The organism is Marinobacterium lacunae (genome assembly GCF_000705555.1).
Lineage (GTDB): Bacteria > Pseudomonadota > Gammaproteobacteria > Pseudomonadales > Balneatricaceae > Marinobacterium_D > Marinobacterium_D lacunae.
The window spans coordinates 1-57,671 of sequence record NZ_JMQN01000011.1 but is presented as its reverse complement, the minus strand read 5'-3'; the positions used below and the strand labels follow the sequence as shown (position 1 = coordinate 57,671).

The following is a 57,671-nucleotide window of genomic DNA, read 5'->3' as shown; positions in this document are numbered from 1 at the left end:
CTTCGGTGGGCTCTGGGGGTTACGCTGTTGGGTACGGCGCTAACGCTCGGTGGTGTGGGTCTGGTAAACCTGAGTGTGGGTGGTGCCTGGGCCGAGAGTGAGCATGATGACGATGACCGTCGCGGTGAGCGCGATGACACGGTCTATAGCAATAGGGGACAGAGCGAGATCGATCCGGTCTACGTTGAAGAGTGTTCGGCGTGCCATCTGGCCTATCCGGCCCAGCTGCTGCCAGAGCGCAGCTGGCGAACGATCATGGCAGGTCTTGATGATCATTTTGGCGAGAGTGCCGAGTTACCGGAGGCGACCGCCAAACGTATAGAGGACTATCTTGCCGCCAACGCGGCGGATGTGAATCCGGGGCGGCGCTCCAAAAAGTTTCTCCGGGGTATCACAGACGATCAGACGCCGTTGCGGATAACCCAGACCCGCTACTTCAAGGGCAAGCATGACGAAGTGCCGCAGAGGCTGGTCAGCGGCAACCCGGAGGTCGGCAGTTTCAGTCAGTGTCAGGCGTGCCATGGCGAGGCCGCGCAAAGAGGTGTATTCGATGAGGATACGGTGGATATTCCCGGTTATGGTCGTTGGGACGATTAGTCTTACCAGTCAGCTGCTATGGGCAAAGGACAAGCTCGGGCCGGACGAAGCCCGGGCGCTGGTCAAGCGCGGTGAGATGCTCTCGCTTGATGAGCTGCTTGAGCAGCACAGTAAGCGGCTGGCCGGCCACCTTCTGGATGTGGATCTCGAGCGCGAGCATGGCCGACTGATTTACGAGATTGAGGTGTTGGGTGAGGATGGCCATGTGCGGGAGTTCGAGATCGACGCCCGCAGCGGTCAACTGTTGAAGCAGGAGCTAGAGGACTGATGCGTGCACCTGTTGCTGGTAGAGGATGACCTGAAACTGGTCGAGGCGCTTAAGCCACGTCTTAAGCAGGCGGGTTTTGCCGTCGAGGTTGCGCACGACGGAGAAGACGGGGCATTTCTGGGCACCGAGGAAAACTTCGATGTTGTGGTGCTGGATCTGGGTTTGCCGCGAAAGCCGGGGCTAGAGGTACTGCGCCAGTGGCGCAGCGCCGGGCTGGACATGCCAGTGCTGATACTCACCGCCCGGGACAGCTGGAATGAGCGGGTGGACGGGCTCAAGGCCGGTGCCGATGATTACCTCGGCAAGCCTTTCCACATCGAGGAGCTGCTGGCGCGACTGCAAGCGCTGATTCGACGCCGCCATGGCCATGCCCGGCAACAGATCGACGTGGCCGGCTTGCTGCTCGATCCCGACCGGCAAGAGGTCAGGGACCGTCAGGGCCAGTGGCAGAGTCTGACCGGCATCGAGTTTCGGCTGATGCGATACCTGATGTTGAACGCCGGACGTATCCTGTCGAAAACCGAACTCAGTGAGCATGTCTACGAAGAGGATCAGTTGCGCGACAGCAACGTGATCGAGGTGTACATCAATCGACTGCGCCAGCGCTTTGGCCGTGAGCTGATCGAAACCCGCCGCGGACAGGGCTACCTGTTGCCGGAACAGCCATCGGCTGAGGAGTCAGGCCAGTGACGGCGCGAGGTGTCAGCCTTGAACGGCAAATTCGCCATCGCCTGCTGTTGGGGCTGGTGGTCGTGTTCGGGGTGCTGCTGGTATTGCTTGATCGCTCGGTAACCTCGCTGGTAGAGGATTTCGTGCGCTCGCGTCTCCAGCACGATGCCGAAAGCCTGATCTCGGCGTTGCAGGATCAAGGCGAGACCGCCAACCCCCGTTGGGTGATCGCAGGCGATTCTTTGCCTCAGGTATACCAGCGGGTGCACTCCGGCCACTACTTTATCCTGACCGGAGGTGAAAGCACCCAGCGCTCACGTTCGCTCTGGGATCTGGAAATCAGTGTGCCGACGCTTGCTGTGGGGCAGAGTGCAACCGCGTCGATAGCGCCGTTGGACGATCAGCGCTGGCTAAGCTGGCAGCAGGGTTTCAGCAAGGGTGGAACCGATTTCACCCTGTGGATAGCCGAGGACATCGCGCCGCTACAGGCGATTCAACGGCAGTTCGAATTACTGCTGTTGGGGCTGGTGATGGTTGCCATACCGGTGCTGCTGTTGTGGCAACGCCTGATACTGCGCCGCGGCTTTGCCCGGCTGGAGCCACTGCGGCATACCCTGATCGAGCAAAGTCGCGGCAGCAATGCCGAACTGCCCCGCGATATACCGGAAGAGGTCCGGCCGCTTGTTGAGGCGATACGCACGCGCTTGAGCCGCTCGGGTGAGCAGATTCAGCGTTCACGCACGGCACTGGGTAACCTGGCGCATGAGTTAAAAAGGCCGCTGCAGCAGTTGCATTGGCGGGCGCAATCCTGTGATGACCCTGAGCTCAAAGAAGAGCTGGAGAGTATCCACGAACATCTGTTGCGCCGTATCGAACGTGAACTCAAGCGGGCCCGTATCGCTGGGGCTCCGATACCCGGTCAGCAGTTTATTCCGCAGGAGGAGGTGCCTCATATCCGGCGCTTGATCGAGCTGTCGGCCCGGCGCGAAGTGCGCTTCCACTCTGAACTTCCCGAAGGTGCCATGCCTTATGACCGGGACGATATGATCGAGCTGCTGGGTAACCTGCTCGACAATGCCTGGCGCTTTGCCGCTTCAAGTGTCTGGTTGTCGATTTGCCGTGAAGACGAAGGCTACCGTATTGAGGTTAAGGATGATGGTCCGGGGGTGGATACGCAGCACCTTGAGCGTCTTAGCGAGCGCGGGCTACGTCTTGATGAGCGCGATGCTCAGGGGCAGGGCTTGGGGCTGTCTATCTGTGCGGCAGTCATCGAGAGTTATGGCGGTGAGTTGCTGTTTGATCTTGCCGATACCGGTGGCTTGCGGGTGCTGATCCATCTGCCGGATTGAAGCGATTGATCATTTGCTCAAGCGTCGATTTTGCCTTCATTATTTCATCAATATTTATGATCTGCCGAACCTGCGAACAGCGTTCTGATTGCCTGTCTGTCAGCAGGGTTTTTCTATAAGCTATTGTTATTCAAATAAATATTTCGACTTCTATAAATATGGTGTCGTTCTGGTACGGGCTTTGCTCTGGTAGTCCACAGTGCTGATCCTACTAGCCATAACTATAAAAAGAAGTGTGAAATATGCCGTCTACACCTCTTCGCAACCCGTTCTCGGGTCGTATTAGCGTTCATTACCGTTCCGTTTTAATCACAGGTCTCCTCCCGCTGTTGCTGGCCGGCTGCGAAGCCCCGCTGGATTTGACTGGTGTCGAGCAGGAGCAGGGCAAGTCGATCCGTCGCACCGACCAGCTTCAGGCGCTAGCCGCCAATGACCGGGTTCAGATTGCCGTCGGTAACGACGGTCTGGTGCTTACTCGGTCTAAAGAGCCCCGCGCCATCGGACACGATCACTGGCTACGCCAGACCCTGCCCGGCGCGCCGGGCCTGATCGATGTCGAGGCCTGCGCCGATAACAGCCTGATCGCGCTGAGTTTCGATAAACAGCTTTGGCGCAGCGATGACGATGGCGCGAGCTGGCAGGCGTTCGCCATCCCCACCCAGGAGAACCTGCTCGATCTGACCTGCGCCCCCGATGGCCGCTACTGGGCCGTGGGCAGCTTCTCAACGCTGCTCTCAAGCGATGATCAGGGCCGGAACTGGCAGGAAAACTCCCTCAACGAAGACGCCATGCTCACCAGTATCCAGTTCATCGATGATGCCCTGGCCTACGCCAGCGGCGAGTTTGGTCTGGTGGCGCGCTCCCTTGATGGCGGTGAGAGCTGGGAGGTGCTGCCGCCGATGCTGGATGAGTTCTACCCACAGGCCACCCTGTTCACCGATGCCGAGTCCGGCTGGTCGGTGGGCCTTGATGGCACCGTGCTGCACACCACGGATGGCGGTGAAAGCTGGCAACTGAGCCCGACCCCGGTGGCCGCGCCGCTCTATGGCCTGCTCGACACCCATGACGGGCTTTATGCCTTGGGCGAGAACGCCACCCTGCTCAAGCACGAGGGCAGCCGGTGGACGCCGGTGCCGGTAGCGGCCCGGCCGGTGTACCTGCGCGCGGCACTGGCCACGGCCGAGGGCCTGCTGGTCGCCGGTGGTAATGGCACGTTGCTCAGTCTCAAGCGCTGATCACCTCCAGATTCCGATAACAAAAACTCGCGGATACGATCATGGATAAACACTCTGCCGAGGCCCACAAGGCCACGCACTGGTTGCACGCGTTCGAACAACGGGTGTTTGACTACCCCAAGACCATTCTCGGGCTGATCCTGCTGGCGACGCTGTTTTTCGCCGCCCAGGTGCCCAACCTGAAGGTCTACTCGGATTTTGCCGATCTGCTGCCGCAGACCCACCCCTATATCCAGCTGCACAACGAGATCAAGGAGTCGTTCGGCGGCGCCAACGTGATCATCGTCGGTGTCGAGTTCACTGAGCACGACATCTTCGATAACGCCGCGCTGGCGCGGATCCACCGCATCACCCAGGCGGTGGATTCCCTGCCCGGGGTCAACCACAACCTGGTGGCCAGCCTGACCCACCGCAACTCGCGCAAGGTCTGGCTGACCCCCGAGGGCAACGTCAACTCCGAGTCCTACTACAACCCGGAGCACACCGACCTTACACCTGAACAGCTCGATCAGTTACGCAAGGACGTGGTCGCCGATGCCCGGGTCTACGGCCCGCTGGTCAGCCCCGATATGCACATGGCGCTGGTTAAGGCGCAGCTGATCGAGGGCCAGCTCGACTATGCCGCCACCTTCGACAAGATCCAGCAGCTGCGCGAGTTGGAGGCGGCCCCCGGCGTCAAGATCCACGTCACCGGCCAGCCGATGTTGGTGGGCTGGGCCTACCAGTATCTGGATCAGATCCTGACCATCTTCCTGTTCACCGCGCTGATCATGGTGAGCCTGCTGATCTTCTACTTCCGCAAGGCCTACGGCATTCTGATTCCGCTGGCCGGGGTGATCGTCTCCTCGATCTGGGGTGTCGGCATCATCTCCCTGTTCGGCTACAACCTGGACCCGCTGAGTCTGGTGATCCCGTTCCTGATCTCGGCGCGGGCCATGTCCCACGGTATCCAGCTGGTCGAGCGTTACTATCAGGAACTCTCTGGCCACGCCGACCACCACCTGGCCGCACGGCTCACCTTCGAGAGCCTGTTCCGCCCCGGCAGCCTCGGCGTGGTCTCCGACGCCATCGGCCTGTTGCTGATCGCCATCGGCTCGATCCCGCTTAATACCAAGATGGCCCACTACGCGTCGATCTGGGCGCTGTCGATCATCCTCACCGTGCTGCTGGCGGTGCCGCTGCTGCTCTCCATTCTGCCCAAGCCGCGCCACATCGAGATCAAGCACAACCTGTTCCGCAATGTCGGCTTTATGTGTGCCGATCTGATCAGCGGCCCCCGCGCCGCCAAGCGTGCCCTGATGCTGGCCCTGTTCCTGCTGGCCGGTGGATTCTACTTCTCATCCAAGGTGGTGATCGGCGAGTCCGAGCCCGGTTCCCCGATCCTCTATCAGGATCACGACTACAACCGCTCATCCACCGCCGTGAATGATGCCTTCCCCGGCTCAGAGGAGATGTACATCGTCGCGCAGACCACGGAGAAGGGTGGTATCAAGCGCCCCGAGGTGTTGAAGGCGCTGGCCGACCTTGAGCGCACCATGCTGCTCGACCCCGGTGTCGGTGGTGCCAAGGGCGCGCCGGATCTGGTGATGCAGGTGAACCGCCTGCTGCACAACACCGACCCGCGCTGGCTACAGATCCCGGACGATCAATCCTATGTCGGCGGCCTGATGTACACCTACATGATGTCGAACCCGATTCCGGGTGCGCTGAATGAGTTCATCGACACCGATGAGCGCATCGCGAATCTCGTGTTCTACTACAAGGACCATCAGGGCGAAACGATTCGTCGCGCCATTCATACCGCCAAGCAGTGGATCGCCGAAAACGAGGGCAGGGTTGACGGCCTGACCATCCGCCTGGCCGGCGGCACCATCGGCGTTATCGCCTCGCAGAACGAAGCCGCATTCGAGACCAACCTCTGGGTGCTGCCGCTGGTGTTCCTGCTGATCTTCCTGTTCGTGACCCTGTTCTACTCCTCGCTGATGGCCGGGGCGATGATGTTCGGCGCCATGCTGTTCGCCACAACGCTGACCTACGCCTACATGGGCCTGGTGGGGATGGGGATCAACTCCAACACCGTGCCGATCATCGCCGTCGGGGTGGGCGTCGGCATCGACTACTCGATCTACATGATGGACCGTATCCGCGCCGAGATGACCAGCCTCGGTGACCTGGGGCAGGCGGTGCGCCGTGCGATCCGCACCACGGGTCTTGCCGTCAGCTTCACCGCTATCACCCTGATCGCCGGCATCGTCATGTGGGTGCTGCTGTCCGACCTGCGCTTCCAGGCCGATGCGGCGCTGCTGCTGATCGTCATGGTGGTGCTCAACGGTGCGGCGGCGATGCTGCTGGTGCCGAGCTGGGTACTGGCGTTCAAGCCCAAATTTATCTGCACCGCCTACGTCGATGAGGACGGCGTGATCCACGCCGACGACAGTCGCTCATCCGATGACGCAGAGGCCGAGCCCGTGGGGAAGGGCGAGCCGGTCTATCAGGCGAGCGAAACCCTCTCTGATGCAACCGCTAAACCATCGCTAGTCATGACCACCAAGGCATAAAACAGCTTTCTATAACAACAACGAGGCCACTTGATATGTCGAAAACAATAACAACGACATCCACCCGTCTGGCAGTGGCGGTATCCGCCGCTCTGAGCACAGGTCTTGGCAGCAGCGCCGTCGCAGCCGCCGAAACCACCTGGGCAGGATTCGTGGAGAACGCCACCTACCACCGCAAGGATGTGGGGATCTCCAAGTTCCGCAACACCGGCCAAGCCGAGTTCGAGACCAAGTTCGACTCTGACAGTTTCCGCTCGCTACGTCTGAACGGTGTGCTGCGTGGCACCTACGACGGGGTCTACGACCTCAACGACGGCGAGTTCGGCAAGGATGCCCAGCAAGACTATCTGGGGGCCGACTGGCACAGTAGCGACCTATCGTCGCCGACGATTCTTTCAGCCGGTGTCCCTTTCCCCTGCGATAACGATCCGACCCTCTGTGGCAACCTTGATGGCTACATGGATCAGGATGAGAACGACGCCAAGTTCCCCGACTTCAACGACCGGCTGGACTTTATCCGCGAGCTCTATCTGAGCGCCGACAAGGAACTGAGCAACGGTGATGTGCTTAGCTTCCGTCTGGGTAAGCAGCAGGTGGTCTGGGGCAAGACCGACCTGTTCCGCGTGCTCGATGTGATCAACCCGGTGGATTACTCGCGGCACAACATCTATGACGAGCTTGAGGATATCCGTATCCCGCAGTGGATGCTGACCGCTGAGTGGCGCATGGGCCCGAATCAGGTGCTGGACGACTCCAACCTGTCGCTGGTGTGGAACTTCGACAAGTTCCGTCCGAGTAATCTGGGTACCTGCGGTCAGTCTTACAAAATGCTCGATGCGGGATGCTTCTTCAGCTCACGTCTGGGACCCTGGCCCATCATTCATGACGTTGAGGAGCCTGAGTGGAGCCTGGCCAACACCCAGCTCGGTGCCAAGTGGGAAGGCGTCTACGGTGATGCCACTTTCTCCGTTAATGCGCTGACCTATCGCCAGCAGCTGCCGTCGCTGCACTTCCGCTACAACCCGGCGTTCAACCCGGCCAATCCGGTGGCGCCGGGCAACACACCTTTCCTTGAGGATGGTGTGTTTGATATCGAATTCCCGCGCGTGAACCTGCTCGGTGGCGCCATCGACTACTACTCCATGGATATGGATGCGGTCTGGCGAGTCGAACTGGCCTACACCGAGGGCGAGGAGCTTCCCCGCGACCTGGATGGGCACAAGGAGACCGATATGCTGCGCTACGTGATCGGTCTGGATAAGAATCTGGTGATTCCTCAGCTTGGCACCTCCAGCGCCTTCCTGATCTCCGGTCAGTTGTTCGGTGAGCACATCCTCGACCACGAAGCGGACATGCCCAACGACGAAGACAACTGGATCGCCACGGGCCTGTTCAAGGGCTGGTACATGAACAACCGCCTGAGCCCGCAGATCATCGCCGCGCATGACTTTGCAGCAGAAGCGACTGTGTTGGCGCCCAGCGTCTCCTGGACCCCAGACAATCACTGGATGTTTAACCTGGGTCTGAACGTGAAGTTTGGCGGCGACCAGAAGTTCCCATGGTCGGTAGCCGGCGGTGCGCCGGTTTACGAACCGCTGGCGCGCTTCACCAATGGGCCGATCGGTGTGGCCAATCAGGAAGACGAGATCCAGTTCACCATTCGCTACAGCTTCTAACCCTGACCCGATAACAAGAATCAAAGGTGTGAATATGTTGAAAAAAAGCCTTTTAGCCCTGTGCCTGAGCGCAGCTGTAACCTGCACTGCACAGGCGGCTGCGGTTTCTGATGAGGTGATCCAGAGCTCGTTTTTCCCCTACATGAATGGTATGCCGAGCTATCCGGGTTTAAGTGCCGGGATGACTATCAACCAGTCCAATGTCGATCAGTTCAAAGAGGTGCTGGATCCGGGTTTGTATATGTTCATCAAGGACGGTGCGACCGAGATCAAGGTGGGTGAAACCACCGATTTCGGGCTGCACCAGAGCTATATCGATGCCACCCGTCAATACTCGGGTGACGTCTCGCTGGGGGACGGCTATGGCGAGCTATCCAAGACTGTCGCCGGACGTCCTTTCCCGCAGGAGCCCTCGATGGATGACCCGCGTGCCGGCGAGAAGCTGGCCTGGAACTACAAGTATGGTTACAACTGGGGGGACTCCGCCACCATCTCTCCGTTCTACTGGACCATGCGGGACATGGGCTCGGGCAAGATGGAACGCACCATCAAGTTCAACTTCAACTTTCTGAACTTTACCCACCGCACTCAGCAGGCCCCGTTCCCGGAAGTGACCCCGAACCCGTCTGAACTGTTCCGCGGTATCTATGTGAAGGTGCTTGAACCGTTTGACGTCAAGAACACCCAGCTGCTGATCCACCGTTTCGAGGATGACACCAAGGTGGATAACGCCTACCTCTACCTTGGCTTCCAGCGCCGTGTACGCCGTCTGTCGTCGGGTCAGACAACCGATGCATTTTTGGGCACCGATGTCATGATCGAAGACTTCGAGGGCTATAACGGCCGCATCTCCGATATGAAGTGGGTCTACAAAGGCACGCGCAATATGTTGATGCCGTTCTATAACCACAACGATATGGTGCTGGATAGTGAAACCCATCAGGATGAGGATGGCTATCAGGTCGTTGCGTTCAGTGGAAAGGGTGGCTGCTTCCCCAATATTACCTGGCAGCTGCGCAAGGTATACGAGGTGGAGTCCATTCCTCAGGATGAAAACCACCCGATCAGCAAGCGCACCCATTTCATGGATGCGCAGACCTTCACCATCCCGCGCACCGTGGTCTACGACCGCAAGGGTGACATGTGGAAGAACTGGATAATCGGTCAGGCCCATCCCGATCACCATCTGCCGGTCAACAAAGGCACCGGTGTCTCGATCGACGATGCGTTCAGCATGATCGATATTCAGGCGCAGCACTGCACTACCGGTCAGTTCAAGGGGATCGTCGATCCTGAACGCAGCCCGGTGGACATCTTCACCGTGCAGAACATGCGAGCCTCGGGTAACTGATCCACCGGAACGACCCCTTCATTTTTTGGCCCGGCTAATGCCGGGCCTTTTCTTGTACGGTGCGACATTAACCGCGCTCTGGCGATGTGGTACACTGCCGCTCCGTTTGTGAACCGGCTCCGGCATGTCCCGATCTCCCGATATCCTGACAGCTCCCATCAGAACCACGCTGGTGCGTATGACGCTGCCGATGATGTTGGGAATGATCAGCCTGATGATGTTCAACATCGTCGATATCTGGTTTGTCGGCCAGCTCGGCACCGAGCCGATGGCCGCTCTGGCTTTTACCTTTCCCGTTACCTTCTCGATCACCAGTCTCGCCATCGGTTTGGGCGTTGGCAGCTCGGCGACTCTGGCGCGTCTTATCGGTGCCGGCAGCTCGGTGAAGGCGGCGCGCATGGCCACCGACAACCTGATCATGACGGTGCTGCTGATGGTGATAATCGCCGCAGCCGGATTGTTGCTGATCGACCCTGTATTCGGGTTAATGGGCGCAGAAGCACACCTGATGCCGTATATTCATGCCTATATGACTGTGTGGTTTTCAGGTTGTGTATTTCTGGTTCTGAACATGGTCTGCAACAGCATTTTCAGGGCCGCAGGGGATACCCGATTTTCCGGTTCGATCATGCTTGTCTCATCACTTATGAACCTGATCCTCGACCCGTTGCTGATATTCGGTATCGGGCCCTTTCCTGAACTCGGCATTCAGGGCGCAGCACTGGCCAGTGTCATGGCTTGGGCGAGCACAACGGTGATGGCGATCTACCTGCTGCTCAAGCGCAAGATGCTGCTGCCCGATCTGCCGAGGCTTGGCGAGATGCTGGAGCATTGGCGAACGGTGCTGAAGATCTCATTGCCTGCCGCACTTTCCAATATGATGACGCCTTTGGCGAACGGTGTACTGACCGCGGTGGTGGCAAACCACGGTGCCGAGGCCGTGGCGGCGTATGGTGTCGGCAACAGGGTGGAGTCACTCTCTCTACTGGTGTGTCTTGCGTTGTCGATGACGCTGCCGCCGTTTGTGAGTCAAAACTACGGTGCAGGCCATATCGAACGTGTGCGCAGAGCCTACAAGGGTGCCGCGCGTTTCGCACTTGCCTGGCAGGGACTGATCTTTGTGCTGCTGTTCCTGTTTGCCGATCAACTGTCGATGCTGTTCAGTGATGATGCCGAGGTGTCCGGCTGGCTATCGCTTTGGATGGTGCTGGTACCGGCAGGGTTTGGCTTTCAGGCGATCACCTTCCTAAGCGCCTCATCGTTTAATGCTCTGCATCAGCCCATGCGTGCCATGCGCATCAGTCTGTTCCGGTTGTTTATCATGTACGTGCCGCTTGGTTGGCTTGGCAGCGAACTGTTCGGGCTACCCGGCATGTTTGCGGCGTTGGTACTGGCTAACAGTATTACCGCGTTGCTGGCCTACTCATGGATGAATGCTTATCTGCGCCGTCTGTCCGGACGCGTGTAACCTCTGTGTCAAAACCCTCTATTAACCTTTCGTCGGCTTCGCTTTTTACACGGTTGTGAACTTTGTGCGCATCGTACTATGATCAAGCGATAGGGATACGCGCACAAATTCAAAACAGAATTAGAAATGGCCGGACATGTGCCGGTTTAAATGGAAATAAAGAGGGGTGCGAATCATGAGTCAGAAAGTAGCGATGGTAACTGGCGGTACGGGCGGTCTGGGTACAGCGATCTGCCGCAAGCTTGCCGATGCTGGGTTCAAAGTGGTAGCCGGTTACAACAGTGGCGGTAACCATGAGAAAGCCAAAGCCTGGCAGGCTGAACAGAAAGCTGACGGTTACGACATCGAAGTCGCCTATGGTGATGTTACCGACGCCGAGTCCTGCGCTCAGTGTATTGCAACGGTCAAGGAGTTGACCGGCAGCGATGTCAGCGTACTGGTCAACAATGCCGGTATCACGCGCGATGGTACATTCAAGAAAATGAGCTGGGATCAGTGGGATGAGGTGCTGACAGCCAACCTTGACTCCATGTTCCACATGACCCGTCTGGTCATCAACCCGATGTTGGAGCAGGGCTTTGGCCGCATTATCAACATCTCCTCCATCAACGCGCAGAAGGGCCAATTCGGTCAGTGTAACTACTCTGCTGCCAAGGCCGGTATCCACGGCTTTACCAAAGCACTGGCTCAGGAAGTGGCGTCCAAGGGGGTTACGGTCAACACCGTATCGCCGGGTTATATCATGACGGCGATGGTCGCCAAGATTGATCAGGCTGTGCTGGATAAGATCGCTTCTAACATTCCGGTTGGTCGTTTGGGTACACCGGAAGAGATCGGACGCACGGTCGCGTTTCTGGCCGATGAAGAGTCCGGCTACATCACCGGTGCGGATTTCTCCATCAACGGTGGTCAGCACATGTACTGATCTTCGGGTACCGGAGAGACAAAAAACCGGCGCTTATGCGCCGGTTTTTTTATGCAAGCTCTTAGGTCTTAGCACCCTGTGCGCTGCATCAGACGTTCAAACCGTCGGCGCAGTTGCGGGAAAACACCGCTGTAAGGGCGGGTTTTCCACTCCAGATCGAGCTCGATAACATCGCCCGTTGACGGGTTCTGGTTCTGTTCGGCCAAGGCCTGCTGCAGACGGCGCATCTGGTATTCCATCCGCTGTGCCTGATCGTCATCGGGTGTGGGTTGGCCTAGCAGAATTTCGAGCCTGATGCACAGTTCGCGGAACTGGCTTTCGCTGTCAGCGAGTTGGGTTTCCAGTTCATCGGTCGATTCGAGGGTTTGCTCGATGACGGCGATGCGCGCCATCAGACCTTCACGCCAGCGGGCCGGCAGTGATTTGATTGAGCCGGTTACTGCTTCCAGCATCTTCTCGATCATCCCTGTGTCACCGTCCAGAACAGCAGCTTCAGCCTTGTTCAGCATCTCGGCACAGCTATTGAAGGTGCTAAGGTCGGCATCTTTCATCGGCGCGGGGGTTTCATCCAGCGTGATCTGAGTGACTGGGCCTGCTTGCTCCTTGAGACGAGCAAAAATGGTGTCGCAATGGCCGCGAAACGCCTGCCAGAGTGCACGTTCTTCGCTGCGAAACGCAGGCCCTGTTGCTTTCCATTCACGCTGGAGCCCCTTGGCGGCCTCGGCTGCGGCACGCAGATCTTCCGCGTCAGCCAATTCGGCGGCCTGGGCGATCAGCTGCTGTTTGATATCGGCACAACGCTGATGCCAGTCACGCAACTGATGATCAAGGGTTTTAATCAGCTGATTGAAAGTGTGCTGGACCGTCTTGCCCGGCGCACGGTCAACCGGCGAGAACTGTTTCCACTCGCGCTTGGCGGTGTGGCAGATACGCTCGATAGCAGGCCAGTCAGCTTCATCCCAGTTGATGTTCTCAAGCAACTGACTCAGTTGGCGGCAGATCTCCTCACGCTGTTTGAGATTCTGCTCACGTACGTTGCGCAGTGCCGAAAAGTGGGTCTCGCAGGGCGCATAGGCCGACTCGGCCGCGGTGCGGAAACGCTGCCACAGTTTTTGTGAATGTACGCATGCGTTGGCGTCGAGTGCTTTCCATTCCTGCTGTAGCGCTCGAATCTGATCGGCCAGCGGCTGTGGATCAATGTCGGCTCCGATCAGGGCTTCCATGCGCTCACAAAGCGCTTCTTTCTTGCCGTTGATGGCAAAGCCCTGCCAGTCTTTCATCTCCTGCAACTGGGCGACCAGCGACTTGTAACGCTGTTCCAGATGGTTGTTTGCACTGCCGTTGAGACGTTGTAGCTGGTCGGTTGCCTGATCCTGATAACGCACCGCCACACGGATTTCGCCCTGTTCGATCGCCCGTTCAAGCGAGCGCAGGTTCTCTTCGAGTTGAGCGGCCAGCTTGCTGGCGTTCTCCAGCTTCTCCTGTTGGCGCTTGGACGCTTCTTTGAGTTGCTGCTCGATGTTTAAAAGCAGGTCGGGCTTGGACAGTGACTCGGGCCAGCGGATACCGCGCAACAGCTTTTCGATTTTGGCGGGCTCCAGTGTCTCGGCGGTCTGATCAGCGCACAACAACAGTTGCTCGCGGTTGAGCTCGATCTGTTGCAGAGCCGACAGGTACTGGTTTGCCAGCTTTAATTGGGTCTGCAGAGACTGCCCGAGTGGGCCGCTTTGAGAGAGCTGTTCGGCTTGTTCGCACAGCGCGGCCAAATCGGAACGGTGGTCGTCTTTATCGGCAGATTCGAGCTGCTCGACGATGGCGTGCTCCAGTGCGGCACAGGCATCAAGGTGTTCTTTAGCGGCCCGCTTTTGGGCTTCTTGCTGCTCAATCTGCGCTTTTTGCTGTGCGATGAACCGCTCGGCCTGTTGTGCCAGTGTCTGGAATGTGTTGTCACAATCGTCGGTGGTTGGAAGCTGTTCCCACTCGCGGACGATCAGATCAAAACGTGCCTGAAAATGCTGATGGTCCAGACCGTTGACCAGTGCGTCCAGAGAGGCGACCAGATCCTGGCGTCTCTGACGCAGGGCTTGCTGCTCGCGCTCCTGCTCCTTGTAGCGGTTCAGGGTATCGCGGGCGATGCGATGTACGGTTTTATCGCTGCCGCGACTTTCACGGCACAGGTTTTCCAGAACCTCTGGTTGCGTGACGCGCTCGGCGGCCTCGCGACGGATCTGGGCGGTTGCACCCTGCAAAGCCAGGCTGGCGAGAGTTGGCTCATCATCGATCAGGGCGAGGGCACGCTGCTGAATCGTGTTGCTGGCATCACAAAGCACGAGTATTTGCAGACTGTTGTTTTCAGCCAAGCGCTCGAGCCAGTGCTGCTGCTCCTGATCGGGTGCTTTTTGGAGATAGGTGGCGATAGCGCTGGCGGCATGCAGGCGCAGATCGGCATCCTGCTCGGATGTCAGTACCTGCATCAGCAGGGCCGGGTCGTCGACTCGTTGCAGCGCGGCGCGACGGACTTCGCTGCTGGCATCGTCGAGCAGCAGCTGGCGCAGAATGTCGATATGGGCCGGACGCTCAATACGCAGTTGGGCGACGGCGCGGGCACGCACTGCGGGGCTGGAATGACGCCACTTGGGTTTGAACAGATTTACAAACATCAATCACCACAAACCGGCGCTATGCGCTCGGTTACTCAATCGGAGAACCAGACAGCAGAGTGGGGCTGCAAGGCAGCTCCATGCTCCGGCGTACTGACGTTTTCAGTGTGTCCCTGGCGGGCGGGCAACTATTCTACCGGCCTCGGGTAAGGCAGGGAAAGCCTTGACAAGGCTCAAAAGATCGGCAGGGAACCCGCACTCAGGCCGGTTTCAGTTCGACATCGCCGTCAACATAGACCCAGCGGGAGTTTTCGCGGCGAAAACGAGAGCGCTCATGTAACGCACCTTTATCCGGTCCGGACTGAAAGCGTGCTTCAAACTCGACAATGCCGGTAGTGTCCTCAGGGCCACCTGCCTGGGTGTCCAGTATTGTCAGCCCCGTCCAGGTTGTGACCTGGGTTTGCTCGGCCAGCAGCTCGGCCTCACCGGGATGGCGCATCTCAGGCGCCAGGGTCTCAATCAGGTAGTCCACGGCACCCAGGGCAAACGCACTATAGCGGGAGCGCATCAGCGCTTCGGCGGTCGGGGCCGGAGTCACGCCGCTTAGGGCCGGTTCGCAACATGCCTTGAAGGTGCGGCCAGAGCCGCAGGGGCAGGTGTGGTTACCGCTCTGTTGATCATGGAGCATGCGTGAAATCCCGTTAAATGGTAGTGTGTTGCCCCAGTATACATGAAGCACCGATACGGATCCGAGATGGCAGCCAACGCTACCGAAACCTTTTTTTGGCACGACTACGAAACCTTCGGCACAGACCCCAAACGCGACCGTCCGGTCCAGTTTGCCGGTGTGCGCACGGATGCCGAGTTCAATATCATCGAAGAACCGCTGGTGATTTTTGCAGCGCCATCGGAGGATGTGCTGCCTCATCCTGTGGCCTGTCTGGTCACCGGCATTACGCCTCAGCACGCGTTGGCAGAAGGGGTGTGCGAGGCCGAGTTTATCCGCGCAATCCACAACGAATTATCAAGGCCTGGCACTTGTGCAGTCGGTTACAACAGTATTCGTTTCGATGACGAAGTGACGCGCTACACGCTTTATCGCAACTTTTACGACCCCTATGCGCGCGAGTGGCAGAATGGCTGTTCCCGCTGGGATATTATCGACATGTTGCGCCTGACCCGGGCTTTACGCCCGGATGGGATCGAGTGGCCGGAGTATGAGGATGGTACGCCAAGCCTGCGCCTTGAGGATTTGAGCCGTGCCAATGGCCTTGCCCATGAGCAGGCGCACGATGCCTTGTCGGACGTATATGCCACCATCGCAGTGGCCAAACTGGTGCGGGATCGCCAGCCCAAACTGTTCAACTACGTGTTGAACAACCGCAGCAAGCGCGCGGTGCAGGCGATGCTGGATGTCGCGACCATGAAACCGGTGCTGCATGTATCGTCCAAATACCCTGTGCAGTGGGGCAACGCCGCTGTAGTGGCGCCTTTGTGCTGGCATCCGGTCAACCGTAATGCGGCGGTTGTCTGGGATTTGCGCATCGACCCTACGCCGCTGTTCGAGCTCAGTGTCGAGCAGATTCGCGAGTTGCTTTATACCCGTCATGACGAGCGTCCCGAGGGGGCACCTGAGATCGCGCTCAAGCTGCTACACAGCAATCGATGCCCGATCGTTGCGCCGGCAGGCATGCTGAACGGAGAAGAGGCACAGAGGCTGAATATCAACGGCGATGTGTGCCGGCGTCATCTTGCACTATTGAGATCGGAACCGGGGCTACAGGCCAAGCTGGCCTCACTGTACACCGAAGATCATCCACCGGCCGATGGTGATCCTGACCATATGCTGTACAGTGGTGGTTTCTTTGGCGATGCAGACAAGGCCTTGATGGAGCGTATTCGCCTGGCGTCGCCTGATGAACTGTCGATGCTGGAGCTGCCGTTTCAGGATCCACGTCTTGAGGAGATGCTGCTGCGCTATAAGGCGCGGAACTATCCAGAGGCGATGCATGAAGAGGAGCATCAACGCTGGGAGGAGTACCGCTCGCGCAAGCTGCTTGATGAAGACAACAATGGCTATCTTACGATTCCGAAGTTCTATGAAGAGCTCAACCGTTTGGCACAGCTGCCGACAACCTCGGAACGGGATAAACAGATACTCGAAGAACTCGCTTACTATGCCGAATCGATCTACCCGATGGAGTTTTAAGCTCGCTGCGTTGCTGTGCAGCCTGATGCCGTCGGCGCAGTCGATGGCGGCTGGCCCTTTACCGGGCAGTCGTAGCGATGTTGAGGCCGATTATCGCGTGGTTGGCGTCGCTGAGCCGGCGGCGCAGTCAATCGCATCTGGTTCTTTTCTGGGCAGTCATGGCAATGTGGAGATCGACTATCACGTGGTTGAAGTCGCTAAGCCGGCGGCACTGCCAGAGGTGACGGTGGTTTATCCGTCAGAGCCTTTGCCCGTGCATGAAATTGTGGTCGAGCCGGTAAATGTTGCTCCGTTGGCAGGAGAGGAACTGGTGTTTGCACAGATCCAGAAGGACGCGTTGTTACCGGATATCGACGTATTGTCCGAAGAGGCGCCGGGGCCCTCGCTGGTGCCACCGCCGCCGTTCGGGACTCATCGTAACGTGATCGAACTCTAGACCTTATTCCGTTCAGGGCAGCGTGGCGCTGCCCGGCACAAACTGCTGCTCGGTTTTAAGTGCATCGAGCAGGGCCTTGTCATCACCGCCGCTGTCACCCTTGTTGCTCTGGTTGCCGAAGCTGCGAACGGCTAGCTCGCGTGAGCGCAGCTGTTGCAGACGCTTGGTCAGTTGCGTCAACGTGACCTTGTTCACCGCGGCGATCATCTGTTCAGGTGTATCGAAGGCGGTGTTGTCTCGATCCAGCTCCCGCCAGAAACGGGACGTACGCTCTTTCAGCGAGTTGTCCCGCTGATCGATGCGGGAGATCAGGCTACGCCGGAAGCCATCGAGCGTCTGCTCCGGCAGTTCAGCGAGCGACTGTTGCATCTGGTCGAGAAACACGTTGAACGCCGCTTCCAGGTTGACCGGATCTGCCACCGGGGATTGCACCACCAGCGCTATTCCCGGCACCTCACTTAACGGCATGAAGCTGGCAAATACGATGTAACCGAGCTGTTGCTCGGTGCGCAGCTGGTTGTAGAACGGCGTTGAGATGATCTCGTTCAGCAACGCGATCTCTGACCGGGTTTGTATATCGGTATTCTCGCCCTGCATGTAGAGGGTCAGGGCAGAATCGTTGTGATCGAGATCCAGTGTCGCATGCAGGGTGCGGCCTGCCGGCAGCTGTACCACTGGCAGTTTCGGTGTGGCGGGTGCCGGGCTGTTGGCGACAAGGGCGTTATAGACCTTCTCTGCCATCAGACGAGCACTCTCCTCTGTCAGGTTGCCGTGTGCAAGCGCACGCATATGCACATGGCTGAACAGATTCGGCAGATAGTTTTGCAGATCGGCAAGTGTCAGCGGCTCCAGCGCTTTTAGCTGCTCCTCGTCTGTCCACTGGGGCAGCAATGAGCGATACAGGGTGCTGAACGTCTGGGTGTAGGGCTTCTCCTTGCTGGCGTTTTCGAGATCTTCTTTCAGTAGCTGTTTAATTCGCGCAAATCGGGATTCTGAGCTCGGTTGCTCTTTGGCGGCTCTTAGAATGGCGTCAAGCAGCAAGGGCATACGGTCATTGTAGCCGGTCAGGCGCAGGCTGATGCCTCTGGAGTGATCGTAGATATCGGCCGAGAGGCCGGCGAGGCTTGCGTCGTACAGCACCTCGTTCAGCCGGTCGCTGAGCATGCGCGCGTACAGCTCATTGAGCACCGCCGCCTTGGGTGTGATGTTGGCCGTATCGGTGAGCAGTGCAAGGTAGAGATTGGCCCGTGGAACACCGAAACTATCATCCTGCAGGAACCAGAGGTCACCACCTTCGGCCTGCCAGATACGCTCAGGCGTGGCTTCTGGCTGGCTGTCGGCGGCCAGCAGGCTCAGATCATGGGCGACAAACGGGTTCAGGCCGCGGGCATAGAGCTGCTCGTTTTTTGCCGGCTTTTGCCAGCTGGCCAGTGCTTTTTCATCCGGCTTGCCGAGACGGTAATCAATCTCGTAGCGGGGCGTGCGCTGGTCTGTGGACAGGTTTTGGGCGGCGCGGGTTAATACCAGGTGTTCCGGTGTCAGTTGATCAAGATAGCCCTTGATCAGCTCGGCATCGAAACTGTCGTAGCGGTAGGGGGCATCCAGAAGATGCACCGCCGGATAGCGCGACAGGCTCACCGACAGGTTGGTTACCTCATGAATCGCTTCACGGGGTTCGCGGAAGCGGAAGTCGGTATTGGCAAGCAGGGCCTCTTCGTCATAAAGCTCCTTTCGCACACCCGAGTGTTTCAGTGCGTCGATATAGCTAAAGAAAAGGCCAACCACCTCGTTGTAGTGCTCAAACCCTGCTTCCGTGAGCTCAATACCGACATTGAAACTGGCCTGCCCCTCAAGGTCCATACCGGCAGACGCACCGAGCGCCTGCGCCCAGCCCTTCTGTTTGAGTAGGCTTAGCAGGCTGCCTTCGCCTTCGTAACCGACCAGACTGGCGATGTAATTGACCGGCTTTTTGCGCCAGTACTCGCGCATCGGCTTGATCGGGAAGCTGAGTTGGAGCTGGCGTGTCTGCATCAGCGTGACGACATCGAGCTGCTTGGGAAGCTGATCGGCATCGTACAGTGGCGTGTCGATTGTCAGTGCCTTGAGGTCACGGTCGGGCACCGCTGCAAAGCGCTCCTCGACCAGCTTGCGCAACTCGCTCGTAGATTGATTTCCGACCACGGCCAGTGTCATCAGGTTGGCGGAGTAGTGGTTTTTGTAAAAGGTTATCAAATCGTCGCGCACAGGGCTTGCGGGGCGGTCGGCGAGTGTATCGAGGTTGCCGACAGCAAATTGACTGTAGGGGTGCTGCGGGTTCATCGCCAGTTTTCCGGCGACATAGAGACGGCGACCGTCATCGCGAATCTTGGCCTTGAACTCGGAGTGCACGGCGTGACGTTCACGGTCGACATACTGCGGCGTAAACAGGGGGGAGATGAAAAACTGGGCGAAACGGTCCAGTGCGTCCGGCAGCGCGTCGGCCTTTACATCGAAAAAGTAATTGGTGTGATCGAAGGCGGTATAGGCGTTGTGGCTGCCGCCATTGGCACTGATGAACTGCTGGTAGGCGTCGGCCTCCGGGTATTTTTCGGTGCCGAGAAACAGCATGTGCTCTAAAAAGTGAGCCAGTCCTTCACGCCCTTTGGGGTCGTTCTGGCTGCCTGCCTGCACATTCAGCGATGCCGCGCCCTTGTCAGACGTTGGGTCGGACACGACAACCACCTGCAATCGATTGGGCAGGGTGAAAACTTCATATTGGCGGCTGTCGGTGGGGCTCTGAATCGGCATGGCCGCCCGTACTGGCAGCGCCAGTATGACGAACAGCAGCAGGGTGAATCGGATCGCACGTGAACTCAGGCTATGCATTCGCAATCGGGTCCCGTTCCAGTTGGGTTGTCATCTCGGGTCGTGAGATGTTCAGATACACTGCTCTGACTCTTTCCGGTGCCCGGGGGTTCCCTCGGTGCCGCGGCGGATGCGCAGGGCAGTAACTGCCTATACAATCGGCGAAGTGTACATAAGGAGTTTGCACGGATGAATCGCGAAAAGGTGATCTTCGCTTTCTTTATCGTTTTGGCGCTGACGCTGAACTTCGGTTTTTTTATCGGCGAGATCGATAATCCCGACCATCACGATGTGCTGGAGCTGTTTCTGGCGCTGGTCGTCAGTCTGATCTGTACGGTGCTCAAGTTTGGTGACCGCAGTCATCTCGGTGCGCTGATGCTGGCAACCAGCCTGGTCGCCGACCTTCAGCTGATCATATCGGCCGGTATTTGGGGTTACGGTGAACATATTGCCCCGGCGGGCATGGAGGCCGAAATCATGGCGAGTGTCGTCTCCTTTGCAGGCGGTGCGTTGGTCGCCAACGTCACATCGGTGATCCTGCTGATGGTGGAAACAGTCCTGATCCGGCGCTGATCCGATGAACGATATTCTCTATGTGCTGCTGCGGCGCCTGCGCGCGCCGCTGATTACGCTGATCGTCGTCTACGCGGTGGCGGTATTGGGCTTTACTCTGATACCGGGGCAGGACAACGACGGCAACGTCTGGCACATGGATTTCTTCCACGCCTTCTATTTTGTCTCGTTCATGGGCTCGACCATCGGGTTCGGCGAGATCCCCTATGCATTCACCAACGCCCAGCGCATGTGGACGATGGTGACTATCTACGCATCGGTAGTCGCCTGGCTGTACGGTATCGGGACCATACTGGCGGTCTTTCAGGATTCAGGCTTTACACGCCTGCTGCGCCTGCGCCGGTTTGTCAGAGAGGTTAATGCGCTCAATGAACGCTTCTACCTGATCTGCGGTTACGGTGTGACTGGCAGCTATGTGGTGCGTGAGCTGATCGACAACGGTGTACGTGCCGTGGTGGTGGATATCGATCAGGATCGAATCGACGCGCTGGAGCTTGATGGGCTGGTCGTCCCAGTGCCTGGGCTGTGCGCCGATGCGTCACTGCCGGACATACTCGACTACGCGGGGTTACAGCATAAGCATTGTGTCGGTGTACTGGCGCTGACCAACAGCGACAAGGTCAATCTGGCGGTCGCGATCGCCAGCAAGGTGCTGATGCCCAAACGGCGGATGATCAGCCGTTCAGAAAACGATGTCACCACCGCCAACCTGGCCTCGTTCGGCACCGACATGATTGTCGATCCTTTCCGCTCCTACGCCGAGTATGTGGCGCTGGCGGCACACAGCCCCCATCGTCATCTGGTGTATGATTGGCTGATGAACCCGGATCATCGCACGCTCGCAAGTGTTTACCGGCGCTCCAAAGGGCGCTGGATTATCTGCGGCTATGGGCGGTTCGGCCGCAATATCGCGCGCAACCTGAGACAGGAGGGGACAGAGCTTACAGTGATCGACCCCAACCCCGAGAGTATCAGTGGCATGAGCGGCTCGGTATTGGGCATCGGTACCGAAGCGATCACCCTGCAGCAGGCCGGTATAGAGGATGCCGTCGGTATCGTAGCGGGCACCGCCAACGATGCCGATAACCTGTCGATCATCATGACGGCGCGTGAGCTTAATCCGAAACTCACCACGGTTGTCCGGCAGAACCTCAGCGCAAACGAGCTGGTCTTTGCCCACTCCCGCTGCGACTTCATCATGCAGCCGGGTAAGATCATCGCCTCACAGATTCTGGCCCAGCTGAAAACCCCGCTGTTGTCGGTGTTTATCGATCACCTGATGCAGCAGGATGAGGTGTGGGCACATACGCTGGTCAATCGCATGAGCGCAATGGTGGGCGATGAAGCACTTGATAGTCGGTCGATCCGCATTGATGAGATTGAGGCTCCTGCCATTCTGGGCAAGTTGGAAGAGGGGACCGAGGTAAAACTGATTGCGTTGATGAAGAACCCCCACGACCGCCGCGATACGCTCGATTTCTTCCCGCTTATGCTGCGCCGTAACGGAGAACTCAAGTCATTGCCCGGTGAGTTGACGCTTTTGCAACCCAAGGATGAGCTCCTGTTTTGCGGACGCAAAAGCGCTCTGGACAAGTTTGAGTGGGCCACCCACAACTACAACACCCTGCACTATATCCTCACCGGTGAGGATGCTACGCAAAGCCGTATCCAGCGCTGGATCAGTGCAAAGACGGAGCGTTAATGGCTTACCTGTTTCTTACACTTACGATCCTGTTCTGGGCCGGGAATCTTGTTACCGCCAGCGCCATACATATGGAGGTCGAGCCTGTCATGCTCGCGTTTCAGCGTTGGGTGCTGGTGCTGGTGCTGATCTTGCCCTGGGCACTGCCCCGAATCTGGCGTCAGCGACAGGTGATTCTGGCCCATTTGCCGATACTCATCGTGCTATCGATATTGAGTGTGGCCAACTTCAACACCTTCCTGTTCATCGGCTTGCAGGATACGACTGCGTCAAATGCCGCCTTGATGCAGTCGGCTATACCGATTGTCATTCTGGTGTTGAGTGCGCTTTTGTTACGTGAACCCACGACACCGCGGCAGTGGGTGGGGGTGTTTATCTCCATAGCCGGGGTGGCGGTGCTTATCACCCGGGCGAACCTCGATATGCTGCTTAACCTGAGCTTCAACCGAGGGGATATCTGGGTCGGTGCGGCGGTGCTGACCTGGTCCTTGTACTCGATAGCCTTGCGCTGGCGGCCGACGCAACTCGACGGATTTACACTGTTCGCTGTCAACGTATTGATCGGCGTGCTGCTGCTGTCGCCCGTTGCGATGACCTCAGGGGGAAGCGCGATAACGGTGGATTGGTCACCGTCTGTAGTTGCGGTTGTGGCCTATATGGCGGTATTTCCATCGATACTGGCCTATCTGTTCTGGAATCGCGGCGTGGCGGAACTGGGCGCGGCCAAGGCCGGTCTATTTATCCACCTGATGCCGCTGTTCGGTGTGGTGTTGTCGGTACTGTTTCTTGGCGACACCCTACACCTCTATCACGCAGTGGGTATGGGCCTTATCTTTACCGGTATCTACTTAGCGACTTTGTCGCAGACAATCGGTAAGCTGCAACCCAAGCGCACGTAGAAGCGCATCGGACATACAACTTTGTAAGGAGATTCAATGCGTACCCTGACGACCAGTTTCCTCGTGATTCTGCTTAGCTTTCTGATACCGGTAGAGGAGGTTCAGGCCAAACGCCTCGGCGGTGGTTTCTCACTGGGCAAAAGCTATACGGCGCCCAAAAAGGTGTCGCCTTCGCCCACCTACAACAAGCAGCAGGATGCTCAATCCACCACCACAACGCCGACCCAGACGACCACAGCACCACGTCGTTCCGGTTTTGGAGGCATGATGGGCGGGTTGCTGGCCGGTGGCTTGTTGGGCGCACTGTTTTTCGGCGGAGCCTTCGAAGGCATCCAGTTGATGGATATCCTACTGATCGGACTGGTGGGTTTCCTGTTGTACAAAATGTTTGCCGGACGGCGTCAGTCGCAACCCGCCTATGCCGGTATGGGGACAGAGCAGGGGCAGGATACGCAGCAGTGGCGTCAGCAGGCCGACGTGCCGCAGCCGCCGGTATTTGACGGTGGTATCGGCAGCTCGCTGTCCGAACCGGAGCTGGAACTGCCGGAGTGGTTCAATAAGAAGGCGTTTCTCGAACAGGCCTGCGCCCATTTTACCGGCCTGCAGAAAGCCTGGGATGAGAGCAACTGGGACGAGCTTAGCAGCTACACCACACCCGAACTGTTCGAAGAACTGAAAGCCCAGCGTGGCCGTTTCCCTGAGCGCCAGAACACCGAAGTGGTATCGGTTATGGCTGATCTGATCAACTTCATCGACGAGCAGAGCCAGGTGATTGTCAGCCTGCACTTCTACGGTTGGCTGCGCGAAGATGAACAAAGCGGTACGGCTGAATTCAGCGAAATCTGGCATCTGAGTCGTGATATGAGCGTTGAGAACGCCGACTGGTTCATCGTCGGTATCGAACAACCGAAGTAATCGGGCACAACAGCAATACAAAAAAGCCAGTCATTTAGACTGGCTTTTTTGTACCTGCCGTATTTCACCGCCAACTTAGCTGCGGTTGCGCGCTTCCATCTCCGCCCGAGCGCGAATTACCTCGGCGGGCACGGCCAGTTGTTTCATCAGATAGCGGCGAAACGCCTCGGGGTAGTCAAGCTCGATCAGGGCCCGTTCCATACACAGCAACCACGCCTCTTTACTCTGCATATCCACCGGAAAGTGCTTGTGTGCCTCCGGGATGGTGATAGGGCCAAAGTGCTCCTTGGACAGCTTCGGGCCGCCCATCCATCCAGAGAGGAAGTACGCCAGTTTGCGCTTGGAGCCTGAGAGATCCTCCGGATGCATCGCGCGGAGCGTAGCCGCCTCGGGCAGTGTGCCCATCAACGCATAGAATCGATCAACCAGAGCGGTAATACCCTCGATGCCCCCGGCGGCTTGATACGTCGCATCGCCTGTACCGTAGGCTGGGGCCGTGTCGTGTTGAGTGCTGTCTGTCATTGGAGTGTCCGGGGTGTGGCAGGCCAATTGAATACGGAGCACCAAGCATGCCGGGAATGTGTTGATGGAACAATAGAGGTGTAGCAATAGGCCGTGGTGAAGTTGTCATGTATGGGCTTCACCACGATCCTCAATGACAGGGCTACTGTGAGAGTGCCAGAAGCGTCGATTTCTCAATGTTTTCCAAGTGAGTTTTCATTGCGGCAGCGGCTTGATCGGCATCTCTGAGTTTCAATGCATCGACAATCGCCTGATGATCCTGAATGCTTTGAGGAAGAACACCGTCTATCTCAGTCGCCTTGCGTCGAGCGTCCATTGCGATGTTGTACATGCCGTCGGCAAGTCGCGATAGCACAGCATTGCCTGCTACGGTTGCCAGAAGTTCATGAAACTTTTGATCGGAGATTCGGAAGGCAACTGGATCATCGACGGCATCTTTCTGAATGGCGATCAAACGTTCGAACTCTTCGATATTGTCATCAGTGACCTTGGCTGCTGCCTTGGCCACCATTTCGCATTCAAGTATTCGACGGCATTCGAAAATGTCAGGGATACTTTTGTCTTCTATGGAAACAAAAAACTCCAAAGGCTTTAGCAGATCTTTCGCACGCAAGTCGGAGATGTAGCTACCGCCACCTTTTCGGGTAGCGGTAATGCCCAGAATAGACAGCGCCCGCAGTGCTTCCCTGAGTGTTGGGCGGCTCACATTGAAGACTGCCATCAACTCTTTCTCGGAGGGCAGCTTGTCACCGGGTTTAAGGTTGCCCGCTTGAATCAGGTTAAGGATGCGATCGACTACCTTTTCGGCAATCGACTCCCGTTCGATAGGGCCTATCTCAGCGCTGGATAGAAAATTTTCCATTTTGATCTATTGATTGCCTCTTCTCGGGAGATGTTGCACACATCTCCATGACTCGGTGTTTGCCGCGCAGCCTGAACGTTCCTTGATACAGGGCGCCGATGAAAATCGATAGTGCGGTTTCGCCACGATGTTGTTGACAAGAATAGCGGGGTGAAGCTAAATAGTAAACACAGTATAACTTGTCAGACAGGTTAGACTATCTCCCTAAGGTAACAACTAATATAAATGAACGTGGAGAACATGATGGTTAACAACCGATTTAACGGCGTTAAGTGCATAGTTTCCGGCGTGGTATTAAGCGCGTTGTCAGTCAGTGCCCAGGCTGAAGAGGTGTGGAAGATTCAAAGTCATTTGCCCACGGGCCATATCGTTTTTCAGGCCGAGCAGAGCTGGGTGAACAACGTTAACGAAATGCTCGGTGGGCGTTTGCGCCTTGAGTTGTTGCCGGGTGGTTCGGTGGTTCCTCCCAATGAAACCATTGATGCAATTGGTTACGGCATCATTGATGGCGATATCACATCGCCTGCGTACTTCGCGGGAAGGGACAAAGGTTTCGCCATGCTCTCTGACTTGGTAGGCGGGTACGAAAACTGGACCCAGGCCTTTGCATGGTGTGAGTTCGGCGGCGGCAAGGAGCTGTTCCAGCAAGCCTATGACAAATTTAATATCCACTTCGTTGGTTGTTCCAACGCCGGTATCGAGTCGCTGATCTCGAAAAAGCCTATTCGCTCGGTTGAGGATATGGCAGGCATCAAGGTACGAGCTCCGTCGGGGCTGGCATCGAACATCTTTGCCAAGATGGATGCCTCTCCGGTCAACATGGGTATGGCTGATATCTACTCTGCCCTCGAGAAAGGCGTGATCGATGCCGCCGACGCCAGCAGCTACGTCATGAACAGCGATGCGGGGTATCACGATATTGCCAAGTACCCGATCGTTGACTTCCATTCTTTGCCAGTTCTGTCGATGTCGGTGAGTCAGAAAAAGTGGGATGCCCAGCCCAAGGATATTCAGCAGATCATTACAACTGCTTATCGAGACCTTACGGTTCAAATCAATCTTCAGGATATGGTGTCTCGCGGAGATGTCATGAAGGCAGATCGCAATAAAGGGGTCGAGCCGATCTACTGGTCGCAGGAAGAAAAAGCAAAAATGCGCGATATCGCCAAGGAAGTATGGTCTGAAGCAGCTGAACAGTCCGATCTGGCCAAGCAAGCATATGAGTCTCATGTTGCTTTCATGAAACGTCTCGGCCTGCTGTAAGCATAAAACCTGCAAATGGGTTTTTATTCGCCGGGCCGACGGGCCCGGTGAATAATGGAGAGGTCTTTATGAGATTTATCAGCTATCTATCGATAAAGATAGGTCAGTTAGTTTCTTGGTTCTTCCTGATCAGCGTTTTAATTACCGGTTATGAAGTGGCCATGCGCTATGTATTTAATGCACCCACTATATGGGTGTATGACTTGAGCATCGCGCTATCGGCCTCTGCGATTATTCTGTCTGGCTCTTTTGTTCTACAGCAACGTGATCATATCGCTATAACAGCTTTTCATCACATGCTGAGCGAAAGATGGCAGGACCGCCTCGATCTGTTCAATAGCTTGTTTTGCTCAGTGGTGTGTGCGTGTGTGGCCTGGGCCGGATGGTCTTTTGGCTGGACCGCTTTCAGCAGTTGGGAAACGACCGGCAGTGGTTGGGATGTTCCGATTCCTGCATTACTGAAGCCGCTCATTACCTTGAGCGCAGTAATGATGACACTTCAGGCGACCTGTAACTTCGTTTCGGATCTGATCGGTAACGCCAATCCGGAGGCTGAATAATGTCGGTTCAATTTGCCACACTAGGCATTCTGGGCAGCATGGTTGCCATGATGGCGCTGGGTTTGCCGCTTGCCTTCATTACGATGGCGATCGCCATCGTAACCACGTTGCTCGTGATCGGTCCTGATGGCATCACGTTGATCGCAGCACGCATGTACTCGTTCGTGACCGAGCCTGCTTTACTGGCCGTGCCGATGTTCGTATTGATGGCCGCCTTCATGGAGCGCTCAGGTGTTGCCCGTGATCTGTTCAATGCCATGTATGTATGGTCGGGACGTCTGCGCGGTGGTGTTGCCATACAAACCATGTTTGTAGCGGTACTGCTCGCGGCCATCACCGGCATAGTCGGTGGGGAAACCGTCATGTTGGGTTTGGTCGCGTTGCCGCAACTGCTGCGCCTGAACTACAACAAGCACTTGGCCGTGGGTACGATCGCCGCCGGCGGAGCGCTGGGGACCATGATTCCTCCAAGCATTGTCCTGATCATGTATGGCGTGACCGCTGGGGTATCTACAGGGGATCTCTTCAAGGCCACATTGCTGCCGGGATTGCTGCTCTCGGGTCTTTACATGGTCTATATCTTCGTCCTGTGCAAGTTCAAGCCCGAACAGGGGCCGGCGCTTCCGGAAGAGGAGGTGCTGAGTTTTCGCGACAAGTTGCGGACCCTCAAGAGTCTGATTGCGCCTGGTCTTATAGCGCTGTGGGTGCTGGGCAGCATTTACGGTGGCATAAGCTCGGTGACGGAAGCTGCCGCGATGGGATGCATCGCTACGTTCGCGATGGTTATCAAACGCGGGTTGCTGACCAAAAAATCACTGAAAGAGTCTCTGGATGAGACACTTAAAACCTGCGGAAAACTGTTCTGGCTAAGCCTTGGAGCCACAGCGCTGATCGGCATATTCAACATCATGGGTGGGTCGCGCTACCTCAGTGGGCTTATGCAGGGACTGCCGTTTGCTCCGATCATTGTCGTTATCATCATGATGGTGATTCTGGCTGTTCTGGGTATGTTTATGGATTGGATCGGTATTTTGATCCTGACCATGCCAATATTTATACCCATCATAAAATCCATGGGTCTGGATCCTGTTTGGTTCGGTGTTCTGTTCTGTATGAATATGCAGATATCCTTTATATCACCACCTTTTGGCCCCGCCTGTTTCTATCTGAAAAGTGTTGCGCCTCCAGAAGTTTCACTCATGGATATATTCCGCGGAGTTCTGCCATTTATTGTGCTCCAAATGGTCGCGCTTGGCTTGGTTATGGCTTTCCCCGATATAGCGCTTTGGCTACCTCAGCAGCTATCCAGCTATTAATAATACGAAGGGTAATAATATGAGTATTCCTGTTATCAAACATGTACGCGCATTTGTTGTTCGAGGCGGGGGCGCAGATTATCACGATCAGGGTGACGGGCACTGGATCGACGATCACATTTGCACACCGATGAGCAAATATCCGCAGTACAAGCAGAGCCGCCAGAGTTTTGGCATCAATGTTTTGGGTACTCTCGTTGTGGAAGTCGAGGCAAGTGACGGTACGGTCGGGTTTGCCGTCACAACAGGGGGGGAGCTTGGAGCCTTTATTGTAGAAAAGCACCTGGCTCGCTTTGTCGAGGGCGCCAAGGTTACGGATATCGAGAAAATCTGGGACCAGATGTTCAATGGCACGCTTTACTACGGCCGTAAGGGCATAGTGCTGAACACAATATCGGGTGTAGACCTCGCACTTTGGGATCTGCTCGGCAAGATCCGTAATGAGCCGGTTTACGAAATGCTCGGTGGTGCTGTGCGTGACGAACTGCAGTTCTATGCAACTGGAGCCCGGCCGGATCTAGCGAAAAAGATGGGCTTTATCGGTGGCAAAATGCCGCTGCAATATGGGCCTTCCGATGGCGAAGAGGGATTGAAAAAAACCATCGCCAATCTCGCTACCATGCGTGAGCGGGTTGGTGATGATTTCTGGCTGATGTTTGATTGCTGGATGAGTCTGGATCTGAACTATGCGACCCGACTTGCACACGCGGCCAAGGAATACGGCCTGAAGTGGATTGAAGAGTGCCTGCCGCCGGATGATTACTGGGGTTATGCCGAACTGCGCAAGCAGGCGCCTAAAGGCATGATGGTCACCACCGGGGAGCACGAAGCAACCCGCTGGGGCTTCCGGATGCTGATGGAGATGGGATGCTGTGACCTGATTCAGCCGGATGTGGGATGGTGTGGTGGCATAACCGAGCTCATCAAAATATCGGCGTTAGCAGATGCACACAATGTATTGGTGGTGCCGCATGGCTCGTCGGTGTACAGCTATCACTTCGTGATTACCCGGCAGAACAGCCCGTTCGCGGAGTTTCTGATGATGGCGCCCAAAGCGGATAAGGTAGTGCCGATGTTCAATCCGCTTCTGCTGGATGAGCCGGTACCGGTTAATGGTCGCATGAAGTCAACAGAGCTGGATAAGCCGGGGTTCGGTGTTCGACTCAATCCGGACTGCACGCTGACCAGACCCTATACGCATTAATTAACGGCACTGCCGCCGACGTCCACTTTTACCTGATCGACAACCGCAGTTGGGACTGATTTTGAATCAGCCTCCCCAGGGTTTTTGCGCCTTGTAAAAGCGGAATAGACGGCTGATCACAGGGGCAGGAGCACAGTGTCGCCGTGTTTCCATGGCCCTGTTAAACAGGAGAACGATGCAATGAAGTTACCTGAGAATACCTTCAAAAGACGACTCCACGCGGAGCCTCAATATGGATGCTGGGCGAGCTTCGGTACCGGCTTTTCAGCTGAAATTCTGGCTACTACTGGCTATGACTGGTTGCTGATCGACGGTGAACACGTGCCTAACACCGTGCCGATGGTGCTAGCGCAGCTTCAGGCCGTTGCACCTTACCCATCCCACCCCGTAGTGCGCGCGGTAAACGGTGATAAAGACCTGATCAAGCAACTTCTCGATATCGGTGTTCAGACGCTGATGGTCCCGATGGTCGAAAGTGCAGAGCAAGCGCGTGAACTGGTACGGGCGATGCGTTATCCGCCGCACGGCGTGCGGGGGGTTGGCGGAGGTCTGGCCCGTGCCACACGCTGGGACAGCATTCCCGACTATCTGGAAAAAGCCCATGAAGAGCTCTGTCTGATTGTGCAGGTAGAGTCTCGCAAGGGTGTCGAGAACGTAGCGGAAATCGCCGCGGTTGAAGGCGTCGATGCTGTCTTCATCGGGCCAGCCGATTTGTCGATTGGTCTTGGACATCCCGGCAATCCGGGGCATCCGGAGGTTCAGGAAAGTATCCGTTGTGTGGTGGATGCTACGCGTGCCGCCGGCAAAGCGTGTGGGATTCTTGCCCCGGTCGATACCGATGCCAAGCGCTATCTGGAATGGGGATGCACCTTCGTTGCCGTGGCGATCGATATCAGCCTGATGCGTCAGGCATTGAAAGACACACTGAGTCGTTATCGCGATTCGGACATCGGGCCTAAGCCCTCATCGCTGTACTAACAAACCTAAGAAACGCGGAGAGCAAAGTCATGACTCACACTGTTACTCAGTATCAAAACTTCATCGACGGACGCTTCACAGATACAGAGCAATTCATTGAAGTGTATAACCCGGCCACCCAGGCGTTGATTTCCCGCGTGCCGGCGTCGACCCCTGACGATGTTGAAAAGGCACTGGACGCGGCGCGCAAAGCACAGAAGTCCTGGGCCGCCAAACCCGCGATTGAGCGCGCTGGATATCTGCGCAAAATCGCAGAGAAGGTGCGTGCCGAAGCGCCGAGACTCGCCCGCATTATCAGTGAAGAGCAGGGCAAGGTGCTGGGACTGGCAGAAGTAGAAGTCAGCTTTACTGCTGACTACATCGACTACATGGCCGAGTGGGCGCGTCGCATCGAAGGTGAAATCATCACCAGCGATCGAGCGGGCGAAAACATCTTCATGTTCCGCAAGCCTTTGGGGGTCGTAGCGGGCATTCTGCCCTGGAACTTCCCGTTTTTCCTGATCGCGAGAAAGATGGCACCGGCCTTGGTGACGGGCAACACCATCGTGATCAAGCCCAGTGAGGAAACGCCTAATAATTGCTTTGAGTTTGCCAAGCTGGTCGCCGAGACCGATCTGCCTGCGGGTGTGTTTAACGTCGTATCCGGCGATGGTGGTGTGGGCGCTCAGCTGAGCAGTAATGCCAAAGTCGACATGATCAGCTTTACCGGCAGTGTTGGTACCGGTGAGCGGATCATGGCGGCGGCAGCCCCCAACATTACCAAGTTGAATCTGGAACTGGGTGGCAAGGCGCCGGCGATCGTACTCGATGATGCCGACCTGGAGCTGGCCGTGAAGGCGATTCGCGACTCACGCGTGATCAACACCGGTCAAGTGTGCAACTGCGCAGAACGCGTGTATGTTCAGCGCGGAATTGCCGATGAATTTATCAAGCGTGTCAGTGCCGCAATGAGTGAAACGCGTTACGGCAATCCGCTTACCGACTCCGACATCGAGATGGGGCCGCTGGTGAACCGTCAGGGCCTGGACAAGGTAGCGGCCGCGGTTGAGAAAGCGGTAGAGCAGGGCGCGACACTGGTCAGTGGCGGACGTATAGCCGACCTTGGCAGTGGATATCACTACGAACCGACAGTGCTGACCGATTGCACCATGGATATGGATATCATGCGGCAAGAGACGTTTGGTCCGGTGCTGCCTATTCAGATCGTCGACGATCTTGACGAGGCGATTGCCCATGCAAACGACTGTGAGTACGGCCTGACCTCCTCGATCTACACGCGGGATCTGTCGAAAGCGATGAAAGCCGTGCGCGAGTTGGACTTTGGTGAAACCTACATCAACCGCGAGAACTTCGAAGCGATGCAAGGCTACCATGCCGGAGTGCGTAAATCGGGTGTCGGTGGTGCTGACGGTAAACACGGCCTGTATGAATACTTGCATACGCAGGTTGTCTATCTGCAGAGCTGAGGCCAGTCAATAACGGGCGGCGAGCGAAGGTTCGCTGCCCGTCAAAACGTTTTATCCACACTGCGAACACGCCTGAACTGACAAAAAGGTCGTATGAACCTGACCACGTGATAGTCTGACACCTCTTCAGATCATAAAATGAAGCACCCTCAGTGCCGCAGCAGGAGTCAGGATGTCACGGACAGATCTATCCCAAACCTATCAGGAACAGGGCGACCTGTTTGCACGCATACTCGCTGCGCTGGCAGACAGCGGCCGATCGACAGACCGTGTGACGGTCGAAGATCTGGCACCGGTCGATCACTTCCATGCGCGGGGCTTTCCCGCGACGGTCGAGCTGGCAGAGCGATTGCCGATCAAAGCAGGTGATCGTCTGGTCGATATCGGCTGTGGTGTCGGTGGTCCTGCGCGCTATCTGGCTAAGCGCTTTGGTTGCCACGTATCCGGTATCGACATCACCGCACGGTTTGTCGACACGGGGAACAAACTGACCGAGCTTGTCGGCCTGACGTCGCAAGTCGAGATCGAGCTGGGCGACGGACAGACACTGCCGTATGCCGATGCGCAGTTCGACGGTGCTTACAGCCAACACGTCACCATGAACGTGCCCGACAGGGCCGCGTTTTTTGCCGAAGCCTGCCGTGTGTTAAAACCCGGCGCCTTCTTCGCCCTGACCGAGCACGGTTTGGGGCCAACCGGCGATCCCCGCTACCCCGTACCCTGGTCGGACGATGGCAGAGGGGCTTACCTGATCACCCCAAACGAGACGCGTGCAGCGTTGGAGGCAGCGGGCTTTACGGATATACACATCCAAGAGACGGGCCAGCATTACCTGTCTGGCTACAAGGCCGCCGTGGCCAAGGCCGAGGCAGGCACCTTACCCGCCTTTGGCGTCCATCTGCTGATGGGCGATAGCGCGGTGGATAAGATACGCAATGCGGGCATCAACATAGAAGAGGGGCGAACCTGTCCGATACAGGTGATATGCCGTAAGGCTTGATCAAGCGCAGTTTTCCGTACCTGAGTTGAAACCGTCATTATCGGGAAGCAGATGTTTTAGACGGTCAATTAAATTTCTGAGTGCAGAGATTTTCATGACGCTGAGCAATTGACGATATCCTATATATGGCCATTGAGATTGACAGTGCGGATAGTGGATTGTAGTGTGTTGCCACCCAAAGGATTGGGTCACTACGCGAGGATAGCGTAGCGCTTTATAAGGAGATATTCGCATGAGCAAAGACGCTTCTGTAGCGCCGAAAGAGCGTATTAATATTAAATACGTGCCCTCTACCGGCGATCAGCAAAGTGAGATGGAACTTCCTCTTAAGTTATTGGTTCTTGGGGATTTTAAAGGACACCCCGAGGATACATCGCTTGAAGACCGTGATGTGGTTCAGGTCGATAAATCGAACTTTGAATCGGTCATGAAAGAATCCAATCTCTCCGTTTCAATGACAGTCCCTAACAGGTTGACGGACAATGAAGGCGAAGAGCTTTCCGTAGACCTGAAGTTTGACTCCCTCCAAGATTTCTCTCCCGACTCTATCGGCGAGCAAGTACCTGAAATTAAAAAACTTATTGAGTTGCGCGAAGCGTTGGTTGCGCTCAAGGGGCCACTCGGGAATATACCGGCGTTTCGGTCAACTCTGCAGGACCTGATTTCGACTGAAGAGTCGAGAGAAAAGCTGCTTAGCGAGTTGCGTCAGCTGGATCAATAATTCATACGCGAAGTGCTCAGCCTATACAGGTTTGTTGAGCCTTGGGTTTAGATTTCAGAGTGGTTTAAGGAAGGCATTAACATGGACGTTCAAAGCCAGGCATCAGGCCTGTCTCGCGATTTGGATTCGACACTGCTTGATCAGATCATGGCCCAAACTCGTATGGCACCTGTCGATGAGGGGTATGACACTGCACGTCGAGGCGTGGCGGCATTTATCGGTAATATTCTCGAAACGGATAGTTCTGCAGAGCCTGTTAATAAGGCGCTGGTTGATAAAATGCTTGTCGAGCTAGACCGTAAGATTAGCGTGCAGATGGATGCCATACTGCACAGCGAGGCAGTACAGCAGATGGAGTCTGCATGGCGTAGCCTGAAGCTTCTGGTAGATCGTACGGATTTTCGAGAAAACATAAAGATCGAAGTATTACATGCGACGAAAACCGAACTTCTCGATGACTTTGAGTTTTCGCCGGAAACGACACAGTCAGGGCTTTATAAACATGTGTATTCAGCAGGCTATGGTCAGTTCGGCGGAGAGCCGGTTGGTGCGATCATCGGTAATTACGCGTTTACGCCATCAACACCGGATATGAAGTTGTTGCAGTACGTTGGCGCTGTGGGAGCGATGTCCCACGCACCTTTCCTGTCGTCTGTCGGACCTGAGTTTTTTGGTGTTGAATCATTCGAAGAACTGCCCAATATCAAGGACCTGAAGTCTACGTTTGAAAGTCCCCGATACACCAAGTGGCGTGCGCTTCGAGAGTCTGATGACGCGCGTTACATCGGACTTACTGCTCCACGCTTCCTGTTGCGCGTACCTTATGACCCGAGCGAAAACCCCGTTCGCAGCTTTAACTATCGAGAAAATGTCAGCTCTAGCCATGAGGATTACCTGTGGGGCAACACGGCTTTTGCCCTCGCCACACGATTGACGGAGAGTTTTGCCAAATATCGATGGTGTCCGAATATCATTGGTCCTCAGAGCGGTGGTGCTGTTGAAGATCTTCCGGTGCATCTGTTCGAGTCGATGGGGGCACTTCAGGCAAAGATACCGACCGAGGTTCTCATCACTGATCGCAAGGAGTTTGAACTTGCAGATGAAGGGTTCATTAGTTTGACCATGCGTAAGGGCAGTGATAATGCGGCGTTTTTTTCAGCGAACTCTATTCAAAAGCCCAAGGTTTTCTCTAACACCAAAGAGGGTCAAGACGCCCAGACCAATTACAAGCTGGGTACGCAGATCCCCTATATGATGATCGTCAACAGGCTGGCGCACTACATTAAAGTATTACAGCGTGAGCAAATTGGCTCCTGGAAGGAGCGCCAAGATCTTGAGCGAGAGCTCAATAACTGGATTAAACAGTATGTTGCGGATCAGGAGAACCCGCCCGCTGAGGTTCGAAGCCGTAGACCTCTTCGTGCTGCGCGTATAGATGTGATGGACGTACAAGGTGATCCAGGCTGGTACCAGGTTTCGATGGCTGTTCGCCCTCACTTCAAGTACATGGGCGCCAATTTTGAGCTGTCGCTGGTGGGTCGTCTGGATCAGGAGTAAACGCCTTGATCGACGATGAAATAGCCGAGTCCTACGGTGTCTGCTTCTTTGATCGTTTAGGGAGTAGCCACCACGAGGATAAGGATGGTTCCGGCTTAAGTGATATTGTCGATTCGATTAAGCGTAACGTGTCGCATGTGCTGAACACCCGTATCGGCGAAAGTCAGAGTTGTCCGGAGCTTGGGTTGTTTGATTTTAACGATGCGAGTTCCGGCAGTATCGATTTGGGCTTGAGAATGCGTCACGGGATCGCTCAGTGCCTGGCTCGTTTCGAGCCACGCTTGATCGATATCGAGGTGAAGGTTCTGTTTGACGATACTGATCCGATGAACCTCAGGTTTCATATTGTTGGTGGTATCAAAGTAGCTTCTGCCAAGGATCGGCTGAAGATCGATTTGTTACTTGATAACAACCGTAGATATAAAGTGCTTTAGTCGTGGCCCAAGATAGATATTTCAGGGATGAACTTGCGTTTTTACGAGAGCAAGGGGAGGTATTTTCGGATATCTATCCTCAGCTGGCGCGCTACCTGCGTGGTAACCATGCTGATCCGGACATTGAGCGTTTACTTGAGGGGTTTGCTTTTCTGACAGGTCGAATTCGGGAAAAGATCGACGACGAGTTTCCTGAATTTACACACTCAATGATCAGTATGTTATGGCCTAATTATTTGAGGCCAATACCCAGTACAACGATTGTTCAGTTTAAGCCTGATGGGAAAGGCATCACCCACCGCCAGAGGGTTGCCGAAGGCTGTAGGCTGGATAGCCGGCCGGTGGAGGGGCAAAGTTGCCATTTTCGTACCTGTCGCCCAGTTGATATTTATCCGTTACAGATAGCGAAGATAGACGCCTCACACTCAAGGGAGTCTACAACAATAGAGTTGTTATTCGATAACAGCAGTGCCGCTTCTTTGCGGGACATGAACCTCGAAGTATTGAGGTTGTATCTTGGTGGTCAGCGTTACAGCGCTCAGATGCTATATCTATGGTTGCATCATCATCTCGATAAAATAGAGCTGGTCAGCGCGCAAGGTGTTTTTGGCTTGCCATTAAGTGCATTTTGTTCTGTTGGGTTCGCTGCTGGTGACGGGATTCTGCCCTATCCAAAGAATGTGTATGAGGGTTATCGCGTTCTGCAGGAGTATCTGGCAATACCCGAGGCATTTCACTTTTTCGATATCAGAAAAATTGCGGATTCCGTGCCTGCTCATGTCGAGGGTAACTTTAGCGTCAGACTGCGATTTTCCAAAACCCTGCCCGCTGATGTGCACGTTCGTGACGACACGTTCTTACTTTACTGCGTACCCGCTATCAATCTCTTCGAACATGATGCCGATCCGATTGATTTGAATGGTCGACGTGTTGAATACCCAGTCGTCCCGTCCGCTCGTCACCCCTCCCACTTTGAAATTTTCAGCGTCGACAAGGTACAGGGTTGGCTTGACGCAGATCAGGGCCGCGTGCGCGGAAGGGAACGGATCTATTCTCCGTTCGAAAGCTTTCAGCACGAAGTGGAGCGGGCACGGAGTCGCACGGCGCTTTATTACCGTCTGCGCGTACGTGACAGTATGCGTAATGTTGGGATGGATCATTTCATATCCTTTGTGCGAAGTGATGAGACGCAGTGCGTCGATTTGAACGAAGCCATTTCCGTGCGTCTGACTTGCTCGAACCGCCAGCTTCCCACCCGACTGGGAAAAGGGGATGTTTGCGTACCGACCGAGACAACGCCGAGCTTTGCCGCTTTCTGCAATATAACCGAGCCCAGTAATCCTCTAAGGCCTGTGCTCGACGGCAGCCTTTTATGGACTCTGATCTCAAATTTGTCGCTTAACTATTTGTCGCTGTTATCGCGTGATGCGATTTGCTCAATTATTCGTGCTTATGACTTCAAGGCATTGGTGGATCGCCAGGCCGAGCAGGTTACTCGATTACGACTGGATGGCATCATTGGCATTCATGCAAAACCTACGGAAAGGATTATCCGGGGGATGCCGATAAGAGGCCTCAAAACAGAACTGGAGCTGGATCAGAAGTATTTTGCTTCGGAAGGTGATCTGTATCTATTCGGGGCTGTGTTGAACTGTTTTTTTGCGCTCTACGCCAGCATTAACTCATTTCATGAGCTGGTCGTGATCAATGCCCATAACAAGGAACGTTACACATGGGATATCCAGGTTGGCCAGCAGCCGCTGATCTAACCTCTCCAGAGATCGTCACTCAAGGATTGCCGATCGAGTTTCGTCAGTACAGCTTTTTTCAGCTGGTGGAATTGCTGCACAGGATAAATAGCAGGGATCCTGAGAGGGCGGACTGGGAGGTGAGTTGTGCACTCTATTTCAGTGCTACTCCAAGTCTCGGATTTGCTCCATCCGATATAACCTCGGTGGAAGAGTCTAAGGGCGGGCGGATAAAGATTGAGGCCTCGTTTTTGGGATTGAATGGCGCGCAGTCTCCGTTGCCCAGCTATCTGTTGGACATGCTGTTGAATGACGAGGCGGATATCCGGCGCCGGTTTCTGGACTTCTTCAACAACCGGTTGATCGCACTTCTCTACAGGGCGTGGCGCAAGTATCGCTATTACGTGCGCTTTCAAGACGATGCCCGTGATGCATTTTCATCCCGGGTGTTTGCGTTGGTCGGGCTTGGCAACGATAGCTTGAGAGGGGAAACGCCGATCAATTGGTGCAAGATGCTGGCCTATACCGGGATGCTCGCCGGTCGTAGTCGGTCACCACAAGCGGTCTCCGGTATCGTCGCACACTGTTTCGATCTTGATCAGGTTTCAATTCGTCAGTGGCAGTTCAGGTATGTGGATATACCGGTAGAACAGCGCTGTTGTTTGGGAATGGCTAATTCGCAACTGGGCGTGGATGCCGTTGTAGGGGAGCGTATAGGCGATATATCAAGCAAGTTTGTGCTGTGTATAAACGACCTGACACTGGATCGATTTAGGGATTTCTTGCCTTCGGGGAGGGAGTTTCTGCCGTTGTGCAAAGTGATGGAAGTGATCCTCCGTGAGCAGATGTCATATGACTTAGAGCTGATCCCGCGACTTAAAGATGCGCCTGTCATTCAGTTAGGAGAGGTCAAGGGAGGGTTGCTCGGTTGGTCTTCGTTTCTCGGTAAGGGAGGTGCCGAGAAGAAGCGTGTCGTAATTCAAATCAGGCAATGAAGGGAGTCGGATCGCTTGAGTAATTTGATTGCATTGAATGTTGTTAACTCCCAGTTGCTTGAGGCTGGGTTGACGCCACACACACGTATGGACATCGAAGGAGGAACGATAGGGGCTGACTCGTCCTGCGACTGGATTTTGCGGGATCGCCTGGGAGCTATCGGCCATGTCTACGGGCGCGTGTCATGGCTGGACGAACATTTCTGTATTGAAGATCTGTGTGGTCGAGTGCTGATGAACGGCGCGACCATCCCGTTGGGTAAAGGGCGTAAAGCGCGGTTGAATGACAATGATACGCTCAGCATTGGTCCATACACCGTTCGCGTAGCACTGCTCGATGCCGAAGAAACGAGTGGTTCGGTATCCGGTCGTCTTTCCGAGTGGTTCAAGTCCGGAGTCAGTTCATTGATCGCACATGAGGGAAAGAGCAGTGATCGTGAGGAGGGAAATGACGATGCATCCGGTGTCTTGGATGACCCATTACAGGCTCTGAGTGCAAGCGCTAATCAACACAGTTCATCAATGGTCGATACCGACGGTAAATGCCGGAATTTTACGGAGGTTGAGGCGGCGCTGGCCAAAAAACTTAACATTCAGCACAACGGCTATACCGCGCAGGCCGATACGGACTTTGATACCGGCTCGGCCATCAATCCGAGTCAAAGAATGGAAAAGGGGAGTTTCATGGACGAAACGACGTTGGACTTGCTTGAGTCCGAACTGCACGTGACTGACGGAGCACCAGAGGTTAGTCATTTGGCAACAGGGCCTATGTTACGGGGCCTCGGGGTAAATCTGGATGAAGCGGGCGATACCGGTCGGCAGCAAGCGTTGGCTGTTGAGATGGGGGCGGCTCTGCAATCGGCAATTCGAGGGTTGCTGGGCCTGCACAGTGAAGTCCAGGCGAGTCGCTACGATCTAATCAACAAGAATCTTCAGCCTATCGAGGACAACCCTCTGCGTTTGGGCCTTAGTTATGAAGAGACAGTTCGTACCCTCTTTGATGATCGTAAAAGCCCCGTACATCTCTCGCCAGCCGCGGCTATAGAGGAGAGCCTTCACTCAATCGAGCACCATAACGATGCGGTTCAATACGCCATTACTGAGGCATTAAATTACATCCTCGATGCATTTTCGCCAGAGACCTTGCTAAAGCGTTTTTCCCAATACCGGAAAGTGAGCGATGCGGCCGTCAAACCACGTGATAACTGGGCTTGGGATATGTACGAAAACTACTACCGTGAGTTGGCATCGACGCGACAACAGGGCTTTCGAAAACTTTTTTGGGAGGTGTTTGAGCAAGCGTACGACAGAAAACTCAGGGAACTGCAAAGGGAAATCTGATGAAGCTGATACGGCTATGTCTTATTGGGCTTTGTCTAACTCAACTGACTGCGTGCAGTACGGTTTGGGACGCAACTCGAAAAACAGCGCAGGTGATGTGGGATCCCTCCATACCTGTAGGGGAGATGGCAGACCGCCCGAGCACGCTGACATACAGCATGTATGCCATCGATAACGTCAATCTCAATGCGGTAGGTGATGCAACGCCGCTTGAGTTGGTGGTGTATGAGTTGGAAGACGACTCCAGATTTCTGGGGGCCGACTATGACTCGCTGAGTGCAGATGATGAAAAGGCGTTGGGGTCCAACTACATCGACCATAGCGATTACACATTGCTGCCTGGACAGTTCAAATTCGTTGATCGTTTTACAGTCAGCAAAGATACGCGATACATCGGTCTGATGGCCCGCTTCAGTGACCCTGAAGCGTCTCAGTGGAAGAAGGTTGTGAAAATAAAGCCAGCGGGCCGTGAATATCATCTGTTGATGTATTTCAGCGAGCAGGACGTTGTTCTGGATAAGGTGGAGTGAGATGTCATCAAGAAATAGGGTGATATGGAGTGAGGGGCTATTTATCAAGCCTCAACACTTCCAACAGCAGCAGCGCTACATGGAATACATGACAGGTGCCCGGTTGGATGCTGTAAGCGGCTATCTCTATGGGTTGTCGGAGCTTGAACTGAATCCCGAATACTTGAGCTTTGGCCGCATTGCCATTCAGCGTGCTAGCGGTGTTATGCCGGATGGCACCGTGTTCAACATACCGCAGGAAGATCTGCTACCCGAGGCGTTGGAGATCGGCGACAGCTCATTGGCCAACCAGATCGTATATCTTGCTTTGGCGATGCGTAGTGACTCAATTGTAGAGGTGGCGGACGAGCAGCATGGTGCCAGCGGCCGCTATATAAAAAGAAGTCATCAGGTGCGTGATATTCACTCGCAACAGGGGGACTTCACCGCAATCGACGTTAGTCCTGTGCATTTGCGTCTGATGCTGGAGAAAGATGATCGTTCTGCTTACAGCGCGCTGCCGATTGCCCGAATTCTGGAGAAAAGACCGGATGGCAGCGTCGTGCTGGATTCCAACTTCACTCCCTGTCATTACAACGTCGTCGCAGTACCAGGGTTGCATCGCTTTCTTGGAGAGATGGCCGGGTTAATGCGCGAGCGGGCGCGCAATATCGCCCTACGGTTGGGTTCGCCAAATCAGGGCGGTGTCGCCGATGTATCGGATTTCATGTTGCTGCAATCGCTAAACAGGATGCAGCCGGTGCTTCAGCATTTTTCCACCCTGCGCAGTTTGCACCCAGAGATGCTGTATCAGGAGCTGGTTAGCATGTGTGGCGAACTGTTTACTTTTACCGACGACAGCCGAACCGCGCCCTCGTTTCCAGCCTATGATCATGATATGCCAGTGACTGCCTTTGCTCAGGTTATGTCAATGCTTCGTCAATCGCTCAGTATCGTTCTAGAGCCAAAGGCGGTGTCATTGCAGCTGCATAAGCGCAAATACGGCTTGATGGTCGCACCAGTAACCGATCCTGATCTGATCAAACAAGCCGACTTTATTTTGGCAGTTCGGGCAAGGATGCCCTTGGATGAACTTAAAACTCTGTTTATTCAACAGACAAAGATCGCCTCCGTCGAAAAGATTCGCGAGTTCATATCTTTGCAGCTACCTGGGGTTCCTTTAATACCGCTTCCGGTTGCTCCCCGGCAGTTGCCCTACCACGCCGGTTATACCTACTTCCAGTTGGAACGAAGCAGCCGAAATTGGGAAATGTTGGAACGCTCGAGTGGATTTGCTTTTCACGTGGCTGGAGAGTTTCCCGAGCTGGAAATGCAGTTTTGGGCAATCAGGAGCTAAGAAATGGATTTTCAGGCAGAAAGGCAGCCTTTTTCACCCGGACATGTGGAGTCTCTGCTGTTTGACCAAGCACAAAATATCAACGCCGACCAAGCCTATTGGTTTCGGTTGCGCGGCGACAGTATCAACCCGCTCATCGATGCCGCATCTCCATTGATCGGTATGGTGCTAAGAGTGCGAAACCTGGCCAGTTTAAAGAATATCGAGGCGCTCTATCAAAATGCTGTCGACGACATCATGGCGGTTGAGGTGGAGTTGACCGAGTCGGGTTATGACCGCGCCGAGATTCTAGCGTACCGCTACATCCTCTGCTCATTCATCGATGAGGCTGTGATGAATACATCCTGGGGAGCAGACAGTGTGTGGGTAGAGCACTCATTGCTGACACGTTTTCACAACGAAACCTGGGGAGGAGAGAAAGTGTTTGGGATTCTCCAGCGTCTGGAAACGGAGAGGGACAAGTACAGAGAGTTGCTCGAGTTTCTTTACCTGTGTTTCTGCCTTGGCTTCGAGGGGCGCTACAAAGTTATCGCCAACGGGCGTGAGGAGTTCGATAAGGTCATACGCGGGCTTTACGAAACGCTCCGTCATCAGCGTGGTGAAGAGCCTGATTTGATGGTGGGCGCAACGCGCCATGTAGTGAATACGCGCTATCGCCTTGATCGCCAAATGCCTGTATGGGCCGTGTTTGCGGGTTTCTCTTTAATTGTTACGGCCGTATTCCTTTCCTATTCGCTTTCGCTCGCTAACAAGTCGACGGACGTGATTAACCAGCTGCATCAGATACTCAATTAAGGCCTCCGTCGATGATTAGAATTGAACTGACAACCTTGATCGGCAAGCTGAATGCTGTCACTCGATTAGCCATGGAGGAGGCCGCATCGCTGTGCATCGCCCGCCAGAACAGCGAAGTGACCTTCATGCACCTGCTCAGCTGTCTTCTCGATAATCCACTTTCAGACGTGCGTATGTTGTTGAAATCCGGAAGTATTGGCAACGAAGTCGTTCGTCTGACGGTTGGTGAGGCCCTACCTCGGGATGAGAGTTTGGATACGTGCCCCGCATTTTCACCGATGCTCGTTGAGCTCATGCAGGATGCATGGCTGCTTTCATCCACAGAGCTCGCTCAAGAGGAGTTGCGATCCGGGGCTTTGCTGGTGGCGGCCTTGATGCATCCTGAGCGCTATCTGCCCACGGCATTGCATGATCAACTGGCTAGTCTTAATCGAGAGACACTGAGACGTGAGTTCTCCGCGCTTACCGCTTCATCGTCCGAGTCTGTCACGTCAATCGTTGAGTCGCGTTCCGTCCAGCGTGATCAGGCTCAATCTGCCCTGCAAAAGTTCACGAGCAACTTCACCGAGTTGGCGCGCCAAGGGAAGCTCGACCCGGTGCTGTGTCGTGATGATGAAATCGGCTTAATGATTGACATTCTTTGCCGTCGACGAAAGAACAATCCCATCGTTGTCGGTGATGCCGGGGTGGGGAAAAGTGCCGTAGTCGAGGGATTGGCCTTGCGGATTCACGGTAACAGCGTTCCGGATTCACTTAAGGGTGTGGAGCTGCTGTCTCTTGATTTGGGATTGTTGCAAGCAGGTGCGTCGGTTAAAGGTGAATTCGAGAAGCGCCTTAAAGCCATAATTGAAGAGATTAAGCAGTCGCCAACCCCGATCATTCTGTTTATAGATGAGGCGCATACGCTGATTGGTGCAGGAAATCAGGAAGGAGGCGGCGATGCTGCCAATCTGCTTAAGCCTGCGCTGGCAAGAGGGGAATTGCGAACAGTCGGGGCCACCACCTGGAAAGAGTATAAAAAGTACTTCGAGAAAGATCCGGCGCTCACTCGTCGCTTTCAGTTGGTCAAGCTTGAGGAGCCGAGTGTAGAGCAGGCGATCAACATACTGCGAGGGTTGCACTCGGTATATGAATCCGCTCACGGCGTACTAATTCAGGATGGCGCGCTACGCGCAGCCGCTTACTTGTCTGCGCGATATTTGCCGGGCCGGCAACTGCCCGATAAAGCGATAGATGTACTTGATACAGCCTGTGCACGGATAGCAATCAATCTGAGCTCTACGCCTAAACGGTTAGTGGAACTGGACAGTATACGCATCCGCCAAGAGAGGGAAACTGAACTGCTTCGGCGTCAGCAAAAGTTGGGGCAGCCAATTGATGAGTCGCGTCTGGGTCTGCTGATCGAAGAGCAAGACAGAATCGCCATGGAGTACACGGAGCTACAAGAGCAGTGGCAGCGTCAGCAGAACGATGTGGCTCAGGTTATCGAGCTGCGCCGTCAGGTGCTGGAAAGCGATAACGAACAGGCGATGGGTGAGCTCCAACAGTCCCTGAGAAACGCCGAGCAAGCTATGGAAGGGCTTTGTCGTGAGCAGCGCATGATCTATCCCCATGTGGATGAGGACCAGGTCGCCGAAGTCATCGCGGATTGGACTGGGGTCCCGGTATCTCGAATGAGCGAGGACGAACTCTACAAAATCACCCATTTGCCGCGATTGTTGGCGCAAAGCCTTAAAGGCCAGGATGCGGCCATTGCTCGTTTGCACACGAATCTGCTAACCGCGCGTGCAGATCTGCGCAGGGCGGGGCGACCAAAAGGGGCGTTTCTGTTGGTCGGACCAAGCGGCGTAGGCAAGACGGAAACCGTCGTCCAGATCGCTGAGCAGTTATATGGCGGGCGTCAGTTTCTGACGACCATTAATATGTCCGAGTATCAAGAAAAACACACAGTTTCACGGCTGATCGGATCTCCCCCAGGTTATGTCGGTTATGGCGAGGGTGGGTTGCTGACCGAAGCAATTCGCAAGATGCCCTATTCCGTGGTGCTGCTGGATGAGGTGGAGAAAGCGCATCCGGATGTGTTGAATCTGTTTTATCAGGCGTTCGACAAAGGTGAGCTCGCGGATGGCGAAGGGCGGGTCATTGACTGTCAGAATGTCCTCTTCTTCCTGACATCCAACCTGGGTTATCAGACCATCGTTGAATACAAGGATCGCCCTGCGCTTATTGAGGAGGTGCTTTACCCTGAACTTGCCAGTTTTTTCAAGCCTGCGTTGCTGGCAAGGATGGAGGTTGTACCCTACTTGCCTCTGGGTGAGGCTGAACTCAAGGAGATTATTCAGCACAAGTTGGATTCACTGAAGCAGCGACTGGTTGAGCGTTATCGAGCAGAGGTCCTGTATGACGATGCGTTGGTCAACGAGATTCTTCGCCGCTCTACACGCAGTGAAAATGGTGCCCGAATGCTTGAGGCGATTATTGACGGTCAGGTGTTACCGCCGCTTGCTCTATCGTTGCTTGAACGTCTGGCAGCTGAAGAAGAGGTCCAACACATTCGCCTGGGCTGCCGTGATGGAGAGTTCTATGGAGACGCGGCATAGTGGCTACCCCTCACTGGTTGGCTCAGGCGGCAAACCTGTTGGAGCATCGACGAAGAGAGACACTTCTACAGGATTTTTTGCAAACATTATCCGATGCGTTGACGTTGGATAGTGTTCTCTTTCTCGTGTGCGGTGTCGACGGTCGTGAGTTAAGTGTTGAGGCGGGCTTGGGCGCTCTTGCTCGGCAGGCGGAGAGTGGATTGCAGCTAAAAGTATCCGATTTCCGCCACCCCTTTGCTCATCTGTTGCAATCAGGTGAGCCGATGCTGCTGTCCAAAGAGAAATTGGCGTACTGGCAGGATCATGACCGTTTTGCCAGCTTGAGTCAGTGTGTCGATACTGAGCAGGCGCTGTTGCTATATCCCCTGGCGTTGCATGAGCAGGTTGGGGGGATTTTGTGTATGAAACTGCGCCGTGAGCAAAGTCACGCGGTGTTGTCCTCAACGGAGTGGCAGCAATATTCGGCTGTCTTCGTCCGTCATTGGATTACGCTGCAACAGCTGTCTAAACAGCGCGGGTATGGGGCCAGCTTATCCGCTTCCATTACTGAGATGGAACAGCAACGGCAGCAGGAGTCTGACTTGGCGTCACTGGGGGGGATCCTTGTCGGGCGTTCCGAGCATATGCAGAACCTAAGGCTGGGCGTTTTGCGTGTGGCCGGTTCTAAACTGTCTGTTCTGATACAGGGGGAAACGGGCACAGGCAAAGAGCTAGTCGCACGTGCCGTACATGATTTCTCCGATCGCCGGGACAAGCCGTTCGTCGCGATCAATTGTGCAGCGATTCCAGAAAGCCTGCTTGAGTCGGAGCTATTTGGCTACAGTAAAGGCGCGTTTTCCGGGGCTGATCGATCTAAAAAGGGGCTTGTCGCACAGGCCCATAAAGGAACACTGTTTCTTGATGAGATCGGCGATATGCCGGTCAGTCTGCAGTCCAAACTGTTACGCGTACTGGAAACGGGGCGCTACCGTGCGCTGGGAGCACTGTCTGAGGAATACTCAGACTTCCGGTTGGTTGCAGCGACCCACGTAAACCTCAAGTCCGAGATTGAAACCGGGGCGTTTCGTCGAGATCTGTTTTATCGGCTCTGCCAGTTTCCTCTACGGATACCGGCACTATGTGAGCGAGCAGAAGATATACCCGAACTGGTCGCTTGTTTCATAGAACAGTTTAACTGTACGCATCATCGCGCAATTCCCGGCATCCGTTTCAATGCACTATCCACTCTTCGACGGCACCGATTCCAGGGCAACGTGCGTGAACTGCGCAATATGCTGGAATATGCCTGTGCACTTACCGCAGATGGTGTGGAGATCTCTTCAGAGTCTTTGCCTGCGGTTGAAACGGACTCGGTTGAACCGCAGGCAAAGACTGAATCGGCAGAGAAGTTCGCGAAGATATCGGATCTCAAGTCAGCAGTTGCTCAGTTTGAACGAGAGGTCATCCGTTCCAGATTACGCGTATTCAAGGGGGATAGAAGCAGGGCGGCTATGAGTTTAGGGCTGCCCAAAAGGACATTCTCTCACAAGTGCCAGAAATTGGAGGTTGAGGATTAATGCCAAGGATTAAGGGCGTGCTGTTCTGTTGTCTGTGGGGGTGGACGGTGAATGCCTGGTCGACGGATTCTCTGAGAAACCAGGCGGTTGAGTGTACACGAATTACCTCGCGGTTAGAGCGGCTTTCCTGCTTCGATACCCTATTCGAAACCCCAGTAACTCAGTTACACACAAGGAAAACTGCCGACCGCCAAGGCTATCCAGAAGAGTATCGGGTTGCGCAGGAGACCGAGTCCACGCGTCAGGAGGCGCAAAATGGAGTGGCTTTCATGCCGGGGCATAAAACAGAAGATGCTCGTCGCCTGTGGCTTACGGCGCCTGCCGTGGGGGCTTTACCGCCTCGACCGGTGCTTATGCTCAGTTGCGTCGATGATATCAGCCGTGTGGAGTTGACCCTGCCGAAAGCGATCGACATAGGGTCTCTCCAAGTGGTGCTGGAAGCTGACGGCAGACGTCTGCTATCCCAACGTTGGCTCAGCGACGACAGCGGTCACATACTACGTAGTGGTCGCGGACTGCCGGCCATTGCGGTAATGCAGGCGATGTTGCGTACCGGTGATCTTCGTCTTCGCGCAAATGACGAAGCGATTGACGGATTGCGTTTTGACGCGCGCGGACTTAGCGAGCAGATAGCGCCCTTACGTCGTCAGTGTGGGTGGTGAGCATGGAGTTGGACCAGTATCTCGACAAAGTGATTCGCCCGATCAGTGACGACAATCCAGTGGGTGAGCGGTTAACCGATGATGTGCTTTTTGACTACATCGAGAGCCAAATGATGAAGGTCGGATCTCTGTCGCATGGCGAAGTGCAATGGTTGGAGGTCGAGCGTGCGGCAATGCGTTTGCTTGAGAGCAAGACCAAGGATCTAAAACTGCTGACGCATCTTTTGCAGTGCCTCCAATATCAATGCAGTGTTGAACGTTTCTCTTGTTCGCTCGCACTGTTGCAGGCATTCATGCGTGAGTTCTGGGAAAGCTGCTATCCGGTGCCTGGACCAAGGGGAGTATTGCCAAGACGCAAGTTCTTTTCCCAGATAGTACAACGTACGGTCAAAGCAGCAGATGGCTTGGATACCGACTTTTGTGACCCTGATACGCGTTCTATTTTGCAGCGTACTCTCGGGGAACTGTGCAAAACGGCTGCGGACCATGAGTTGCCGGTAAGTGAGCTGGAAGAGCTCAAGTCGCAACTGGATCGGCGCCTTCAAGCCGAACCGAGGCGGGAGAAAGCATCGGCTGGGCGGGCGGAGGAAAGGGGGCAAGCCATCTCGGCCGCGCCAGAGGTGCGTGATATTCCGAAACTGGAGATTGATAACAGCAGTGACAAATCCACACGCCAGGCCTTATTGAAGTTAGCTGATTTCATTTCGGAAACGCCTTCGGGAATGGCATTGAGCCTGCGCATGCGACGGTTCGCTATCTGGTCGGGTCTGACTTCAGCTCCGGAAAATGCCAACGATAAAGGTGAAACCAGCCTTATGCCGCCTTCGGGTGACCGTGTGTCCGAGTATCGTACTCAGCTGGAAAAAAGCCCGGATCTCGCGTTGCTAAGGCGCATTGAGCAGAGCCTGAGTCTTAGCCCTTTCTGGCTGGACGGACACCACCTGAGTGCGCAACTTGCAGTGTCGCTGGGTCAGCAAGGCTGGGCTGATGCCATTCGAGAAGAGACCCTTGCATTCGTTGAGCGTCTTCCTGCGTTGGCGAAGATGACATTCAAAGGTGGTACTCCGTTTGCTTCGAAAGAGACTCAGCAATGGTTGGCCAATGGCGGCACGTCGTCTGCTGTTTCCGGCGCACACGATAGTGTAACGCTGGATAAGGAGATCCATGAACTTGCACGAGAAGGAGGTCTAGCCCTTGCGCTAGGTGCATTGAATCAAAAACTCGATAAAGCCAGTGAGCCACGGGACCGGTTTTATCTGCGTTTAATTGGGGCTGAGTTGAAGGAGCAATACCAGCTAGGGGCAATGGCTGATCTGGAATATCAGGTGTTGCTGACACAGGCGTCGAGCACAGATCTTAAAGCGTGGGAACCGAGTCTGATGTCTCGCTTACAAAACAAGGTCAAACAGGGATAGTACAGGGAAGCGCATATGTGGTCTGGGGTTAAAACATGGATGTTAAGGGTGGTTCCGCAACTCAAGTCTGCCACGCCTATTCTGTTGGCAGTTATCTTCGTGCTGGTGAATGTAGGCATATGGTGGGCCGGTCCGTGGCTGAATATTGACGGGCAGAAACCACTGGAGTCGGCTTTGTCCAGGACGATAGCCAGTACAATATTTTCGTTGTCCTGTCTTGGATGCTGGGGACTGGTTCAGTGGCGCCGGCTACTAAAGGTGGACGCGCAGAAGCAGCATGCGGAAAGGCTTAAAGTCGACCCGGTACGACGCCTTGAGGAGCGTCAGGAGCGTGAGTTGAACGCTGTCATGCTCAAAATGAAAGAAAGCCTCAATAGCCGCAACTATCTCTATACACTGCCCTGGTTTCTGGTAATGGGTGGCGAGAATGCGGGCAAGACCAGTCTGATTAACCGCTCTGGACAAACCTTTGCATTCTCTTCGGTCATGCGGGCGTCCGGCCAAAAATCACAGAACCCCTACGCGTTTGATTGGTGGGTCGGCGATGAAGCCGTTCTTATCGATCCCGATGGCGAGTTACTGACGCAAAAGTCAGGATCAGCGGATTCTGACTCCCAGGTTGAGCGTAGACTTTGGCTGCATTTCGTTGGCTGGCTGGAAAAAAACCGAAGCCGCCGTCCTCTGAACGGCGTAATACTGACATTGGATATGGCGGATCTAGTGACTGCGCCAGTATCAGAGCGAAAGGCTTATGCTCAGCTCATGCGTACCCGACTGCGCGAGTTGATGGAAATGCTGACAACGCGATTGCCGGTGTATATAACGCTGACCAAGTTGGATCTGATGCTTGGGTTCGAACCGTTCTTTCGCCACTTGAATCAGTCGCAGCGTGATGAAATTCTTGGCTTCACTTTCTCTCTCGACTCGGTCAGCGACAGTGATCGTTGGATGAGCGAGTTTGATCAGGAATATAGCGGTTTCATCTCCCGTATAAACGCCTGTCTGCCCAGAGCACTATTGCAGTGCCGAGATAAAGAGGAGCGGGCGGCAATATACAGCTTTTCTCGTCAGATAGCGGGAGCGCACGGCGTCTTGCGGGAGTTCTTCGGTGATGTTCTCAGTAGTGATCAGTTCTCAACTTCAGCGTTGGTGCGCGGTGTTTATCTGACCTCTGTGTTTCAACAAGGCGTACCGGTGGATGCTTATGTCGACGGCGCTGCTCGTCGTTATGGCTTGACCGACTCTGTCAACTCCGCTCAGAAGAGCGAAAATTCAACGCCCTATTTTACCCGGTCGTTGTTTACCCGGATTATCTACCCGGAGTCTGGCCTGGCATCGGATAACCGCAGGGTTACCAGACAGAAAAGACGCCTGATTGCGCTGTCGGCTCTGGCCTGCTCCATCGCTACTGTGATGATGGTAGGTGGCTGGCATCGATACTATTTGCTCAACAGTGCACATGCCGAAGCTGTGTTGGAGAAAGTCAATGAGTACAACACGCTGATTGACGAGCTGCGTTACGATCAGGAAGCGCCCAATGTGATTCCTCCACTGGATACGATACGGGCAGCAACATTGGAGTTCGGTTTTTTCCGAGACAAGCCACGGATGATTTCCGATCTAGGTTTGTACCAGGGACATGCCATCGGTCCAGAGGTGGAAGAGACCTATTTAAAGCTACTGTCATATCAGTATCTGCCTATTTTGCTACGCAATGTTGCCCGGGCAATTGCGGTAGCACCTGAAGGCAGCGAAGAGAAACTGGCTATGCTGCGAGTATTTCGAATGCTGGCGGACAAGAGTGGACGCCGGGATCATTTCGTCCGCGACTATTTTACCGAAGTCTGGCAGCGAGCATATCAGGGTAACCGTACCCTGCAGACGCAATTGATGAAGCATTTAGACTATGCGTTGCTGCATACCGACTTGCAGCGTGCTCGTGATAATAACGATGCTGAGGCGATAGAAGTTCTGGCACCCTTTGATTCATTAGTTGCGAGAACTCAGCGAGAACTCAGTGAACTGCCGATAGAGCAGCGCGTTTACCGGTATCTTAAAGCGTCGGCTGCCGATGCGCTCAAAGCACCACTCGATTTACGCCTTACAGCGGGGCCGGCTAAGGACCTGGTGTTTGAACTGCCAAAGGATGACCAGTACAGCCAGGCGTTCTTTATTCCGCGTTTTCTGACCCGGCAGGGGTTGGAGCAATATTTGGTTCCAAAGAGTAACGCTATTGCAGAATTGGCGCTCATCGATAGCTGGGTGCTGGGCGAAACAGAAACGACCGACTTCAGCAGTGCAGACAAGGCGGCACTGCGTAGCGAAATAATCGCCCAATACGCGAATGACTACCACCGCAGTTGGGTAAGAGCGCTCAGTGCATTTCAGTTGAAGCCGTTTAAGGATATCGGGGATGCGGTACTGGTGCTGGATAATCTCTCTGTAAGTAACAAGCCCCTGCAACGGTTGCTGGAATCGTTGAAGTCCAACACCCAGCTGTTTCCAAATTTGCCAGAGGACGACATCGCGCGTGAGACGTTATTGCAGTCTGAGTCCTACCGTGTTGCATCGCAAATCGATGCTGGGTTTGCCGATCTTAACCAGCTGCTGGAATCGGACGACACAAAGCCAGCCTATATGGATGAGGTGACAGAAGCGGTTGCTCAACTACACCTGTATCTCAGTGATATCCAAAATTCACCCGATTCAGGAAAAGCGGCACTCGAGGCTGCCCAGGAGCGCTTCAAGCTGAAGGACAACGATCCTATCTATGTGTTGGAACGGCTAGCCGATGGATTACCTAAACCACTGAGCAGCATGATGACGCAGATCGCGCACGAGAGCTGGAAGGTTGTACTGCATAGTGCCATTAAGGAACTGGAGGTGCGGTGGTATGACGAGGTGTATTTGGACTTTCAGCGCAACCTGGCATCGCGATATCCCTTCAATCTCAAGGCCGAGAAGCAAGCTTCGATACGAGATTTTGAACGTTTCTTCGGACCGGAAGGCACGCTGAATAGTTTTTACGATCAGCAGATGCGGGTGTTCGTGGAAGACAACGCGCAAGAACTCGATCAGCTAGCTATTGGCGATCAACGACTAATCCGCGATGAAGTATTACAGGCGATCGAGCAGTCAAGAGAGATACAGTCCGCATTTTTTAACCTCAAGGGAAATCTGGATGTTCGGTTCACTCTTGAACCGTTGCAGATGAGTTCAAATAAACGACGCAGCGTGATCAATATTGATGGCCAATATGTTGAGTATGCTCATGGTCCACGACGCGCCATTGAGCTGGTTTGGCCAAACACGCTGAGAGAGGCGGCAGAGAGCAAGCTGACGTTGGTACCCAGCGAGGTGAATCGGTCGCCGAGATCCATGGCGTATCGTGGCCCCTGGGCTTTCTTCAAGCTGTTGGACAGTTCGCAAATCACGGGGTCGAGCGGAACCAGTGTTGATTACCAATTCAGTGTTGATGGAGGTGATGTTTCCTACCGCATCTATGCGCGAGATAGCAATAATCCTTTCACCGCCCGGTTGCTTAGTCGTTATGTTTTGCCCAAGACGCTCTATTGAAAGACGGGCAAGCAAAGAGAGCGAACTCAACGTTAATGGAAGCGAGTTGGGGTAAAAGGTGACTTCGCAATCGTTGATCAATGCCGCTTGCTTTCGGGTCTGTGCCAACGCGGCACAGATCCGAGGACAAGATCGATATCAGAAGCTAAGAGCCGAGATTAACCGTAAGCACACGCCGTTTAGTGGTGGGCCTGATTGGGACAAGGCATATGATCTGGCGGCAGAAATCGCAGTAACGGAAGGTGCCGATCTATTGTCTGCCTGCTATTTCGCCATTGCCGCGGGTAAAACGCGGGGCATATCAGGTGTCGCTTCAGGAACGGAACTGATTTTGACGGTACTGGTCCACTCCCATCAGGAAGAGGGCATGAGCGCTGACAAGCGCGCAGAACTGCTTAACTGGACTGTTGGAAAGCTGCTGCCGGAGATCAGTCAGATGCAGGTTACGGCAGGCAATATCCGTGACTGGTATCGCTGCGAATACGCCTGTCAGCAGCTATTTGAGTTGATGTGGGCCAAACAACCAGAGCAGATGCCAAACCTTGATGCTATAGGCTTTCATGTCTTCGAGAAGCTCGATAGGCGTGAGCACGAAGGCACATCGGCAGCGGCTGACAGCCCCGTAATGCTCAATAGCGCTGCAAGTAGCACACGCATGAAGCCTTATGTCTGGCTACTAGCGCTTAGTGCCGTTTTTGTCTTGGGGGGCTTGTCTGCTCTGTGGGTTGAGAGAAGGTTGCAGGAGTATTTCCCTGATAAGGATGCTATTGCGAAGCCGCCGCTGTGGAAGAGAATCGATGAGGTGTTTGATAAGCAACCCCTGAGTGTCACAGAGCCTTTTGTTTATCCAGAGCAGGTTGGATATCTACTGGAACTGGATAAATACTTCCAGCGTTTTCAGGACAATCGAACCCGAGCTGCCAACCTGAACCGGCAGTTACAACAGTTACGTTGGAACGATGCCGATCTGGCAAGCATCAGGCGAGAAGCGCGTGAACTGGACCAGTATGCCAGCAGTCTATCTCCCATACTGGGCCGAGCCTATTTCATTGACGACCTGCTAAAAAAAGGGGAGACCATGCGGGCGGCAGAAGAGCTGAGCCTTTTGGACAACCAGTTGAAGTCTTTGCTGATAAAGCGAAGTCTACAGGCTCAGCGACTTGGCCAAACGCTTGAGGACGCTCTGGCGCCAGACTCATGAGTCGAGCAATTTTTTGCCCGCTGGGCAATATCTTGCTTGATCTCGGGCAATATTTTGCTCGACGAAAGTGTATGTGACAAAAAACTTCTTTATAAACAATGTGTTGTGGTCTGGCATGCCCCTTGCTTTAACAGGGGTGGGGTTTGGGGATGCAAACCTCGATCACATCCATATCAGAAAAGGAATTTTTCAATGCCTACACCCTGTTATATCTCTATCGAAGGTCAGACTCAGGGCCACATCACCGCTGGCGCCTTTACCGCTGAATCCGTGGGCGACATCTTCGTTGAGGGACACGAAGACCAGATGCTGGTACAGGAATTCAACCACGTCGTCACCGTACCCACCGATCCTCAATCCGGTATGCCTTCTGGGCAGCGTGTCCACAAGCCGTTCAAGTTCACCGTGGCGCTGAACAAGGCGGTTCCGCTGTTGTACAACGCGCTCTCCTCCGGCGAGAAGCTGACCAAGGTTGAGTTGAAGTGGTATCGCACCTCCATCGAAGGCAAGCAGGAACACTTCTTTACCACCAGTCTGGAAGGCGCCACTATCGTCGATATCAACTGCAACATGCCGCACTGCCAGGATCCGGCAAAAGCGGATTTCACGCAGTTGATCGAGGTTTCCATGGCGTATCGCAAGATCGATTGGGACCATGTCAGCGCCGGTACCTCGGGTTCGGATGACTGGCGTAAGCCGATCGAAGGCTGAGCGTAGATAGGTGTGGACTGGCCAGATCAGTCCACACCTTGATCAGAAACTCAAGGGATTCAGACAAGGACGTGATGATGACCTACCGGGGCAGCGGGCTGCGTTTTCACTTCAAGGCCGACACTAAATCTGACGATTCTTTCAACCTGTTATCGTTTTCCTTCAGCGAGCACCTGTCCTCTTTATTTGAAGGGAAGCTGACATTGTTAAGCCGTCGGGATGACCTGGAGGCTGAGGATCTGGTGGACGGTGCCGGTGCGATAAGCCTGTGGCAGGACGGCGCTTATCTGCGAAGTTTTCACGGGGTTATAAGCGGTTTTACACGGGGGGATAGCGGGTATCATCATACCCGTTACGAGCTTACTCTGGTGCCTGCTTTCGCACGCCTGATGCTGCGCCGGAACAGCCGTATCTTTCAGACTCAGTCCTTGATCTCTATTGTCAGTACCCTACTCGATGAGATGGGCATTAGAGACTATGCATTCAAATGCGATAGCCGCTATGAAACCGAACAGCGCGAGTATTGCGTGCAGTACCGAGAATCGGATTTCGCGTTTATCGCCAGACTAGCCGCCGAGGCGGGGCTGTTCTGGTATTTCGAACATTCCGAAGACCGGCATACACTGGTTTTTTGCGATTCCACAAGCAAGCTGCCGGCATTAAGCCAACCTTTCGTTTATAACGCCACCAGTGGCGGCCAAAGTGAAACTCCATTTGTTAGCCGGTTTAGTTTCAACAAGCAGCTTGCTCCGGGCAGCGTTGAGCTGAAGGATTATAGTTTCAAGAACCCCGCCTACAGTTTTCTGAATCGCGATATAGGGCAACAGCTTGAGCATCATCAGTCGAACGCTGCTCAGCTTTACCAGCACTATGATTATCCCGGACGGTACAAAAGCGACAATCAGGGGCGTTTGCTAACTGTTGCACGTCTGCACGCGTTGCGCAGTGGTAGCGAAACCGCTCAAGCATTTTCCAACCAGATGGCTGCCGCCAGTGGTTACAAGATTCATCTGACAGATCATCCTGAAACAGCTTTCAACCGCGACTGGTTATTGGTCGCTGTAACACACACAGGAGAACAGGGCGCCGCAGCGGAAGAGGCCAACAGTACCACTGCAACGACGTACCAAAACACCCTCCATCTTATTGAGGGCCATATGCCATGGCAGTCTCTGAAATGGGAGCCGCCCAAAGTTGACGGACCGCAAATAGCTACGGTAGTAGGTCCTGACGATGAAGAGATCTACTGCGACGAATACGGTCGCGTGAAGATCCAGTTTCCCTGGGACCGTTATGGACATAGCGACGATCAATCAAGTTGCTGGGTCCGGGTCAGCCAAGGCTGGGCAGGCGGACAATATGGCGTAATGGCCATACCGCGTATTGGCCACGAGGTGATTGTCTCCTTTTTAGAGGGAGATCCTGACCAGCCGATTATCACCGGACGTACGTACCATGCGGTTAATAAGCCGCCCTATCCCCTTCCGGCCAGTAAAACGGTCACTGTCCTGCGCACGGACACCCATAAGGGCGATGGCTTCAACGAACTTCGATTCGAAGATGAGGTGGATAAAGAGGAGATATATGTCAGGGCCCAGAAAAACATGTCGATCCATGTGCTCAACTCGAAGGATGAGCGGGTGGAATATAACCGCAGTACAAGTATCGGACATGATGAAACACTCGTTGTTGCCAACGATCGCAAGGTCACTGTGGAGGGCGACCAAGACCACAAGACCACAGGCGCATATCGTGGTCGAGTCGATCAGGACCATCTGTACTCCATTGGTGGTGACTGGGCGCAACGCGTCGCTGGCGCCATTGGTTTAAGTGCCGATGGTGATATCACGCTCAAGAGCGGCAGCAAAATAACGCTACAGGTTGGGGGGAGTTTCGTCACTGTCCATGGTGGTGGCGTCGATATCAAAGGATCTGCGATCAATCTGAATTCGGGAGGCTCACCAGGTGGCCTTCCGATGCCGGCAAACGCCGCTGTTCTAAAAGCCGCCGCGGGAGAAGGGGCTGCATTCGTGGCACATTGTCCGGCAGCTGAGGGGCTGTGATGATTACTGAAATACAGTCATTCGCGATTCTCGATGCAGCAGCGGAGCCCGCAGTGCCGGAAATGCTGAAGAGCCTGAACCCTGATGTTGTATGTCTTTTTCATGAGCCGGTAGCTGACGATTTTGCCTCCGTTGCGCCTTATCTTGTGCGGGTCGATAGCGAGGTATCAGCATGGCTGAAAACCCGAAAGACCCCTTGGGGGATCCTGATATCGTCGGCGAGTGAATTAATAGCCTTGCGTGATCATCTGCGTCACTTGTTAAAGGCCTATATTCCCGGCCAATTAGAACCCGTGCTGATTCGATACTACGATCCGCGGCTTATATGGGGGCTTCTTGATTCCCTGGATGCTAGGGCACTGCATGATTTTCTGGGCCCCATTATCGAAGTTGTGACGACCGCGCAAGGACAGTACCGTTCAGCGAGCTTTGAGGCGAAACGTCGTCCTTTCCAGAAAACGGCCTACATACAACAGGGGCCTTTGCATCTTAACCAGTTTCAGTACGATTTGATGCTCAAGAGCAGCCGGCAGGTAATGCTTCAACGTGTTGCCGCCCGTATTCGCCATCAGCTTTTGGAAAACGATTCTGATGAGATGAGCAGGCCTGGACAATTGGTGTATACGCTAAGCGTCGATGACCCGGTAACGGAAGCGACCGACATTCAAAATAGTGCCGTCGATCCCGAGTGTCTTGCGGAAGAGCTAGTTGAGGCGTTGGCCCCGATGGGCATAACCGATACGCGTTCACTAACCGGGTTAGCCGAACTTTTTGTAAAGCGAAGGGTTCTCGGGGTTGAGGATATGCCTGTCGCCTGGCATCGGCATCTTTCAGACACAAAAAACCCAGGCAGCTATCGCGCGGAAACACTGTTGAATAAGGAACTTGGGTATATCCCGGCATAGGAGGTGCCATGACAGCTTGTCCCCATCCCATCGGCGTCGCCTGTGGGTGTAATAGATCCGATCCATGTCTGACATCG

46 protein-coding genes (1 of these 46 running past the window's edge) are annotated in these 57,671 nt (G+C 54.8%); 41 read left to right on the top strand and 5 right to left on the bottom strand.

Going from position 1 to position 57,671, the window contains the following annotated elements; genetic code table 11:
• The 10 genes from ADIMK_RS01365 to phbB all read left to right on the top strand — a co-directional run.
• A protein-coding gene (locus ADIMK_RS01365) for a diheme cytochrome c (protein ID WP_036182717.1) crosses the window boundary here: on the top strand, nt 1–597 show its 3' portion. The gene continues 21 nt to the left of window position 1, outside the view; only the last 597 of its 618 coding nucleotides appear in the window; the start codon falls outside the window, past its left edge; its stop codon occupies nt 595–597.
• Nucleotides 578–865 (top strand): PepSY domain-containing protein, encoded by a 288-nt coding sequence (locus tag ADIMK_RS01360; RefSeq protein WP_051692292.1) that lies wholly within the window; start codon nt 578–580, stop codon nt 863–865. The genes ADIMK_RS01365 and ADIMK_RS01360 overlap by 20 nt, the downstream gene beginning before the upstream one ends.
• A gap of 3 nt (nt 866–868) precedes the next feature.
• Complete coding sequence (locus ADIMK_RS01355; RefSeq protein ID WP_036182714.1) at nt 869–1,555, top strand: response regulator transcription factor; 687 nt, start codon at nt 869–871, stop codon at nt 1,553–1,555.
• Complete coding sequence (locus ADIMK_RS01350; RefSeq protein ID WP_036182712.1) at nt 1,552–2,883, top strand: sensor histidine kinase; 1,332 nt, start codon at nt 1,552–1,554, stop codon at nt 2,881–2,883. The genes ADIMK_RS01355 and ADIMK_RS01350 overlap by 4 nt, the downstream gene beginning before the upstream one ends.
• 242 nt (nt 2,884–3,125) lie before the next feature.
• Nucleotides 3,126–4,118: a WD40/YVTN/BNR-like repeat-containing protein gene (locus ADIMK_RS01345; RefSeq protein ID WP_036182710.1), complete on the top strand. Its 993-nt coding sequence runs from the start codon at nt 3,126–3,128 to the stop codon at nt 4,116–4,118.
• 41 nt (nt 4,119–4,159) lie between these two features.
• Complete coding sequence (locus ADIMK_RS01340; protein WP_036182708.1) at nt 4,160–6,676, top strand: efflux RND transporter permease subunit; 2,517 nt, start codon at nt 4,160–4,162, stop codon at nt 6,674–6,676.
• 35 nt (nt 6,677–6,711) lie between these two features.
• On the top strand, nt 6,712–8,352 hold the full coding sequence (locus ADIMK_RS01335) for a DUF1302 family protein (protein WP_036182707.1): 1,641 nt from the start codon (nt 6,712–6,714) through the stop codon (nt 8,350–8,352).
• A 34-nt stretch (nt 8,353–8,386) separates the two neighbouring features.
• Nucleotides 8,387–9,703 (top strand): DUF1329 domain-containing protein, encoded by a 1,317-nt coding sequence (locus ADIMK_RS01330; protein ID WP_036182705.1) that lies wholly within the window; start codon nt 8,387–8,389, stop codon nt 9,701–9,703.
• A 124-nt stretch (nt 9,704–9,827) separates the two neighbouring features.
• The gene (locus ADIMK_RS01325) at nt 9,828–11,171 is read left to right on the top strand and encodes an MATE family efflux transporter (protein WP_036182703.1); all 1,344 of its coding nucleotides are present in this window, start codon (nt 9,828–9,830) and stop codon (nt 11,169–11,171) included.
• A 175-nt stretch (nt 11,172–11,346) separates the two neighbouring features.
• On the top strand, nt 11,347–12,096 hold the full coding sequence (gene phbB / locus ADIMK_RS01320; protein ID WP_036182701.1) for an acetoacetyl-CoA reductase: 750 nt from the start codon (nt 11,347–11,349) through the stop codon (nt 12,094–12,096).
• 68 nt (nt 12,097–12,164) lie between these two features.
• Here the strand turns inward: phbB and ADIMK_RS01315 are convergent, their stop codons facing one another.
• Nucleotides 12,165–14,756, bottom strand: a complete 2,592-nt coding sequence (locus tag ADIMK_RS01315; protein WP_036182699.1) for a DUF349 domain-containing protein — start codon at nt 14,754–14,756, stop codon at nt 12,165–12,167.
• A gap of 199 nt (nt 14,757–14,955) precedes the next feature.
• Entirely contained in the window at nt 14,956–15,384 is a 429-nt protein-coding gene (locus ADIMK_RS01310) for a YchJ family protein (RefSeq protein WP_036182697.1), read from the bottom strand.
• Between the two features lie 66 nt (nt 15,385–15,450).
• Here ADIMK_RS01310 and sbcB point away from each other — a divergent pair, with 66 nt between their 5' ends.
• Together sbcB and ADIMK_RS01300 are read left to right on the top strand one after the other, a co-directional pair.
• The gene (gene sbcB / locus ADIMK_RS01305; protein WP_036182695.1) at nt 15,451–16,905 is read left to right on the top strand and encodes an exodeoxyribonuclease I; all 1,455 of its coding nucleotides are present in this window, start codon (nt 15,451–15,453) and stop codon (nt 16,903–16,905) included.
• On the top strand, nt 16,874–17,341 hold the full coding sequence (locus ADIMK_RS01300; protein WP_156042734.1) for a hypothetical protein: 468 nt from the start codon (nt 16,874–16,876) through the stop codon (nt 17,339–17,341). The genes sbcB and ADIMK_RS01300 overlap by 32 nt, the downstream gene beginning before the upstream one ends.
• Nucleotides 17,342–17,353: 12 nt before the next feature.
• On the opposite strand, the gene ADIMK_RS01295 is transcribed toward ADIMK_RS01300, so the two are convergent.
• Nucleotides 17,354–20,206, bottom strand: coding sequence for an insulinase family protein (locus ADIMK_RS01295; protein WP_036182691.1), 2,853 nt, complete (start codon nt 20,204–20,206; stop codon nt 17,354–17,356).
• A 168-nt stretch (nt 20,207–20,374) separates the two neighbouring features.
• Here ADIMK_RS01295 and ADIMK_RS01290 point away from each other — a divergent pair, with 168 nt between their 5' ends.
• Genes ADIMK_RS01290 through ADIMK_RS01275 form a run of 4 tightly spaced genes read left to right on the top strand, consistent with a single transcriptional unit; the run spans nt 20,375 to nt 24,274 of the window.
• Nucleotides 20,375–20,758, top strand: coding sequence for a DUF6394 family protein (locus tag ADIMK_RS01290; protein ID WP_036182689.1), 384 nt, complete (start codon nt 20,375–20,377; stop codon nt 20,756–20,758).
• A gap of 4 nt (nt 20,759–20,762) precedes the next feature.
• Nucleotides 20,763–22,460: a potassium channel family protein gene (locus ADIMK_RS01285; RefSeq protein WP_036182688.1), complete on the top strand. Its 1,698-nt coding sequence runs from the start codon at nt 20,763–20,765 to the stop codon at nt 22,458–22,460.
• Entirely contained in the window at nt 22,460–23,359 is a 900-nt protein-coding gene (locus tag ADIMK_RS01280) for a DMT family transporter (RefSeq protein WP_036182686.1), read from the top strand. The genes ADIMK_RS01285 and ADIMK_RS01280 overlap by 1 nt, the downstream gene beginning before the upstream one ends.
• Before the next feature lie 36 nt (nt 23,360–23,395).
• The gene (locus ADIMK_RS01275; RefSeq protein WP_036182684.1) at nt 23,396–24,274 is read left to right on the top strand and encodes a Tim44 domain-containing protein; all 879 of its coding nucleotides are present in this window, start codon (nt 23,396–23,398) and stop codon (nt 24,272–24,274) included.
• Nucleotides 24,275–24,349: 75 nt separating this feature from the next.
• Here the strand turns inward: ADIMK_RS01275 and ADIMK_RS01270 are convergent, their stop codons facing one another.
• Complete coding sequence (locus ADIMK_RS01270) at nt 24,350–24,796, bottom strand: group II truncated hemoglobin (protein WP_036182682.1); 447 nt, start codon at nt 24,794–24,796, stop codon at nt 24,350–24,352.
• 142 nt (nt 24,797–24,938) lie between these two features.
• Entirely contained in the window at nt 24,939–25,658 is a 720-nt protein-coding gene (locus tag ADIMK_RS01265; RefSeq protein WP_036182680.1) for a FadR/GntR family transcriptional regulator, read from the bottom strand.
• A gap of 243 nt (nt 25,659–25,901) precedes the next feature.
• Between ADIMK_RS01265 and dctP the strand changes: the two genes are divergently transcribed.
• The 25 genes from dctP (at nt 25,902) to ADIMK_RS01140 (ending at nt 57,594) form a co-directional block, all read left to right on the top strand.
• Nucleotides 25,902–26,921, top strand: a complete 1,020-nt coding sequence (gene dctP, locus ADIMK_RS01260) for a TRAP transporter substrate-binding protein DctP (RefSeq protein ID WP_036183142.1) — start codon at nt 25,902–25,904, stop codon at nt 26,919–26,921.
• A gap of 68 nt (nt 26,922–26,989) precedes the next feature.
• Entirely contained in the window at nt 26,990–27,481 is a 492-nt protein-coding gene (locus tag ADIMK_RS01255) for a TRAP transporter small permease subunit (RefSeq protein ID WP_051692288.1), read from the top strand.
• Entirely contained in the window at nt 27,481–28,797 is a 1,317-nt protein-coding gene (locus tag ADIMK_RS01250; protein ID WP_036182678.1) for a TRAP transporter large permease, read from the top strand. The genes ADIMK_RS01255 and ADIMK_RS01250 overlap by 1 nt, the downstream gene beginning before the upstream one ends.
• A gap of 19 nt (nt 28,798–28,816) precedes the next feature.
• On the top strand, nt 28,817–30,001 hold the full coding sequence (gene rhmD, locus ADIMK_RS01245; protein ID WP_036182676.1) for an L-rhamnonate dehydratase: 1,185 nt from the start codon (nt 28,817–28,819) through the stop codon (nt 29,999–30,001).
• Nucleotides 30,002–30,181: 180 nt separating this feature from the next.
• The gene (locus ADIMK_RS01240; protein WP_036182674.1) at nt 30,182–30,979 is read left to right on the top strand and encodes an HpcH/HpaI aldolase family protein; all 798 of its coding nucleotides are present in this window, start codon (nt 30,182–30,184) and stop codon (nt 30,977–30,979) included.
• 29 nt (nt 30,980–31,008) lie between these two features.
• Complete coding sequence (gene aldA / locus ADIMK_RS01235) at nt 31,009–32,445, top strand: aldehyde dehydrogenase (RefSeq protein ID WP_036182671.1); 1,437 nt, start codon at nt 31,009–31,011, stop codon at nt 32,443–32,445.
• A gap of 172 nt (nt 32,446–32,617) precedes the next feature.
• A complete protein-coding gene (locus tag ADIMK_RS01230; protein ID WP_036182669.1) occupies nt 32,618–33,445 on the top strand; it encodes a class I SAM-dependent methyltransferase in 828 nt (275 codons plus the stop codon).
• A gap of 232 nt (nt 33,446–33,677) precedes the next feature.
• The gene (gene tssB, locus ADIMK_RS01225) at nt 33,678–34,166 is read left to right on the top strand and encodes a type VI secretion system contractile sheath small subunit (RefSeq protein ID WP_036182667.1); all 489 of its coding nucleotides are present in this window, start codon (nt 33,678–33,680) and stop codon (nt 34,164–34,166) included.
• Between the two features lie 81 nt (nt 34,167–34,247).
• The gene (gene tssC, locus ADIMK_RS01220; protein WP_051692286.1) at nt 34,248–35,723 is read left to right on the top strand and encodes a type VI secretion system contractile sheath large subunit; all 1,476 of its coding nucleotides are present in this window, start codon (nt 34,248–34,250) and stop codon (nt 35,721–35,723) included.
• A 5-nt stretch (nt 35,724–35,728) separates the two neighbouring features.
• Entirely contained in the window at nt 35,729–36,157 is a 429-nt protein-coding gene (gene tssE / locus ADIMK_RS01215; protein WP_036182665.1) for a type VI secretion system baseplate subunit TssE, read from the top strand.
• A 2-nt stretch (nt 36,158–36,159) separates the two neighbouring features.
• Nucleotides 36,160–37,926 (top strand): type VI secretion system baseplate subunit TssF, encoded by a 1,767-nt coding sequence (gene tssF / locus ADIMK_RS01210; protein WP_036182663.1) that lies wholly within the window; start codon nt 36,160–36,162, stop codon nt 37,924–37,926.
• Nucleotides 37,890–38,900, top strand: a complete 1,011-nt coding sequence (gene tssG / locus ADIMK_RS01205; protein ID WP_036182661.1) for a type VI secretion system baseplate subunit TssG — start codon at nt 37,890–37,892, stop codon at nt 38,898–38,900. The genes tssF and tssG overlap by 37 nt, the downstream gene beginning before the upstream one ends.
• Nucleotides 38,901–38,915: 15 nt before the next feature.
• On the top strand, nt 38,916–40,244 hold the full coding sequence (gene tagH, locus ADIMK_RS01200) for a type VI secretion system-associated FHA domain protein TagH (protein WP_036182659.1): 1,329 nt from the start codon (nt 38,916–38,918) through the stop codon (nt 40,242–40,244).
• Nucleotides 40,244–40,774, top strand: a complete 531-nt coding sequence (gene tssJ, locus ADIMK_RS01195) for a type VI secretion system lipoprotein TssJ (RefSeq protein ID WP_036182657.1) — start codon at nt 40,244–40,246, stop codon at nt 40,772–40,774. The genes tagH and tssJ overlap by 1 nt, the downstream gene beginning before the upstream one ends.
• 1 nt (nt 40,775) lies before the next feature.
• Entirely contained in the window at nt 40,776–42,110 is a 1,335-nt protein-coding gene (gene tssK / locus ADIMK_RS01190; protein ID WP_036182655.1) for a type VI secretion system baseplate subunit TssK, read from the top strand.
• Between the two features lie 3 nt (nt 42,111–42,113).
• On the top strand, nt 42,114–42,905 hold the full coding sequence (gene icmH / locus ADIMK_RS01185; RefSeq protein ID WP_036182653.1) for a type IVB secretion system protein IcmH/DotU: 792 nt from the start codon (nt 42,114–42,116) through the stop codon (nt 42,903–42,905).
• 11 nt (nt 42,906–42,916) lie between these two features.
• The gene (gene tssH / locus ADIMK_RS01180; RefSeq protein ID WP_036182650.1) at nt 42,917–45,505 is read left to right on the top strand and encodes a type VI secretion system ATPase TssH; all 2,589 of its coding nucleotides are present in this window, start codon (nt 42,917–42,919) and stop codon (nt 45,503–45,505) included.
• A complete protein-coding gene (locus ADIMK_RS01175) occupies nt 45,505–47,061 on the top strand; it encodes a sigma-54 interaction domain-containing protein (protein ID WP_036182648.1) in 1,557 nt (518 codons plus the stop codon). The genes tssH and ADIMK_RS01175 overlap by 1 nt, the downstream gene beginning before the upstream one ends.
• Nucleotides 47,061–47,723, top strand: a complete 663-nt coding sequence (gene vasI, locus ADIMK_RS21615) for a type VI secretion system-associated protein VasI (RefSeq protein WP_081849614.1) — start codon at nt 47,061–47,063, stop codon at nt 47,721–47,723. Before ADIMK_RS01175 ends, vasI begins: the two co-directional genes overlap by 1 nt.
• Nucleotides 47,724–47,725: 2 nt before the next feature.
• Nucleotides 47,726–49,138, top strand: coding sequence for a type VI secretion system protein TssA (tssA, locus tag ADIMK_RS01165; protein ID WP_036182646.1), 1,413 nt, complete (start codon nt 47,726–47,728; stop codon nt 49,136–49,138).
• Nucleotides 49,139–49,153: 15 nt separating this feature from the next.
• Nucleotides 49,154–52,714, top strand: a complete 3,561-nt coding sequence (gene tssM, locus ADIMK_RS01160; protein WP_036182644.1) for a type VI secretion system membrane subunit TssM — start codon at nt 49,154–49,156, stop codon at nt 52,712–52,714.
• A gap of 58 nt (nt 52,715–52,772) precedes the next feature.
• On the top strand, nt 52,773–53,915 hold the full coding sequence (locus tag ADIMK_RS01155) for a type VI secretion system ImpA family N-terminal domain-containing protein (protein WP_081849613.1): 1,143 nt from the start codon (nt 52,773–52,775) through the stop codon (nt 53,913–53,915).
• A 192-nt stretch (nt 53,916–54,107) separates the two neighbouring features.
• Nucleotides 54,108–54,626, top strand: a complete 519-nt coding sequence (locus ADIMK_RS01150) for an Hcp family type VI secretion system effector (RefSeq protein ID WP_036182640.1) — start codon at nt 54,108–54,110, stop codon at nt 54,624–54,626.
• 77 nt (nt 54,627–54,703) lie between these two features.
• The gene (locus ADIMK_RS01145) at nt 54,704–56,689 is read left to right on the top strand and encodes a type VI secretion system Vgr family protein (RefSeq protein ID WP_036182638.1); all 1,986 of its coding nucleotides are present in this window, start codon (nt 54,704–54,706) and stop codon (nt 56,687–56,689) included.
• Complete coding sequence (locus ADIMK_RS01140) at nt 56,689–57,594, top strand: DUF4123 domain-containing protein (RefSeq protein WP_036182636.1); 906 nt, start codon at nt 56,689–56,691, stop codon at nt 57,592–57,594. Before ADIMK_RS01145 ends, ADIMK_RS01140 begins: the two co-directional genes overlap by 1 nt.
• Nucleotides 57,595–57,671 lie beyond the last annotated feature (77 nt).

Coding starts and splice junctions, on each gene's coding strand:
- ADIMK_RS01360 (WP_051692292.1), top strand. CDS start 578: ATGGTCGTTGGGACGATTAGTCTTACCAGTCAGCTGCTATGGGCAAAG.
- ADIMK_RS01345 (WP_036182710.1), top strand. CDS start 3,126: ATGCCGTCTACACCTCTTCGCAACCCGTTCTCGGGTCGTATTAGCGTT.
- ADIMK_RS01340 (WP_036182708.1), top strand. CDS start 4,160: ATGGATAAACACTCTGCCGAGGCCCACAAGGCCACGCACTGGTTGCAC.
- ADIMK_RS01335 (WP_036182707.1), top strand. CDS start 6,712: ATGTCGAAAACAATAACAACGACATCCACCCGTCTGGCAGTGGCGGTA.
- ADIMK_RS01330 (WP_036182705.1), top strand. CDS start 8,387: ATGTTGAAAAAAAGCCTTTTAGCCCTGTGCCTGAGCGCAGCTGTAACC.
- ADIMK_RS01325 (WP_036182703.1), top strand. CDS start 9,828: ATGTCCCGATCTCCCGATATCCTGACAGCTCCCATCAGAACCACGCTG.
- phbB (WP_036182701.1), top strand. CDS start 11,347: ATGAGTCAGAAAGTAGCGATGGTAACTGGCGGTACGGGCGGTCTGGGT.
- ADIMK_RS01315 (WP_036182699.1), bottom strand. CDS start 14,756: ATGTTTGTAAATCTGTTCAAACCCAAGTGGCGTCATTCCAGCCCCGCA.
- ADIMK_RS01310 (WP_036182697.1), bottom strand. CDS start 15,384: ATGCTCCATGATCAACAGAGCGGTAACCACACCTGCCCCTGCGGCTCT.
- sbcB (WP_036182695.1), top strand. CDS start 15,451: ATGGCAGCCAACGCTACCGAAACCTTTTTTTGGCACGACTACGAAACC.
- ADIMK_RS01300 (WP_156042734.1), top strand. CDS start 16,874: ATGCCGAATCGATCTACCCGATGGAGTTTTAAGCTCGCTGCGTTGCTG.
- ADIMK_RS01295 (WP_036182691.1), bottom strand. CDS start 20,206: ATGCATAGCCTGAGTTCACGTGCGATCCGATTCACCCTGCTGCTGTTC.
- ADIMK_RS01290 (WP_036182689.1), top strand. CDS start 20,375: ATGAATCGCGAAAAGGTGATCTTCGCTTTCTTTATCGTTTTGGCGCTG.
- ADIMK_RS01285 (WP_036182688.1), top strand. CDS start 20,763: ATGAACGATATTCTCTATGTGCTGCTGCGGCGCCTGCGCGCGCCGCTG.
- ADIMK_RS01280 (WP_036182686.1), top strand. CDS start 22,460: ATGGCTTACCTGTTTCTTACACTTACGATCCTGTTCTGGGCCGGGAAT.
- ADIMK_RS01275 (WP_036182684.1), top strand. CDS start 23,396: ATGCGTACCCTGACGACCAGTTTCCTCGTGATTCTGCTTAGCTTTCTG.
- ADIMK_RS01270 (WP_036182682.1), bottom strand. CDS start 24,796: ATGACAGACAGCACTCAACACGACACGGCCCCAGCCTACGGTACAGGC.
- ADIMK_RS01265 (WP_036182680.1), bottom strand. CDS start 25,658: ATGGAAAATTTTCTATCCAGCGCTGAGATAGGCCCTATCGAACGGGAG.
- dctP (WP_036183142.1), top strand. CDS start 25,902: ATGGTTAACAACCGATTTAACGGCGTTAAGTGCATAGTTTCCGGCGTG.
- ADIMK_RS01255 (WP_051692288.1), top strand. CDS start 26,990: ATGAGATTTATCAGCTATCTATCGATAAAGATAGGTCAGTTAGTTTCT.
- ADIMK_RS01250 (WP_036182678.1), top strand. CDS start 27,481: ATGTCGGTTCAATTTGCCACACTAGGCATTCTGGGCAGCATGGTTGCC.
- rhmD (WP_036182676.1), top strand. CDS start 28,817: ATGAGTATTCCTGTTATCAAACATGTACGCGCATTTGTTGTTCGAGGC.
- ADIMK_RS01240 (WP_036182674.1), top strand. CDS start 30,182: ATGAAGTTACCTGAGAATACCTTCAAAAGACGACTCCACGCGGAGCCT.
- aldA (WP_036182671.1), top strand. CDS start 31,009: ATGACTCACACTGTTACTCAGTATCAAAACTTCATCGACGGACGCTTC.
- ADIMK_RS01230 (WP_036182669.1), top strand. CDS start 32,618: ATGTCACGGACAGATCTATCCCAAACCTATCAGGAACAGGGCGACCTG.
- tssB (WP_036182667.1), top strand. CDS start 33,678: ATGAGCAAAGACGCTTCTGTAGCGCCGAAAGAGCGTATTAATATTAAA.
- tssC (WP_051692286.1), top strand. CDS start 34,248: ATGGACGTTCAAAGCCAGGCATCAGGCCTGTCTCGCGATTTGGATTCG.
- tssG (WP_036182661.1), top strand. CDS start 37,890: ATGGGATATCCAGGTTGGCCAGCAGCCGCTGATCTAACCTCTCCAGAG.
- tssJ (WP_036182657.1), top strand. CDS start 40,244: ATGAAGCTGATACGGCTATGTCTTATTGGGCTTTGTCTAACTCAACTG.
- tssK (WP_036182655.1), top strand. CDS start 40,776: ATGTCATCAAGAAATAGGGTGATATGGAGTGAGGGGCTATTTATCAAG.
- icmH (WP_036182653.1), top strand. CDS start 42,114: ATGGATTTTCAGGCAGAAAGGCAGCCTTTTTCACCCGGACATGTGGAG.
- tssH (WP_036182650.1), top strand. CDS start 42,917: ATGATTAGAATTGAACTGACAACCTTGATCGGCAAGCTGAATGCTGTC.
- vasI (WP_081849614.1), top strand. CDS start 47,061: ATGCCAAGGATTAAGGGCGTGCTGTTCTGTTGTCTGTGGGGGTGGACG.
- tssA (WP_036182646.1), top strand. CDS start 47,726: ATGGAGTTGGACCAGTATCTCGACAAAGTGATTCGCCCGATCAGTGAC.
- tssM (WP_036182644.1), top strand. CDS start 49,154: ATGTGGTCTGGGGTTAAAACATGGATGTTAAGGGTGGTTCCGCAACTC.
- ADIMK_RS01150 (WP_036182640.1), top strand. CDS start 54,108: ATGCCTACACCCTGTTATATCTCTATCGAAGGTCAGACTCAGGGCCAC.
- ADIMK_RS01145 (WP_036182638.1), top strand. CDS start 54,704: ATGACCTACCGGGGCAGCGGGCTGCGTTTTCACTTCAAGGCCGACACT.
- ADIMK_RS01140 (WP_036182636.1), top strand. CDS start 56,689: ATGATTACTGAAATACAGTCATTCGCGATTCTCGATGCAGCAGCGGAG.